Genomic DNA, 56,862 nt, shown 5'->3' with positions numbered 1-56,862 from the left:
AACCATAGGGTTTGATCACCATACAGCCTCTTACTGCCGAATTTTCGGCCAGGTCTGCCTTCACAACCAGTTCGTTATACCATTTCGAATAATCCTCTTTACGTGTAGTTAGGTTCTTTGCCATCTCCAGTCTTTTGGCACAAATGTTGTACCTTGTTATACAATTAACGTTAGCGCAAAACTAACTATTTTTATCTTTGTTCAATAATAAAATCGACGCCATGAAACCTTACTACAAGCTTTTAAACTTAAGAGGCCTTCTCTCTGCATTAGGTGCTCTGTTTTTATTAGCTTCCTGTAGTTCTTACCAGTATACCGGTTATGAAGATGACGGGATATATTCTTCATCACGATCCGGTGAGGCGTATACTGCTAATGATTACGAGGAATCTTATGAGAACGCATTATACTACAAAAATCTTTTTGGAGAAAAAGCAGCTCAATTTGAAGCCGTACCCCAGGAAGGTGCAATTTTCACAGATGTGGAAAGTTATTCATCAGGTCAATATGACGAAAACATGTTTGGCGCAGAAGGTGTTGCATATGAGCCCGGACGTGCTGCATGGGGAACAGATCCAGATGAGATCTCCATAAATATCTATAATAATTATAATCCTTTTTACCACCCATACGCTTACCCATACTATTCCGCCTTTTATGATCCCTTCTGGGGTCCATCCTCTCCTTACTATGGTTATGGATATGGTTATGGTTACGGCTATCCATACGCATACAGAGGTTGGAGATTCAGCATGGGATGGGGATATGGATGGGGACATTACTATGGACACAGGTATTCACCTTATTACCCATACTATCCTTACGGAGGTTATTACTACAATTCCCCGAGATACAGATCGAACAATGTTGCTTACAGTAGCACCAGAAGAGACGGATATTCCGATAACTACAGGTACAGACAAAACGATGTAGAAAGCAGAGTGTCCAGAGTACAAAGCTACAGCAACACTAGAAACGTCAGGGCTGCGGGAACTGTTAACAATGACAACAGAACCTACCAGACGAGAAGCACAAGGGTTAGATCTACCTCCACACAACAAAGGACAAGTGACAGCTACAGAACTTCCACACAACGTCGTGAAGCCCCTGCTGTTAGACGATCTGCTCCTCAACGTAACACTTCGACCCAAACCAGGACAACCAGGTCAACAAGAAGTAACAACAACGGCACTTACAGATCCTCATCGAATACTACGAGATCTTCAGGAACCAGTTCAGGTTCATCTACAAGATCCAGTCGTGGGGGTAGAGGAAACTAATATTGTTCAATAAACATCATTTCATGAGAAAATTAATTTTTGCCTTCACAGCCATACTCGGTATGACTGTGGAGGCTCAAAATATTACAGATGCCGTGCGGTATTCTTCTTCAGATCTTAACGGTACTGCACGATACAGAGCCATGAGCGGAGCTTTTGGAGCTTTGGGAGGAGATCTCTCTTCTCTTAATATAAATCCTGCAGGATCTGCTGTTTTTTTAAGCAGCACTGCAACCTTCACCCTGAATTTTGAAAATACCGAAAACCAGGTGAGCTTTAAGGATGGATTTAACTCCACTTCCAATGGCAACTTCGATCTTGGACAGGGTGGTGCCGTATTCGTCTTCAATAACAATAGTGAAAATGCTGACTGGAGAAAATTTGCTTTAGCTTTCAACTATAATAAAACAGCAACTTTTGAAGATGATTTTCGTGCTATGGGTAGAAATACGAGATCCATCGACCAGTACTTTTTGAGTTATGCCCAGGGAATAGCATTAGATTATCTGGTGCCCATGCAGGGCGAATCTTTAGCTGAGCTTTACTCTTATTTGGGAGAAACCCGTGGACTTGGATTTGGAGCACAACAGGCATTCCTTGGTTTACAGGGAGGAGTGATTGAAGTCAACAATCCTAATGACATTCCTGAAAGTGATCCCGCTTATTATGATCTCAATTCCTATAGCAGTGCCCTATCTCCCGGAACCTATGACCAAACCTATTTTTACAGCGCTACAGGGCTTAATGGAAAATTTTCCTTCAATTTCGCTTCACAGTACAGGGATTTTCTCTATTTAGGTCTTAATTTGAATACTCATTTTCTTAACTACGACAGGGTAACTTCCCTGGATGAAGGAAATTTAAATGCCACTAATGAATTTGTCTATTTCGAAGATCGTCTAAGCACATTGGGGAGTGGTTTTAGTTTTCAATTGGGAGCTATTGCCAGAGCAGGAGAAAATCTAAGAATTGGAGCCGCATTTGAATCGCCAACCTGGTATACAATTTCTGAGGAGACCACCCAATTTATTGAATCTGATATAGCAGTGGTAAACCCTAACGTTGTAAATATTTATCCCGACTACAAGTTGCAGACTCCTACTAAATACTCCGGAAGTCTTGCCTATCTTTTTGGGGCTAATGCCCTTCTAAGCTTTGATTACTCATACAAGGATTTCTCATCAACCCAATTTAAACCTAAAGATGATCCCTCTTTTATTACCCAGAATGAAATCATCTCCAATGAGCTTAAAGGAGCTTCTGTTTACAGGATTGGGGGAGAGTACAGGATCCTGGGATGGAGCCTAAGGGGAGGTTATAGATTTGAAGAAAGTCCTTACCGCAATGAAACAACAGTTGGAGACCTTACGGGGTATTCTGCAGGACTGGGATATAACTTCGGAAATATAAAGATCGATCTGGCTTACAATGCCTACGAGAGAGATTTGAATCCGCAGTTGTACCAAACCGGCCTTACAGACAGGATGTCCATTGCAAAAAGTAATTCTGATTTCCTGCTCTCACTGAGTTTCGGACTGTAACGAGAATAACATGTAAAAAACAGCCTTCGGGCTGTTTTTTGATTTAAGAACATCCCAGGGTAACTTGCTAAGGCAGATTACCAAAAAAGGGTTTAAATATGTATCTTTGCAAGCTTAAATACAAAGAGTTTAGATCCAAGTTAAAATCTGATATGAAAAAAGACAATATAGACGAAGCCATTGATGAAATGGGAGATGCTTTTGTTAGTCCCAACACTGATACTCCAATGCGTAAAGACGCTTTTGATATAAGCGATGCTGAAAAAATCGGAAGAATTGAAAAGGATGTTAAAAGTATACTCGAAACACTTGGGCTGGATCTAACAGATGACAGTTTAAAAGGAACTCCAAAAAGGGTCGCTAAGATGTTTGTGAATGAAATTTTTGGCGGACTTCATCCTCAGGGGAAACCCAAAGCATCCACCTTTCAGAATAAGTATAAATACGGAGAAATGCTGGTAGAGAAGAACATTACTCTCTACTCCACATGTGAGCACCACCTACTTCCTATTGTAGGTAGAGCACATGTTGGTTATATCTCTAACGGAACAGTTGTAGGATTGTCCAAAATGAATCGTATTGTTGATTATTATGCAAAACGCCCACAAGTACAGGAAAGACTTACCATGCAAATAGTGAAGGAACTTCAGGAAGTCTTGGGCACAGAAGATGTGGCCTGTGTCATTGATGCCAAACACCTTTGCGTCAACAGTCGTGGAATAAGAGATATAGAGAGCAGCACTGTTACCAGTGAATATGGAGGAAGATTTAAAGATCCCGAAGCAAGACGTGATTTCTTAGACTATATTAACCTGGAAACAGAATTTTAAAATTCGCTCTAACCTATGGCACTATACCAGCAGCAGGAATTAAAGATCTACAATTCAATATCGGGAGAAAAGGAAGTTTTTAAACCCATCAATGAAGGTGCAGTAGGGATGTATGTTTGTGGCCCTACCGTATACAGCAATGTTCATCTTGGCAACTGTCGTACCTTCATTTCTTTTGATCTTGTGTTCAGGTACCTGAAACACCTTGGTTATAAAGTGCGATATGTTAGAAATATTACCGATGCCGGACATCTCGAAAACGATGCCGACTCAGGAGAGGATCGGATCGCAAAAAAAGCCCGCCTGGAGCAGATAGAGCCTATGGAGGTCGTTCAACGATATACTGTTGATTTTCATAACATCCTCCAAAAATTCAATAACCTGCCTCCAAGTATCGAACCTACAGCCACAGGCCATATCGTAGAACAGATCGAGATCATAAAGGAGATCCTGAAGAAAGGTTATGCTTATGAAGCTAATGGATCAGTTTACTTTGATGTTTTAAAATTCAATGAATCCCATGACTACGGAAAACTGAGCGGTCGCAAACTGGAAGACATGATCCCTAACACCCGGGAACTTACTGCCCAGAGTGACAAAAAGAATCCGCAGGATTTTGCCCTATGGAAAAAAGCTGAGCCGCAACATATTATGCGTTGGCCTTCTCCATGGAGTGATGGTTTCCCCGGCTGGCACCTTGAGTGTACCGTGATGAGTTCTAAATATTTAGGAGAAGAGTTCGATATTCATGGCGGCGGAATGGATCTTAAATTCCCACACCACGAATGCGAGATCGCACAGGGAGAAGCAGCCACAGGCAAAACTCCTGTAAATTACTGGATGCACGCCAATATGCTTACCCTTAACGGAAAGAAGATGGCCAAGAGCACCGGAAACAATATCCTTCCCGAGGAGATCTTCACAGGTGACAATCCAAATCTCGAAAAAGGTTTTGCTCCTACCGTAGCACGTTTCTTTATGCTGCAGGCAAACTATAGAAGTATTCTGGATTTTTCAAATGAAGCTATGCTCGCGAGTGAAAAAGGTTTTCAACGTCTTATGGATGCATATCATCTGCTTGAAAAGATTGAAACGGGAGGAAAGTCTAATTTTAATGTAGCAGAATGGAGGCAGAAATGCTATGATGCCATGAATGACGACTTTAACAGCCCCATTTTGATCGCGCAACTGTTTGAGGCTGTTAAACAGATCAATATTATTAAAGATGGGAAGGCAGAAATCTCTTCGGAAGATCTTGAACTACTCAAAAAGACGATGAAAGAATTTATGTTTGATGTGCTTGGCCTTGTTGACACTGCAGATGCTGTAGATAATGACTTTAGCAATAAGCTTTCGGGTACCATTGAACTGCTTATTAAACTTCGTGCAGAAGCAAGAGCGAATAAAGACTTTGCTACCAGCGATAAGATCAGGGATGAACTTGTAGCCATGGGCATCCAACTGAAGGATGGAAAAGAAGGCACCAGCTTCTCAATAGAATAACAAAAATTACAGGGTGAAAAAGTGGTTTTCATTTCCGCTTATAGGTTTGGTGAGGATATATCAAAGATTTATCTCCCCCTTCACTCCTGCAACTTGCCGTTATACTCCCACCTGCTCGCAATACACAGTGGAAGCTTTGCAAAAACACGGAGCTTTCCGTGGAAGCTGGCTTTCCATAAAACGAATAGTCAGCTGTAACCCGTGGGGCGGCAAAGGATATGATCCCGTTCCTGAGAAACTTCCGAAGCAAAAATAATCCCGGAATATCGCAAATATGTATATTTACCAACCAACCTTAATATTACTTCATGTTTTTCAATAAGATCTACTGGAACCCTTCCGAAGGAATTGATCTGGGATTCTTTGTAATCCATTACTACAGTTTAATGTTTGTTATTGCTTTCACTCTTGGGTGGTACCTTATGAAGAGTATCTATAAGAGGGAAGGTATTTCTTTGGAGAAACTGGATTCCCTGTTCATTTATACGGTTTTGGCCACCCTCATTGGAGCGCGCCTGGGCCATGTGATCTTTTATGACTGGGATTATTTTCAGGATCACCTGCTGGAGATATTTTTGCCGGTGAGGTTTGAACCTGAATTTGAATTTACCGGATTCCGCGGACTCGCAAGTCACGGTGCCGCTATTGGAATCATCATAGCCATGTACCTCTATTCTAAGAAGGAGCTACAAAAGCCGGTACTTTGGATTCTGGACAGGATTGTAATTCCCGTAGCCTTTGGCGGGATATTCATAAGGATAGGAAACTTTATGAATTCTGAAATTATCGGGAAACCTACCAACAGCGACTTCGGAGTTGTATTTACAAAACTTGGGGAGGATTTTGCGAGACATCCCGCTCAACTTTATGAGTCTGCTTGTTATATTGTAGTGTTTATCATTTTATGGTACACCTACTGGAAAACACTAAAAAGGGAGAAGCTGGGGTATATTTTTGGTTTATTCCTCGTCCTTTTATGGTCTGTAAGATTCTTTATTGAGTTTGTAAAAGAACCGCAGGTAGGAGAAAGAGTTAACTGGGTGCTTAATACAGGGCAGTGGCTAAGTGTGCCTTTTATCCTTGCCGGCTTCTATTTTATGTTTAGACCTTCCACTAAAGACAGGGTAAAATGATTAGAAAAACCACATTTTTGAGCCTCATACTTGTAGCCGGTTTATCGACGGGATGCAAGGACCGGCCCGAAGCTTCCAGATCAATAGCAACAGAGCCTGTAACATTTAAACAGGAGGCTGAAGCGTACCTTACTAAACCCGGGGGTGATACCATCCGGCACCTGAAACTGGAAATAGCCGATGATGATTACGAGAGGGAAACAGGACTTATGTACAGGGAGTCTATGGAAGAGGATGAGGGGATGCTGTTCATTTTTGAAAATGAAGAACCCCGGGGATTTTATATGAAAAACACGAACATTCCGCTCGACCTGATCTTTCTTGATGCACAGCAGAAGATCGTGAGTATCTCAAAGAATGCGAAACCCAAAAGCATGGAAACTATTCCTTCCAATGTTCCCGCTCAATATGTCCTGGAGATCAATGCAGGGCTTTCAGATGAATGGAATCTAGCAGTGGGCGACAGCCTGATCCTCAACAGAGAGTAATCCAAAATATCATCTTAAAATGACATTTTTAAAGCCTCACATTTGTGGGGCTTTTTTCTTCTCCCCCTCTCATTAAATTCAAGCCTTAGCGGAAGGAACAGAGTTCAGCCATACTTCCGCATATATGCCGCGCGCTTCATTTCCTGTCAATTATCCAACCTCAGCCTCCGTCCTCTCCTCCCCCCTTCTCTCCACAGGAGAAGAGCTGCTGCGGGTTTAAGTTATCCTGAGAATAATATATCAAAATGGAACCGCTCCGCAAAGCTCCGGAAGAGCGACAAGTTTATAGAAAAGCAAAATACCTGAACTAAGCTCCGGCGGAGCGGCATAATTTATAGAAACAAAAAAGCCTTCCGCAGGGGAAGGCTTTTTCTAATTTATAGATCGTAATCTATGATGTTACAGTTTCTTTTTCTCTTAATTTTCTCTTTTTGGATTCTTTCGTAAAAGTATCATAGGTAATTGGAGTTGCAACGAAGATAGAAGAATATGTACCTACAATTACACCCACAATAAGAGCGAACATAAATCCACGAATACTTTCACCTCCAAATATAAAGATCGCGAGAAGTACCACAAGAGTAGTCATCGAGGTGTTAACGGTACGACTAACAGTACTGTTGATAGCAGCATTGATCGCATCTTTTTTGGTCCAGGAAGGGTGTTCATTAAAGAACTCACGGATCCTGTCAAAAATAACCACCGTATCATTCAGGGAGTAACCCACAACAGTAAGTATTGCCGCAATAAAAGCCTGGTCGATCTCCATATTAAAAGGCATAAACTTATAGGTAAGGGAGAAAACTCCAAGTACGATCAGGACATCATGAATTACAGCAATTACAGCTCCAAGAGAGAATTGATATTTTCTAAATCTCAACAGGATGTAAAGGAAGATCACAAGGAGGGATCCCAATACCGCCCAAATAGAGGCCTGCTTAATATCATCTGCAATTGATGGTCCCACTTTTAAGGACTGCATAATACCAATCCCTCTTTCTCCTTCCCCACCTACACTAAAGTCGGCATAAGTTGTTCCTTCAGGAAGATAAGACCTAACAGCATTGAAAAGCTTTTGTGAGATCTCTTCATCCACGTCACTTCCTTCTTCATCAACACGGTATTTGGTAGTAACCTTGATCTGGTTTGCAGCTCCAAAAGTTTTGGCGCTTGCACTACCAAATTCGGCTACCAGTTCATCCTGAATATCTCCCGGATTTACAGGTTGAGTAAATCTTACCGTGTAACTTCTTCCTCCTACGAAATCCACACCCTGGTTAAGACCCTGAGTAAAGAGAGAACCCAAACTTATAAGGATGAAGATTCCTGATACTATATAAAATGTTTTTCTCTTTTGAAGGAAAGGAATGCTAAGATTAGCAAATAAATTCTTGGTAACCCCTGTTGAGAAGGCAAGAGATTTATTCGGATTCTTGGCATAATTATCAATAAACAATCTGGTAATAAATATCGCAGTAAATAAAGATGTGGCAATACCTATCAACAAGGTTGTCGCAAATCCTTTAATTGGCCCTGTCCCCAGTACTAACAGGATCAAACCTGTAAGACCGGTGGTAATGTTGGCATCAAGAATAGATGATAATGCGTTGTTGAAACCATCTCTAATGGCATCTTTCTGTACTTTCCCTTTAGCAAGCTCTTCCCGGATACGTTCGAAGATAAGTACATTCGCATCTACCGAAATACCTATGGTAAGCACAATACCCGCTATACCTGGCAGGGTAAGTACTGCTCCAAGGCCGGCAAGTACCCCAAAAATGAAAAGAATGTTGGTTACCAGTGCAATGTCTGCATAAATACCTGCTTTTCCGTAGTAGAATATCATCCAGATCAACACCAGGATCAATGCAATAATAAAAGAAGTAATACCGCTGTCGATCGCTTCCTGCCCTAAGGAAGGACCAACGATCTCACTTTGTACGATATCTGCAGAAGCAGGTAGTTTACCGGCACGTAGCACGTTAGCTAAATCCTGACCTTCTGTGATACTGAAATCACCTGTAATCTCACTTCTTCCTCCTGAAATCGGTCCGCTGGAAACTCCGGGAGCAGAATAAACTATATCATCAAGTACAATAGCGATCTGGCTCTGATTTTCGGAAGCATAACCGGTCATTTCTTCCCAGATCTTTGCTCCTTTTCCGTTCATCTGCATGCTCACGGCCACTCTACCTACCTGATCATAAGTTTGTGTAGCATCTGTGATCACACCCCCTGAAAGTGGAGGTTCGTTTTGCCTGTTCCCTTTAAGGGCGTAAAGAGGTGCCGCAGCATCACCTTCCTCAGTTATTCCCCATACAAATTTTGCATACCGCTGCTCTCCTTCAAGAATGCTTCGAACCTGCGGCATTTTTAAATATCTGTTTACTCTGGCAGTATCTTCAATATTGAAGGTAGCCAACACAGGGCCTCCCTGGAAACCGGGAGACGCCATTAGGTCAAATAGAGGATTTTGTTCTGCAGTCTGTGCGGTAGTGTCATTTGCAGATTCGAGTAGTGCATCGATCTCATCTCTTTCAGCTGCAGTGGTGTCTGTTACTTCCTGTGTTTCCTGAGAGGCCAGTTCCTGCTTAAGTACATTATTCGCCTGAACAAAGAAATTTTGGAACTCATTACTCTTGTAAACATGCCAGAATTCAAGCTGAGCTGTGCTCTGCAACAGATCTTTCACTCTGTCTATTTCTTTTGCCCCCGGAAGTTCTACAAGAATTCTTCCTGAAGTACCAAGACGCTGAATGTTAGGCTGGGTTACACCAAATTTGTCAATACGTTTTCTAAGAACTTCAAAAGCTGAAGTAATAGATTCATCAATTTTTCTGCGAATGATAGGCTTCACCTCATCATTGCTCATTTCGAAATTGATCTCTTCACTAAGATTTTTATTTGCAAAAATATCGGGAGAAGCCAGACGTGCGTCAGGAATTTTGCCGAATTCTTCGAAGAATAGATCTACATAGTTCTCCTGACTGGACTTTTGAGCTTCATCAGCTCTGGCCAATGCCTGGTTAAAGGCAGGATCTTTACTATTGTTGGAAAGTTCTCTAAGGATATCCCTTACAGAGATCTGTAGAATTACGTTAATACCACCTTTTAAGTCAAGACCTTTATTAAGCTCCTTGTCCTTGGCCGAATTATAGGTAATTCCCAGAAGCACCTCCTCATTACCTATAGAGTCAAGATATCTCTGTTCTTCTCTTTCACGAAGCACGACATAGTTGTCAGCACTTTCCGGAATTTTACTTTCCGCGAATTCCTCGGCTTTTTGCTCAACACTACCGGCAATAAAAGTAAATGAAAGCTGGTAGATACATACCAGGGCAAACAAAACTGCAAATACCTTGACGATTCCCTTGTTCTGCATTATATTTAATTTATGTTCAATTTTTAAAAACGGACAAATATAGGTTTTCAATCATGAAAATCCCAATTATATTTTTTGAATTAATAACTTTTGACAATAATAAAAAAAGCTGCTCTAAAGTCCTGCCATAATGGGATTTCGCTCACCTGCCGGCATTCAATCCGGTAGGAAAAATCTTCTCACAAAATGACATTTTAGAGCAGCTTCTCCTGAAATATTTAATCGGGCTTATCCGCTAACTTTTTTTAGATCAAGAAGGTCATTAGTACCGGAAACTCCCTGAGAGCTTTCTTTCATTTTTGCTTTTTCCGCCTCATTAAGATCCAGCTCTACGATCTTTTCGATACCGTTCTTTCCTAGGATCACAGGCACTCCAATACAAAGATCATTCAAGCCATATTCTCCCTCAAGTAAAGCGGAACATGGGAACATCTTTTTCTGATCACAGGCGATTGCCTGCACAAGAGAGGAAACTGCAGCTCCCGGCGCATACCATGCACTGGTCCCTAACATCTTGGTTAAAGTAGCTCCCCCAACTTTAGTATCTTCGGTTACCTGATCCAGTCGATCCTGCGAAAGGAATTCCGTTACGGGTACAGAGTTACGGGTAGCAAGTCTGGCTAAGGGCACCATACCTGTGTCACTGTGACCGCCAATTACCATTCCGTCAACATCAGAGGCAGGACAATCAAGAGCTTCACTAAGACGGTATTTAAACCTTGCACTATCCAAAGCTCCTCCCATTCCAATGATCTTATTCTTGGGAAGGTTGGTGGTTTTATGAACAAGATAGGTCATGGTATCCATTGGATTACTCACAACTATAACGATAGCATTTGGAGAATGCTCCAGAATACTGGAAGAAACAGATTTAACAATGTCTGCATTGATGCCAATCAACTCTTCCCGTGTCATTCCCGGCTTACGCGGAATTCCACTGGTGATCACAGCAATGTCAGAATCAGCAGTTTTAGAATAGTCATTTGTACTTCCGGTGATCCTGGTATCAAATCCTAAAAGCGAGGCAGTTTGCATAAGGTCCATCGCTTTCCCTTCTGCATAATCTTCTTTGATATCTATAAGTACAACTTCGGAAGCAAAGTTTTTAATGGCAATGTATTCGGCGCAGCTTGCTCCAACAGCTCCGGCACCTACTATGGTAATTTTCATAATGGATTAATTTGATTAATAGTCCCACGAAAATACGAATTATACAGGAGTTTTTAATCAAAAATCGGTCGAAAAAACGAGGTTTAGATCTTAAAATGAAGGCCTAAATTGGCATTGAAAAACTCCCCTACAGTAGCCATTGCGCTCAACCTGAAAGGACCATAATGCAGATTGAATCCGAGGTCTCCTTTGAATTGAAAATTAGAGTCTTCCAGCTTATCCACCTGATTATTTACAATACCTAAATATTCTCCAGTCCCTCCAAAGATGTAATTGAAATTTGAGTTCATGACACCTACAGCTGCAAAAGGTTCAAAAAAATTCATCTTCTTTGAAGCAATCAACTCTCCCATAAATAGATCTGCATCTACATTTATTTGATCCAAAAGCACTATTCCCTCTGCACCCTGGGGTTCAAATTGATAGGCTACGTCTAATTTACTGTAGGCAACACCGAAAGCAAGCTGAAGACTTCTTTCAAAATTATAAGGATTGAAGTACTGGCTAAGATTATGTTTGACACCCAATCCATAAGTGCTGGCTGTGACTCCGTCAATGGTAACTTCAGGCATAGCGCGAACGGTAATTTCGGTCCCGGCAGAGACACCAACTGCCACCTGAATAAATGCATGAGGTATATAATCTCTTCCTATTCCATCAATAGCATCAAAATTAACCGGAATATTTTGTCCCATAAAATTGACATTTCCCGAGAGCATAATACTACTCGCTCCTCCAAAAGCGGTAGGTAAATTCACATTTTCCGCACCTTGGATTTGCAATAGCTGTAGCTGGGAATTGCTCAAATAGAAAGTTTTCCTTTTCGATGGTATGAGGAGTGCATTTCCATGTACTGAGAACCTAAAATCCCATTTTTCAAGTGCAGATGCTGAACTGAACCAACCTGCACTGGCCTGGTAACCAACCCCATCTGCTGCAGGGGCAGAGAATTCTCCCGCAACCAGAAGAATATCATTTATAAATTTGTCTACATCTTCAGATTGTGCAGAAGCCGGAAATGCTAAGAAAGGAATGAACAGGACGTAAAGAAATTTTTTCACGAGCTTAAGTTTATTAGTTGGTTAAAAATAGCAAAAAAAGTATAGTTCCTTCAGCAACTTCCTACAAACTAAAAACCCTGCATCACTGCAGGGTTTTTTTATCATCAATTATGAAGCTTATGCATCAATATTAGCATAAACTGCATTCTTCTCAATAAATTCTCTACGTGGTGGCACTTCATCTCCCATCAACATCGAAAAGATCCTGTCTGCTTCACCTGTATTATCAATAGTTACCTGGCGCAGGGTACGGAATTCAGGATTCATAGTTGTATCCCACAACTGCTCTGCATTCATTTCACCAAGACCCTTATATCGCTGAATGCTTACACCACCACTATAGGAGGCTGCAATTTCATCACGCTCCTTGTTACTCCAGGCATAACGTTTCTTACTACCTTTTTTCACCAGGTAAAGCGGCGGAGTTGCAATAAAGACATGACCTGCTTCGATCAATTCCTTCATATATCTAAAGAAGAAAGTAAGAATAAGGGTCGAAATGTGACTACCATCAACATCGGCATCACACATGATCACAATCTTGTGGTACCGCAATTTAGAAAGGTTAAGAGCCTTACTGTCATCCTCTGTACCGATGGTAACTCCAAGGGCGGTATAAATATTCTTAATCTCTTCGTTTTCAAAAACTTTATGGCTCATAGCCTTCTCCACATTAAGGATCTTACCCCTTAACGGCAGAATGGCCTGGAAATGACGGTCACGACCTGCTTTTGCCGTTCCACCTGCAGAATCTCCCTCAACAAGAAAAACTTCTGACTCCTGTGGGTCCTGCGATGCACAATCTGAAAGTTTACCGGGTAAACCTCCACCGCTCATTACCGTTTTACGCTGCACCATCTCCCGTGCCTTCTTTGCGGCATGACGCGCCTGGGCTGCAAGAATTACTTTTTGGACAATGGTTTTTGCATCGTTCGGATTTTCCTCCAGATAGTTTTCAAGCATCTCGGAAACGGCCTGAGAAACCGCAGAGGTTACTTCCCTGTTCCCAAGTTTTGTTTTCGTTTGTCCTTCGAACTGAGGCTCCTGTACTTTTACCGAAACAATTGCTGTCAATCCTTCCCGGAAATCATCCCCCGAGATTTCAAACTTCAATTTGTCTAACATTCCGGAAGCATCGGCGTATTTTTTAAGTGTGGTTGTTAAACCTCTTCTAAAACCGGCCAGGTGTGTACCACCTTCATGTGTATTGATATTATTAACGTATGAGTGCAGATTTTCATTAAAGGAGGTATTGTAAACCATAGCAACCTCAACAGGAATATCATTCTTTTCCCCTTCAATAGCGATAACTTCACTAATGATAGGTTCTCTCGTACCATCAAGGAATTTTATAAATTCCTTTAAACCTTCTTCGGAATGGAATACTTCAGAAATGAATTCCCCCTTATCATCTTTCTCACGACGATCGGTTAGCGTAATGGTAATGCCTTTGTTCAAGAAGGAAAGTTCACGCATCCTGCTTGCAAGAGTATCGTAATTGTACTCGATAGTTTGCTGAAAAATACTGGGGTCTGGCCTGAAAGTTACAATTGTTCCTGAAAGATCTGTTTCTCCAACAGGCTTTACAGGATAAACAGGCTTCCCTCTTTCGTATTCCTGCTCCCAAATAGTACCATCGCGGTAAACTGTAGCTTTAAGATGATCGGAAAGAGCATTCACACAACTTACTCCAACCCCGTGCAGACCTCCGGAAACTTTATAAGAATCTTTGTCAAATTTTCCCCCTGCTCCTATTTTGGTCATTACCACCTCAAGGGCAGAAACTCCTTCCTTTTTATGAAGATCGACCGGAATACCCCGACCATTATCTTCTGTAGTAACCGAATTATCTTCGTTAATAGTAACTCTTATAGTATCGCAGTGACCCGCCAGGGCTTCATCAATAGAGTTATCAACCACCTCATAAACAAGGTGATGCAAGCCTCTAACCCCTGTATCTCCTATATACATCGATGGACGCATGCGTACATGCTCCATCCCCTCAAGCGCCTGTATACTGTCGGCCGAATAACTGCTTCTTTTAACCTCTTCGCTCATACTTAAATTCGTTAAAATTTTATCAATTTCTATAACGAACAAATATACGAAAATCATACCTGTAAAACCAGTTTCACACTACCAAGGGGTCCGAAGTTATCAACAAATTCTGTGGAAAAACCCCCTGTTTAATTCAGAGCTCCAAGTTCTGCCGAACACCTGTGAGGTACTGTCAATCTTTTGGAAGTCAATCAATATTTAAGATCCGCCACCTGTAAAGAATTATAAATCAAAACCTGTTTTTCCACAATCAGTCACTTCGAATTTATCCCCCACCCAGAGATCGGATTCCTGGGTTTTTCACATTCGGAAATCTGCTTCTCATTTAACCGGATTTAAAGAAAACCTTAACGGTTTTTTGTCCAACAACGAGTATATTTAGACCAACAAACAAAATTCAACAGAAATGAAAAAAATTTTTTTATTGCTTGCGATTTTTGGTGGCTCTATTGTAGCACCTAATCTTCATGCGCAGGATACACCCGAAACAACTAAAGATAATGACGGACCCAACTTTTCAAAGTTGGACGTGAGCCCCATGGATGTAGCTTTATTTAGAGGTGAGAATAATGAACCTGTGGCACGAGTGCTTTACAGCAGACCTCAAACCCGCGACAGAGAAATTTTCGGAAAGCTTGTACCCTACGGAGAGGTATGGAGAACAGGAGCCAATGAAGCTACAGAGATCACCCTATACCAGGATCTCATGGTAGGGGACAAAACAATCAAAAAAGGAACTTACACCATGTTCACTATTCCTAGAGAAAAAGAATGGACAATAATTTTGAATAACAGCACAAATATTTGGGGAGCATATGATTACCATGTTGAAAAAGATGTGGCTCGTATCACTGTTCCCGTGAGAAAATCTCCCGTGCCCATCGAAGCACTTTCAATGAGCTTTGCCAGGAGTAATGACGGAGCAAATCTCTTTATAGGCTGGGATGACCGATATGTAAAAGTTCCTTTCCGCGAGGTTAATTAATCCGGAAAATAACCCAATGCAAAAACGCCCTTTTTACAGGGCGTTTTTTTTTATGGGATGTTAAGATATTTGTGGGTTTGTAATGATACCTTCCATTTAGGATTATCCATTACATAATCTACAATCAGGGGCATCATTTTTTCCCTGTTGCTCCATTCGGGCTGCAGGTATAAGATACAATTACCATTAACTTTTGCTGCCTGTTCTTCTGCAAAAATAAAGTCGTGCTTATTAAAAATTATGATCTTTAATTCATCTGCTTTTTGATAGATCTCTTCTGTTGGAAGCTTGATCTTTTTAGGAGAGAGACAAATCCAGTCCCAGGTTCCGGAAAGCGGATAAGCCCCAGAAGTCTCAATATGGATCTTTGCCCCTTCTTCTTTCAGTCCATTGGTTAGCGGCTCCATATTCCAGGTTAGCGGCTCTCCTCCCGTTATTACTACAGTTTTATTTTTACTGCTTCTCATGGCATTCTCCACGATAGTATTAACGGCAGTTGGCGGATGCAGCTTTGGATTCCAGCTCTCTTTTACATCACACCAGTGGCATCCCACGTCACAACCGCCCACCCTGATAAAATAGGCAGCGGTTCCTTTATGGAAACCTTCTCCCTGGATGGTGTAGAATTCTTCCATTAGCGGCAGCATTTCTCCCTTCTCCACCAATGTATTTACTTCATTTTCTTTCATGACCGGCAAAGGTAGTGAAAAGCCATTCTAAAGATCAAAGTAGAGACTCAAAATTTGGAGGGTTATTTTTTCTCCGGTAACTGTTGAACACCAGGTTAATTTCTTAGAATCAGCCCATTCTCAATTTTAGGCTCAGGATCATCCAATGGAATAACAAAGCCGTTTATGATTGCATAGCCCGCTTCTTCGTTCTTTTTGAGAAAGAAAGTCGGATTCATTCCCGGCTCCAGTTTTTCAGGAACTTTAAATTTCTCCCCCACAACCTGAACAGGATATTCGGTGTAGGTTTGCGTTTCCTTTAGATCCCGCACCCTTACAAAAGCGACACCGCTGGAAAGTATTTCAGCAAAATTCAGCTTTGCTACAGCTTGAAGATTGTCAAATGTTTCAGGATGAATTTTTCCGGGAATCAATGTATAGCCTAATACATCTATAACTTCATATCCATAATTCGTGGAGAGGTCTCCCTGATCTGCAATCCTGCTGTGATAATAATAAGTTTTGTCACCTTTAGCAGGAATCTCGGCCCGATTGATCCCAAGATCAAGGATATACGTCTCTCCTTCAAGCTCATAATTTAATCCTGTCAACTTAAGATCAAACAGTTTACTGTCATTTTCCGGAATTTTCTGGTAATCAGCTATATCTGCCGAAAGGTAATCTTCTTCAGAAATTGAAAAGAGCGCAGCCAGAATAGCCACGAAGTTAAATTTCCGGATCTCCTGTTTTTCAGGATCACCGGGAAAGCCGCCAGATTCTATAAGAATAGTACTGGTTCCCCATTTTTGAATATTATCTCCAAAGGCTCGCGGCTCAAAATCATCATTGTAACGACCAACATTTCCGGGAGCATAGTGTTGAAGAAGTTGATTCATCTGGACAATAAGTCTCATTGCATTTCCCCGCACTTCATTTACAGATTTTTCATAATCGTATGCCGGAGCTAAAAAGGAAATGGTAGCGGGATTAGGAGAACCTTCAGCATTGTAATACCTGCTCTGATCATGAAGATTAAAACCGAAATCGGCATCAAGACTATCCCGTACCCTTTTTAAAGTTTGTGCTTCGGGAGACTGCAGGCGCAAGGCATCACGATTCACATCAATTCCCAGTGCATTCCTTCTTTGGAATACCTCAGCCCCATCGGGATTGAGCATGGGAAGAAAATGGAGTTTCACCTTTTTCAGGAGCGCCTGCTTTTCCGGATTATAGGAATCGTGTGCGAAGAAATTGAGGATATCAAAAACAGCCATTGTGGCGGTCGATTCATCTCCATGCATCTGGGACCAAAGGAAAACATCGGTTTCACCCGAGCCTATACTCAGCAGAAAAAGTTTTCTTCCTTCAATTGAAGTACCTACCTGCTGAACCTCAATAGAAGAATGACCACTCCACATCCCAATTAGGGGCAGGATATCCTGATATTTTATGCGCCTTTCTTTCAGCGTATTTTCTTTATACTCATCATAATTCTCTGCTATCTCACGTATGAGCTCTGCAATTTCATTTGAATGAGATTTAGGTACTTCTTTGAAACCAAGGATTTTTGTAGCTGCTCTCAGCTTTTCCATAAATTCTTCACCAGGATCAGATTTTTGGGTACGGTATCCGGCATCTTTTTCCAGCCAAAGGTCGTGATCTTCGAAACTGGTGTACTCATGATGGCCAATAATATAATCGATATTGTACTTATTGTTAAGATACTTCACCAACCAGATATTGGCTTCGAGCTGAGCCTGGGTGAGCGGAGTATCCTCTGTACCGCCTACATTCTCTACTCCAATTGCAACGTGGTTGAGTCCAATCACATGCCGGCCCATGAGAGTTTCAGGCATTAACCTATAGATGGTCCCGTCTCTGTCCACCAGGAAATGAGCAGAAACATTGAGTTTTCCTGCTCCCGCAATCTCTGTGCGACCTCCCGGCAGTAGCGGATCATTGAATGCAGCAAAAGAACTTTCGAGGGTAGGAATTTCAGTCCAGTGCAGCACGATCATTTTTGGATCTATTGTTGGCTCCTCCTGTTCCAGGCCATAACGCTCTTTCATATATTCCAGGCTAAGCTGCCTTCTTTCCTCATTAAATTCTATTGGCCTGTCTACTATCCTTTTATTGTCCCTGCTATTAGAACCGCAGGAAATCAAAAGCAGGGAGAAGAAAATCAAAAAATTATATTTCATAGGAGTACAAAATAAAATCTCCCGACAATATCGGGAGATTTATTTAAAAAAAAACTTTCAAATGCTGGCGCCAGGCCGATAAAGAAAATCAACCAATTAAAGTCTTTTATTTATCCCACCAGACGGTTCCATAGATGGAATCATCTCCTCCAAATTGTCTGTCTACCGCGGCTTCATAATTATCAGAATTGTTGAAGCTTTCATTATCGGGATATGCCAGTCGTGTAGGTACCGGACGGCCATCAGGTTGAACGAAGTCATCCGGGAATCCTGTCCTTCTCCATTCACTCCAGGCTTCATATCCATGCATGAAAAGATGGATCCATCTTTGTTCTGCAATTATTTCGATTGCGTTATCTGGATCAAAAGCCACCCCGGGTTGATTAAGGAGCTCATCCACACCTTCAGTTGATCCCGTCCACTGTAGGATTGAATTTTCCACTGCCATGTTGTAATAGGTTTCGGCATCCTCAGAAATCCATTCTCTTTCTGCAGCTTCAGCAATAGCAAAAAGTGCCTGGGCATAGGTCACCAGGTGAACAGCAGCGTCCTGAGCAATAATATCAGAACCTAACAGGGAATATTCTTCAGTTCCTAATGCTTCAGTTTCTCCGAACGGCATACCCACAAATTCGCCACTTTCTCTGGCGGGATCTCCATAAACCTCCAGGCGGGGATCATTAACCGGTTTCATATCTTCCACCAGGTTTTCTGTAAGGGCCCACCATTCTCTGTTTCTGTCTATCACCTGCTCATACCAGTAATTCTGATTGTTAGCATCAGCTAAATGTCGGAAGACAAGATTATCAGCATTAGATTCCATTATTCCATCACTTAGTGCAGCATTGAATTCTTCCCGGGCTAATTGTTCATCAACTTCAGAAAGCCGGAGAGCCATTAAAAGCCTGATGGTGTTTCCCAGTTTTTTCCATTTCTCCATGTCCCCTCCATAAACAAGGTCATTCTCTATACTTCCGGCTACGATCTGGTCATTTGCCTCTTTTAGTAATTCAAAAAGATTAAGGTAAATTGACTGCTGCGTATCATAGGCAGGAGTAAAATTGTCGGCTCCCTGTAGGGCTTCTAAATAAGGCACATCCCCCCACCTGTCCGTAAGATTCCAATAAAAATAAGCTTTCAGAATTTTAGCTACGGCAATTTGATTTGCCACAGGACCTTCGGCTCCACTTAAATTTTCTTCAGAATTTAAAACGGTTTGAAGGTTCATAAGTGGCCCCTCGTAGAACCAGTAGAAACTTGTAGAACCTTCAGGATATAAAGACACACCTACATATTGAGTTTCGGCTAAATATTGAGCCAGAAATTCTCCCTGTGGAGAGGAACTTAATGACGGTAGGTATAATTGAGCATTTGCTATCAATTGTGTTCCCGATGCTTCACTGGGAATATTGGGGTTTACATTAATGTCTTCATCAAACTCACTACAGCCAACCATTGAAAGGCTGCATAACAATAAAATTATATAATACTTTTTCATGATTCTCTTTTTAGAAAGTAATATTGAGGTCTAAACCAATTGATCTTACAGAAGGTAATTGTCCGGATTCATACCAACTGATGGATTGTGCTCCCGTAGAGATTGCTGAAGGATCTATACCCTCCGGAGCTTCCTGCCATATCATGAAAGGATTTTGAGCTATAAGGGCAAGCTGGATATTTTCTACGGGAATATTCCCTAAAATGTACTTATTAATTGAATAACCCAGCCTTAATTCCTTCATCTTTACATAAGAGGCATCAAAAAGCCACTCTTCGTAAATCCTTCTCCCCACCACATTTCTGTAGTAGCTACGAGCATCAACATATGCAGTCACAGGTTCCCCGGTAGCAGCCGAAATTCCTTCAACCTTTACTCCTCCTCCTTCGTCAAGCGGATCCCTCACATTGGCTCCCCTATCATTAGTTACCACTGTTACAGGATCCTGACCTGTTCGCACTGCCAACATTTTAGAACGACTAAAAAACTGGCCACCTCCCTGGAATTCGATCATACCCGAAAGTCTCCAGTTTTTATAGACAAAAGTATTAGAGAAACCCCCGGTGAAATCTGGTAACACGCTGCCAAAGTTGTGTGTTTGATCTGTATATAAAGGCTTATTATCCTCCCCCAGAAGAATCTGTCCTGTGGCTTCATCTCTTTGATACGCAGTACCAACAAGACTTCCAAAAGGCATACCTTCATAAGAATTCAGATAACTGGTTACACTGGAATAGGTTGTGGAGGAATAGGTATAGACATCAATTCCCGGCGCCAATTCCACAACCATACTTTCGTTCTTTGCAAAGTTCAGGTTAGTATCCCAATGAAATTCTCCAAATTGAACAGGCCTTGCTGTAATTGCCACCTCGAAGCCTTCATTCTCAATTAGACCTGCATTAATAGTTGTTGAACTGTATCCACTAGTGCCAGATACATCCAGATTAATGATCTGGTTTTTATTCTTTTGTTGGTAATAGGTCAGATCAAGTCCCAGTCTCCCCTCAAAAAATCTTAGATCCATTCCTAATTCGTAAGAATGAGCAAAGGACGGTTCAATATTGGGATTATTAAGGTTGTTAGGAACAAACAATGTATTTGTCCCCCCATATACAGTTCCAACTCCAAATCCCATTGTCGTTTCATAAGGACCCAGATCTGAACCTGCCTGCGCATAACTGGCCCGTAATTTTCCAAAACTCATTGGGTCCCACTCCAGGAATTCACTGAATATAACACTCCCGGAAATAGAAGGATACCAATAAGAGTTATTATCTTCGGGAAGAGCAGATGAATTGTCATTTCTTAATGAAGCATCCAAAAAGAAGGTATCTGCATAACCAAGAGAAATAAGCCCAAAAAGGCTTCTCACCTGTTTTCTTAGCAGGTAATTGGATGTTGCCGGACGGTCAATAGAAGCATCAATATTGTAAAAACCTGGTGCCGATAGACCTCCAACAGTAGCCATGTACAAGTAAGTATAATTTCTGTTCCAGATGTTTCCTCCTAAGTTGGCATTAAGGGAAAAATCTCCCCATTCTTCGTCAAATTGAGCTAAAAATTCATAGTTATATTCCTTGTTCTGGTATTTTCCAATGGAGAAAGAAGGGAGACTTGTACCTCCAAAAGCTGTACGCTCCTGAATATTCTGGGTAAAAAGATCTGCCCTTATATGTCCGCTTAAAGTGAGATTATCAAGAATATCAAAAGTAATTCCTATATCTCCAAAAAACCTGTCCCGGTTATCCTGACTAAGATTTTCATAAGCATTAAAATATGGATTATTCCAGTAAAGAGGATTAAAATTTGTAACCTCTCCGGTCTCTGAACTTGGTCTTCTTAAATTCCAGTGTAAAAAAGTTCCGTCATCATAACGGTAATCTTTCAACCTGTTCATGTCCACATTCCTCTGAAACCACTGGACCAGGTAATTTGCACCATACTCAGACCCCTGCCCTGGTCGCTGAGCGTCATTACGTGCATACGTAAAATTGGTTGAGACATTCACTCTGTCAACTACATCTGCGTCGGCATGTACGGTAAGGTTATTTCTGTCAAGATGTGTGTTCGGCTCCACCCCTTCGATCCTGGTATCATTCAGGCTGATTCTAAAATTCGTTTTTTCTCCTCCTCCCGCAACAGAAACCGTATTATTGAATGTAGAACCGGTTTCATAGTAATCCTTAATATTGTCGGGATGAGGCACAAAAGGAGTTAATTGTCCATACGTAGGATCCTGAGGATAAAAACTGAATACCTGCCTCACCGGAGTACCGTCCATTCGCGGGCCCCAACTTTCATCTACAGAAAGATCAACATAAGGATCTCCATTTGGAAGAGTACGAAAACTGAGGCTGGAACCTCCTCCATACATATTTTGGAGGGGCATAAAATCATAGGTGGTCTCGACGGAATAGGTTGAATTCACCTGAACTGTAAATTTCTCTGCAGCTCCTTTTTTAGTCGTTATCATTATTACCCCATACTGCCCTCTAATTCCGTATAATGCCGAAGCTGCCGGTCCTTTTAAGACGTTGACCGACTCAATATCGGCAGGATTTATATCCTGTCCCAGGTTCCCATAATCGGCCCCAGCACTACCCGCAAAATTAGCATTGGAAATAGGAGTTCCATCTACAACTATAAGAGGTTGATCTCCCCCTCCAATAGAATTCACTCCCCTTATTTTGATCTTTTGTGTACCTCCCATGCTGGCTCCCGAAGAACCTGTCACCTGCACTCCGGCAATTCTTCCACCAAGGGCACCTATGACATTTTGGTCTTTTGCGATTGTTAGATCTTCTCCATCCACCTCCTGGGTAGAGTAACCTAAAGATTTTTTATCTCTCGAAATTCCCAGTGCCGTCACCACCACCTCATCAAGAGACTGAAGATCGGCCTCCATAGCTACATTTATAACATCTTCGGCACCAACAGTACGACGTACCCTTTGAAAGCCTATAGAGGAGAACGTCAAAACCTCCCCTGTTTCTGCGCTGATCGAGTAATTCCCATCAAAGTCGGTAACTGTTCCGGTACTGGTACCTTCAAGAATAACATTGACTCCCGGAAGCGGCATACCGTCCTGCGCCTGGGTGACCGTACCTGTTATCACCCTTTCCTGAGCCTCTACGTCCATAAATTGCAGCATGGCAATCATGGATAAAAGCAGTGTAATTTTGTTTCTCATTTGTTTGGTGTTTGGATTAAGAATTAAAAAGTTATTAAAATTTTTCACATACCGGAGGTTAATGTCTTAAAATTTTTAACCCATATGCTTCAGAAAAATTAATTCTTAACTTGAAACCGAAATTTTACGCCCATTCCTGTGAAAAAAATAATAATATTTCAAGTGCTGTCTTACCCGAAAAATTTCTTCAATGCATTACTTCTTATTCTTCTATTCACTTCCTGTTCCACTTCCCGAAAGTTGAGTTCTCAATTAGATACTACTATTGAGGAACATCCGGCTTTTAAAACAGGATTTGCCGGAATTATGGTTTATGATCCCACTTTAAAAAAGGTCATTTTCGAAAAAAATTCAGATAAATATTTTACCCCGGCTTCCAATACAAAACTTTTTACTTTTTACGCCGGCCTTAAAATCCTGGGAGATTCGGCCCCGGCATTAGCCTATGTTTCGAGAAATGACTCCTTGATATTTAAGGGCACAGGAGATCCTTCCCTTTTATATGAAGAGTTTAACAGCTCACAGGTGCTGGATTTTTTAAAGGACGCCAATGATACTTTATATTATTCTCCTCCATCTGTCCAGGAGAAACATTTTGGCCCCGGGTGGTCCTGGGATGATTATCATTATTATTACTCTGTTGAACGTGCTGCCATGCCTGTCTACGGAAACTATGTTAGCTTTAACTTCACTCCCGATAGAGAAAAACCTTTAGTAAAGCCGGAATTATTCTCCCAATTTCTTCGGAAGGACAGCCTTTCAACAGGAAATTCTTCCAGGGTATTACGGGACCGGCACCAAAATATTTTCACTTATTATCATCCTGAAGGGGCAGAAGAAAGAAGCAGGGTCGTTCCTTTTATTTACACTCCTCAACTTCTCACCACTCTGTTAAGTGATACTTTGGGTAAGCCTGTTGAGATAATTGAACCCGGCAACACAGATTTCTCAGAAAGTAAGACAATCTACAGCGTGCCTATGGACAGTCTCTATAAAAGAATGCTTCAGGTGAGTGATAATTTTATTGCAGAACAGATCCTTCTCATGAGCTCGGGTGTTTTGTCCGACACACTAAAGGCAGATATTACCCTGAAATACATGAAGGAAAACCACTTACAGGATCTCCCCGATGAACCCATCTGGGAGGACGGCTCCGGGCTTTCAGTCTATAATAAATTTACCCCCCGGTCTGTAGTAAAGCTGATGGAGAAGATCACTGAAGAGGTGCCTCAAAAAAGGCTTTTTCAGCTCCTCCCTGCCGGAGGGGAATCGGGCACCCTTAAAAACCTTTACAAAGCTGAAGAGCCATACATTTACGCCAAAACCGGCACCATTAGTAATGTACATGCCTTAAGTGGCTATCTCAAAACCAAAAGCGGAAAAATTTTGATCTTTAGCTTCATGAACAACAATTACACGGTACCATCTGCAGAGATTAAGGCCGGAATGGAGATCATCCTAAGAAATATCCATTTAAATTATTAGTTTTATAGAGGCTCAAAAAGGCCATTTTTGAAAATAATTTTTTAATGCAACGACGCAATTTTTTAAGAAATGCAGGCCTGGGCAGCCTTGCTCTCCCCCTTCATTCCCTCGCAAATTCAGTATTTGATGTAGACCTGCCACAGGATGTAATAATTCCAAAACGGTTAAAAGCCGGTGATACCATAGGAATTGTGAGTCCCGCAGGTGCTATTTACGAATCTGAACCATATGAAATAGCCGTAGAGTCTATGGAAGCCTTTGGCTTAAAGGTAAAACTTGGAGAGCATGTAAGGAAGCGTTACGGGCATTTAGCCGGAAGCGATTATGAAAGAGCACAGGAATTCAACAAAATGTTCCGCGATCCGGAAATTGAGGGTATCATCTGCCTGCGGGGAGGTTCGGGCGCTGCCCGGATACTCAACCTGGTCGATTATAATGCCATCAGAAAGAATCCGAAGGTCTTCATCGGTTATAGTGATATTACAGCCTTGCATCTGGCAATCTATAAAAGAACGGGGCTTGTTACATTCCACGGTCCGCTGGCGACATCTAACTGGAACAGTTTTGCAGTAAACCACCTTAAAAGTCTCATTTTTGAAGCTGAAGCAGTCCGGTACCAAAATCCTTCAGACAAAGGTGGGCTCCTCACACAAACAAAACACCGGATAAGAACCATAACTCCCGGCAGAGTTTCTGGAGAACTGCTGGGCGGAAACCTTTCTGTGCTTACAGGAATCATGGGTACTCCATTCTTTCCTTCGAACTGGAAAAATAAGATCCTATACCTGGAAGACGTAGGTGAAAAGATCTATGCGGTAGACAGAATGATGTCCCAGCTTGAACTTGGTGGCGTGCTCAAAGAAATTAATGGTTTTATCTTCGGAAAATGTACAGATTGTGATCCTGCAGGAAGTAGTGGCTATGGTTCTCTTACCCTCGAGGAGGTGATAGACCACTATATAAAACCTCTCAAAATTCCTGCTTTTTCGGGGGCTATGATTGGTCATATCAGTGAAAATGTGACTATTCCAAATGGAATTCCTGCTGAAATGGATGCAGAAAAAGGTACTTTCAGGTTACTTAACCCGGCCGTATTGTAAATTGTGTTGCCATGAAGACGGCTAATCCCTCACAATTCTTACTTTTATAAAAATTTTGAAGGTGTCAAACACAGAAAATTTTTCCCGGCATATTTCCGAAGGTTATCAACCTAAGGGCGATTACATTTACCTGGGTGCGGCCATGTATAAGGGAGAGGTTCATGCAGATGCTGCAGTGAAAATTCCGTTGAAGACCATGAACCGTCACGGCCTTATTGCCGGTGCAACCGGAACGGGAAAATCCAAGACGCTGCAGATCCTTGCAGAAAACCTTTCAAAAAAAGGTGTTCCTGTCCTGCTCATGGATGTAAAGGGAGATTTAAGTGGTATAGCAAAACCTTCAGATGAAGAGGATTTTATTTATGCCAGGCATGAAAAGCTAAAGTTTCCTTTTGAAGCTTCAGGTTCTCCTGTGGAAATCCTTTCCCTTTCAGAAGAAGAAGGAGTAAGATTAAGAGCAACCGTGAGTGAATTTGGCCCGGTACTGCTTTCCAGAATTCTGGACCTTTCAGATACCCAAAGCGGCATCTTATCTATTATATTTAAATACTGTGATGATAATCACCTTCCCCTGCTGGATCTAAAGGATCTTAAAAAGATCCTGCAATTTGCCACAGGCGAGGGCAAGGAGGAGTTTGAGAATTCCTACGGGAGGATCTCTGTAGCCTCTACCGGTGCGATACTTAGGAAGATCGTTGGCCTTGAACAACAGGGAGCCGACAAGTTCTTTGGGGAGAAATCATTTGAAGTGGAAGATCTCACCCGGAAGAATACTGAAGGTTATGGATTTATTAATATCCTGCGACTTACTGATATTCAGGACCGCCCAAAATTGTTCTCGACTTTTATGTTAAGTCTCCTCGCAGAGATCTACAATACCTTTCCCGAACAAGGTGACAGCGACAAACCCAAACTGGTTTTGTTCATAGACGAAGCACATCTCATTTTTGAACAGGCATCTAGAGCCCTTCAGGATCAGATAGAAAGTATTGTGAAATTGATAAGGTCTAAAGGTGTGGGTATTTATTTTGTCACCCAAAATCCCACAGATGTTCCTGCAGATGTCCTGGGGCAGCTTGGACTTAAAATTCAGCATGCACTAAGAGCTTTTACTGCCAAAGACAGAAAGGCAATAAAACTGGCTGCAGAAAATTATCCGATTTCAGATTTTTACGATACCAAAACAGAGCTTACATCGTTAGGAATTGGTGAGGCGCTGGTAACAGCCCTTGATGAGAAGGGAAGGCCCACTCCCCTTGCTGCTACTATGCTAAGGGCGCCAATGAGCAGAATGGACATATTGACCAAAGAAGAGTTGAAGGAGCTAACAGCAAATTCAGCTTTAATTGCAAAATACAATCAGGAGATAGACAGGGAAAGCGCTTATGAGATCCTTACCGGGAAGATCGACAGAGCCGACGCCGATAAAGCAAGGGAGAAAGCAAAGGAAGAAAGAAAAAAATTCGAAAAAGCGAGCACGGGCCGGGGGAGGAAATCTTCAAACGGAACCGAAAAAGCAATAGTAAAAGTACTCACCAGTGCCACCTTTATTAGAGGTGTGATGGGAGTTCTCAATAAATTAATGAAATAAGCTTAACCAGATCATGCGCAAAAGTTTCCTCCTACTTTTAATTACCGGCAGCCTGTTCATCTCCTGTGAAAAGGAACAAGACCCATTCCTCATTAGCTCAAGCAGTGTGGGACTGCTCACCCGGGATGTAAAGATCAATGAACTTGATTCTATCTTTGCCCGGGATTCGATCGTGAAACAGGTGAGTGAGGGAGAATTATATAGGAAAAGCAACGAGATAGAGATCTACGACAGGACCGGTAAAAAATTACTGCTTCTGGAACCGGTACAGGCTTTTGACTCCACCAGCACTATCGGGTTTATCCAGGTCATGGACCCCAGATATAAAACAGCTAAAGGTTTAGGAAAAGAAAGTACATTCAAGGATATCGTGGAAAACTACAATATCTCCAGAATTGAAAATACTTTGAGTGCGGCTGTGATCTTCATTGACGATCTTAATGTTTATGTTACCATCGACAAAAAGCAGCTTCCCGTTGAATTACGCTATGACACTCAAAGCAGGATCCATGCTTCCCAAATTCCCGATGATGCAAGGATCAAATATTTTATGATTGACTGGGATTAACCTCTTTAATTAAATACATGTCTGCTGAAAATCTTACCCGCCTCAACAAATATTTGAGTGAAGTTGGCTATTGCTCGCGTCGTAAGGCCGATACGCTTATTGAACAGGGCAGGGTTACAATTAATGGTGAAATTCCCGAGATGGGCACCAAGGTAAAACCGGGAGATGAAGTAAGAGTTAATGGAGAACTTATTGTTCCTCCAAAAAAGGAAAATGTCTATCTCGCCTTTAATAAACCGGTGGGAATTGTTTGCACAACCAATCCAAAGGAAAAGAAAAATATAGTTGATTTCATTGATTACCCAACAAGGATATTCCCTATAGGTCGCCTGGATAAACCCAGTGAAGGTTTGATCCTGCTCACAGATGACGGCGACATCGTAAACAAGATCCTGAGAGCCCGTAATAACCACGAGAAAGAATATATAGTAACGGTTGACAGGTTGATCACAAAAGACTTCATAGACAGAATGTCCTCTGGAATTCCAATTTTAGACACTGTAACCAGGAAATGCGAGGTCGAACAGCTTAGCAAAAATATTTTCAGGATCGTGCTTACTCAGGGATTGAACCGGCAAATACGTCGCATGTGTGAATATCTGGGTTACGAAGTTGTAAAACTTAAGCGAATACGGATCATGAATGTTGAGCTGGATGTTCCGGTGGGACAATACCGGCATCTGACGCGGGAGGAGCTGATAGAGCTCGACCGGCTGACAGGCGAATCAATTAAAACTGAAGAAGGCTCTCTCTCACAACACACTTCAGAAGAAAAACGTACTGAAAAAAAACCGGAGCAAAAGACATTGCAAAAGCAAAAACAGTCGGGGAAATCAAAACCTTTCAAAAGAAAAGACAGGGAATCTTAACAGAGAATTAAGTGAATATTCTGCTGTATCTGCTTATTTTTAAGAAAAAAGTTATGCCAGACAACAGAATCAAGAACGAAGACCAGTATGAGGCTTTAAGAGACAAAGGGGCCAGTAAGGAAAAAGCTGCCCGAATTGCCAACTCTCCGAAATCGGGAAAAAAGGGTGGTAATGCCGATAAATATGAGGATCGCAGCAAGGATGAACTATACAAAAAGGCTAAAGAGGTAGGTATCGAAGGTCGCTCAAAAATGAGTAAAAAGGAACTAATTAACGCTTTACGCAACCATTAATAAATGCAGAAAATTCAACCTTTCCATTTGGCAATTCCGGTAGACGATCTGGAAAAAGCCCGAATCTTTTATAGAGAAACCTTAGGCTGCGAAGAAGGCAGGAGCAGTGATCATTGGGTAGATTTCAATTTCTTTGGTCACCAGCTGGTGATACATTACAAGGCAGCTTCTGAAGAACGTAATACCGGAAGCAATCCTGTTGACGGGAAGGATGTTCCAATTCCGCATTTTGGAGTGGTGCTCGACTGGGAAACCTTTCAGAACTTTTCAAAGGAACTTCAGCAAAAAAACATTGAATTTGTCATAGAACCCTACATTCGCTTTGAAGGACAGGTGGGAGAACAGGCAACCATGTTCTTTAGAGATCCCTGTGATAATGCCCTTGAATTCAAAGCATTTAAAAATATAGATCAACTATTTGCAAAATAATTACCACTCCTGAATGAATAGATTAAAACCTTCTTTAGTACGACAACTGTTCGTACTCTTGCTCATTTTATTTTTACTGGTTTTGATCTTCAGGGAGATGTTGCCTTACCTCTCGGGAGTTCTTGGCGCCATTACTTTGTTTGTGGTTTTACGTAAGCCAATGAACAAAATGGTGGACAGGAAGTGGAAACCGGTACTGGCAGCATCTTTACTCATGTTCCTTTCGTTTATAGGCATTCTTGTTCCCATCACGCTTACTGCCCTTATGCTGACTTCAAAAATTGGCAAGGCAGTTGCAAATTCCGAAAAGGTACTGCAGGTTGTAAAGACCCAGATTAATGAAGCGGAAACCTATGTGGGGTATAACCTAAGTGAAAGTATTGATTCTTCAAGAGTAGCCAACTGGCTCTCTAATAATTTACAAGGCCTCGGGGCAGGCGCCTTTAATGCTTTTATTGCTATTAGCATCATGTACTTTATGCTTTACTACATGTTGATCTATCGACATGAATTGAAAAACATGGTAATCTCCTATATTCCTTTGGGAGAGGATAACCTGCAGGTAATAGCAAAAGAAGGAGATGAAATGGTGAAGTCCAATGCTCTTGGAATTCCCCTCGTCGCATTTTTTCAGGGAATAGTGGCTTTAATTGGATATTTGATCGTTGGAGTTCCCGACCCTTTATTCTGGTTCATCATTACTGCAATTGGGGCTATGATACCGTTCATTGGTACTGCCATAGGAATTGTACCGGTAGCCATTCTACTCTACTCCATGAATCTGGAATGGCAGGCCATTTTTATATTGATCTATGGATTTGTTATTGTGGGGATTACAGATAACATTCTACGACTTTATATTTTAAACCGCCTGGCCAGTGTTCATCCCTTGATCACCCTTTTTGGGGTTGTGGTGGGGGTCCCGCTTTTTGGATTTATTGGACTCATATTCGGGCCTTTGCTGGTTTCCATGTTTTTACTTATCTTAAAGATATATAAGCACGAATACGGAAAAACTGAAAATAAGCTCTAACATAAAAAAAATAATTATGCTGGAAGATGTGAAAAAGAAGATCAACGAGGATTACCTGAAAACTGAAATTTCCAAAGTTGACGACGGAGACCTGGATATGGTCATGAAGAATAAAGATGCGATAGACAAGAAGTTGCGGGGTTCTGGTATGAAGAAATATGCAGAATTAGGTAAGCTTATGTTCGGCATGCTCCAGGACTATAAAAAAGGTGAATACGGCCGGGTACCCTGGTTCACCATAGCAGCCATAGGTCTTACCCTGCTTTATGTTTTCAATCCATTGGATATGCTCCCCGATTTTCTCCCCGGAGTTGGCTATGTAGATGATTTCGCGCTCTTTACAGTAGCTGTTCGTTTTATTGAATCAGATTTACATGCCTATCTGGACTGGAAAATAGACGAAGCGAAAAAACTGAATGCGTAATTAGCTCTTGACCGCCTTCCTGGCACTGCGGTGTGTTTCACGTGCCAACAGGGTGTTTTTAAGAAGCATAGCAATAGTCATCGGTCCTACTCCGCCGGGAACGGGTGTAATATAACTTGCTTTTTTAGAGACATTTTCGAAATCTACGTCTCCTGTAATTCTGTAGCCCTTAGGTTTAGAATCATCGGGCACCCTTGTAATTCCCACATCGATCACTACAGCGTCATCCTTGATCATTTCGGCCTTCAGGAAGTTGGGGATACCAACAGCAATAATGATGATATCAGCCTGAGAGGTGATCTGGGTAATATTCTTAGTGAATTCATGAGTAAGAGTTACCGTAGAATTTCCTGGAAAACCCTGTCTTCCCATCAGAATACTCATAGGTCTTCCAACTATATAACTCCTGCCAATTACGCAGGTGTGTTTTCCTTTAGTGGGAATATTATATCTTTCCAACATCTCCAGAATTCCAAAAGGAGTCGCCGGAATAAAGGAGGTCATATCAAGTGACATCTTTCCGAAGTTGGTAGGATGAAAGCCATCAACATCCTTATCTGGACTTACTGCCAAAAGTACTTTTTGTGTATTGATCTGCGGTGGAAGCGGAAGCTGTACGATGAAACCATCTATATCCTCATTGTTATTCAGTTCCTCAATTTTTGCCAGAAGCTCCAGCTCACTGGTATTGGAGGACATCCTGTATTCTGAGGATTCAAATCCAACCCTCTTACAAGCATTCACCTTTGCATTTACATAGGTTAAACTTGCGCCGTCACTACCAACTATAATGGCTGCCAAATGCGGGACCTTCTCCCCGCGGTCTTTCATTTTTTGTACTTCCAGGGCAATTTCTTCCTGGATATCGTTGCTTAATTTTTTACCGTCGAGGAGCTCCATGTTTTATAAGTATTCAGTGATCAGTGGTCAGTGATCAGTTATTAAAACGTAATTTTATTCTTCTGTTTTCACCCCAAATTCTCCGGGGTTAAGGATCATGTAGTTAATTAATTTACCAACCTCTTCACTTTCCATCTTTAATTTTTCAAAATCCTCTTCTGAAATGTATTCACATCTAAAGGCATATTCAAGCCAAACCTGAGTCTCAGAATTTTCAGCATCACCATCTGTCAGTTTACTCGAAAAATGTCTTGGATAGGCTCTTTTTCTGTAGGCTTCCGCGATAGCTGCTGAAACACTTCGGGTAGAGCGTCTAATCTGGTCTGTCAATGAATAGGTTTCCTCCTTCGGGAACTTTTTAGAAATTTCAAAGATCTGCATCGACAGGTTTACTGATTTTTGATATGCAAACAAATCCTGAAATTTCATAAGATTTAATTTTTTCTGCTCACTGAACACTGACCACTGAACACTACTTCATTCCCTTCATCATCTGCATCATCTTTTTGCCGCCGCCGCCCTGCATCATTTTCATCATTTTGCTCATTTGGCTGAATTGCTTCAGAAGTTGATTCACCTGTTGTACAGAAGTTCCCGATCCTGTTCCTATTCTTTTCTTGCGTGATGCGTTGATCAGTGAAGGTTTTGAACGTTCCTCGGGGGTCATGGAGTGAATAATGGCTTCGATAGGCTTGAAAGCATCATCATCGATTTCTACATCTTTCAGCATCTTTCCTGCACCCGGGATCATACCCATAAGGTCTTTCATGGATCCCATTTTCTTGATCTGCTGAAGCTGATTCAGGAAATCGTCAAATCCGAATTCATTTTTGGCGATCTTTTTCTGAAGCTTTCTTGCCTCTTCCTCATCATACTGTTCCTGGGCTCTTTCCACAAGGGAAACAACATCACCCATTCCAAGGATACGATCGGCCATACGGGAAGGGTAGAACACATCAATAGCGTCCATTTTCTCACCCGTACCAATAAACTTAATTGGCTTATTAACGACAGATTTAATAGAAATTGCCGCCCCACCACGAGTGTCACCATCAAGTTTGGTAAGTATAACCCCGTCAAAATTAAGTCGGTCGTTGAAGGCTTTCGCCGTATTCACAGCATCCTGCCCCGTCATGGAATCCACCACAAAAAGTGTTTCCTGTGGCTGAATTGCGCTGTGAATATTTGCGATCTCTGTCATCATCGCCTCATCAACTGCAAGACGACCTGCGGTATCTATGATCACCACGTTATGGCCGTTTGCTTTGGCGTGAGCAATTGCAGCTTTGGAAATAGCAACAGGATCCTGATTGCTTTCCTCGCTGTAAACCTCAACTCCAACCTGGTCTCCTACTATGTGTAACTGATTGATCGCCGCCGGACGATAAACGTCACAGGCAACAAGCAAAGGCTTTTTTGTTTTTTTGGTCTTGAGGTAGTTGGCCAGTTTACCCGAAAATGTGGTTTTACCACTACCCTGTAATCCCGACATAAGGATGACAGATGGATTCCCCGAAAGATTAATACCTTCTGCCTCTCCTCCCATCAACTGGGTTAGCTCGTCTTTCACAAGCTTCACCATCATCTGTCCCGGTTTCAAAGCAGTAAGTACATTTTGCCCTAATGCCTTTTCTTTTACCGTATTGGTAAATTCCTTCGCAATCTTGTAGTTCACATCGGCGTCAACCAGAGCCCGTCTTACCTCTTTTAGAGTTTCGGCAACGTTAACTTCAGTAATCTGCCCGTGCCCCTTAAGAACGTGTAAGGCATTATCTAACTTATCACTTAAACTTTCGAACATAATCTCTCAATTTTTTAAGAATCTGCCGGGTTTTTACCAACAGTTGCAAATTTAATGATTTGAGGCTGAAGTGAAAACTTTTTCAACTTCACTTCCACCTAAATTTTATCTGTTTCTCCGAAAAAAATCTCCTCCCGGAATAGGTGTCAAAAATGACATTTTTGGCACCTCTTTATTTTATCTTCTAAAATCGTATTTCGTACTTCGGGGGCCGGGGGGGGCTTACATTCTCTCCGGCACCTGGATACCCAGTAGTTCAAATGATGATTTGATCACTTCACCTACCGATTTTGATAACTGCACCCTAAATTTCTTTTCTGTCTCGTCTTCTGTTCCCAAAATGGTTACATTCTGGTAGAAGCTATTGAATTCTTTCACCAGCTCATATGTGTAATTGGCAACAAGAGCCGGACTGTGATTTTCGGCTGCCAGCTGAACTGTTTCAGGATAAAGCTGAAGCTGCTTGATTAGCTGTTTTTCTTTGTCGTTCAGGTTGTAATCAAGAATCGGCTGACTGTAATCGAAATCGGCTTTTCTCAGGATCGACTGAATCCTGGCGTAAGTGTATTGAATAAAGGGTCCCGTATTTCCCTGGAAATCTACAGATTCTTCAGGATTAAATAGTATTCTTTTCCTTGGATCAACTTTTAGGATATAATACTTTAAAGCCCCAAGACCAATGATCCTGTAAAGCTCTTCTTTTTCGGCTTCAGAGTAACCATCCAGTTTTCCTAGTTCTTCAGAAATTTTTCGTGCGGTAGCGGTCATTTCTTCAATAAGATCATCAGCATCAACTACGGTTCCTTCCCGACTCTTCATTTTCCCGGAGGGGAGATCTACCATGCCGTAGCTAAGATGGTAGAGGTTCTCTGCCCATTCATATCCTAATTTCTTCAGGATCAAAAAGAGCACTTTAAAGTGGTAATCCTGCTCATTCCCTACGGTGTAGACCATTCCGTTAATATGGAAATCCTGCACCCGCTGTATAGCAGTTCCTATATCCTGCGTCATGTAAACTGCAGTACCATCACTACGCAACACGATCTTCTCGTCAAGACCTTCATCTGTGAGATCAATCCACACGCTGCCATCATCCTTACGGTAAAAAACTCCTTTTTCAAGACCTTCGGCAACTACATTTTTTCCAAGCAGGTAGGTATCACTTTCGTAGTAATTCTTGTCGAAATCTACTCCCAGTTTTTGGTAAGTTTCTTCAAACCCATTGTAAACCCATTGGTTCATAGTTTTCCAAAGTTCTACAACTTCTTTATCTCCCGCTTCCCACTTTCGCAGCATTTCCTGCGCATCCTTAATTATGGGAGCTTCAGCTTTTGCTTCATCTTCAGTTTTTCCCTGAGCCAGTAGATATGATATCTCTTCTTTATACGCCTTATCAAATTTTACGTAGAAATTCCCGACCAGCTTATCGCCTTTTAAGCCTGAAGTTTCAGGAGTTTCCCCGTTTCCGAAGCGTTGCCAGGCCAGCATGGATTTACAGATATGAATTCCTCGGTCATTGATGATCTGGGTCTTGTAAACCTTCTTTCCGGAGGCCCTTAAGATTTCGGCCACAGAATAGCCTAAGAGGTTATTTCGAATGTGACCTAAATGCAAAGGTTTATTTGTATTAGGGGATGAATATTCCACCATAATGGCTTCCGCGTATTCAGAAGCTTTTCCGAAGTTTGCATCATCCTTTATTCTTCCGAAGAAATTGAGAAAATATTGATCAGCAAGTACAATATTCAGGAAGCCCTGCACCACATTGTATTTTTGAATTTCAGGATTTTTTTCCACCAGGTATTGACCAATCGCTTCCCCCAGCTGCACCGGATTGGTTTTGATCTGCCTCAACATAGGAAAAGTCACAAGTGTGATATCTCCCTCAAAATCTTTTCGCGTGGGCTGAAATTCTACCGACTCCAACTCCACCTGATATAAGTTTTTAACCGCTTTTTTTACCTGAACGGAAAGTGTCTCCTGAACATTCATGTCTTATCTCAAATTATATTTCCTGCAAACTGCCACAGGCAGGCGCAAAGATAACAGATTTTTAGGCTTGTTTAAAGGATTGTCTCTAAATGCTTATCTTTAAAAAAAAGACTATGCTACTCAATATTTCGAAAGATTTTAATGAGAAAAGGGAAGACATCAATGAGCTGGTGGGAAAGCCTTTTACTCTTGAGGAAAGAAAAAAATTAAACAGTACCAGTCTGCAAAATCTTTGGATTACTGCGGCCAGTATTGAAATATACAATCTGCTTGTACTAAATCAGGGTAATAGCCAATGCAGCCTCGAGATGCGACCAAAGGGTGTGATCATGAGCTTTAGGGCTGCTACAGAAACTTACGCCCTCATTATTCCCTTTTTTAAATTAAAAATCTACAAGGGAAGAGCTGAAGAATACTCATTTTATAAGGATAATCACTTTATAAAGGTAAGGGCTGGCGCAGAAGAAAAGGAGGTGCATGCTTTCATTAAGAAACTAAGGCATTACAAAGCTGACCGGGCACTGCCAAGAATTGAAGACCAGGATAAAAGAGAATAAAAAAAGCCCTTTTTGAAAGAGCTGTTTGTGTCAACCTGTCCCGAAGCTTCGGGAGTTTCAGGTTCCAATTCGGGTGGAAAAAGATTCTGAAATAAGTTCAGAATGATTACCAGTAGTTTTTAATGTGGCGTTATTCTTATTTCTTCGGAAGAAAAACTTCTGCCAGCATACAGCGGGCGCTTCCTCCCCCACAGGTTTCTATTGTAGACAGATCACTACTTAAGATCTCACAATGTTTTTCAATCGCGGCTATTTGGGACGGAAGCAGGCTCTTTCTGGCTGCCTCGCTCATCACCAGGTATTTTTTCCCATCTCTGCCCTGCACCTGTAACATATTTCCTGCATAATGGTGAAGCTGGGCTTCAGAAATTTCTATGATCTCCTTACCGTCTGATCTCAAATGTTTGATGACATTTTTTCGCTCTTTTGGATCGTCGATACTGTCGAGACAAATCACCGCAAAATTTTCTGCCAGGCACATCATAACGTTGGTATGATAAATAGGCATCCTGCGGCCATCCACGTCCTGGTAGGCGGTAAAAATAACCGGGGTAAGTTCAAAATCCTCACAGAACTCGATCAAAAGCTCTTCACTTGCTCTGGGTGATAAGGCACAATAAGCCTTCTCATTTACGCGATCCATGATTAATACTCCGGTAGATTCAAGGAACAGCTCTTCCTCCTCTGCACTTGTGTAATCGACCACATCCTTGATGAGATATCCTTCGGCCTCGATCTTTTCAAAAATTTCGGCACGACGCTCTCTCCTGCGGTTTTCAGCAAACAGCGGATAAATTGCAGCGGTTGCATCTTCATGAAAGGTTACCCAGTTGTTGGGAAAAATAGAATCTGGTGTATCAAGTTTTTCATCATCATCAACGACAATAACATTCACCCCAACACCTCTGAGTTTTTCCACAAAGGCATCGAATTCTTCCTGGGCTTTTTTATTGATCTTTTCGTTCTCAAGATGTAAGCCTTCCTGGAAATAATTATTCACGGCGGTTTGCTCATTCATTCTGAAGGCAACCGGCCGCACCATTAATACTGTATCTGTTATTTGTCTCATCTAAGTTTTTAATCTCTAATAAGAGGTAAAGTAGAACACCTCAATAATCCTTCCTGCTTGGCAATTTCGGCATATGGCACTTCTTCCACTATCATGCCATTCTCCCGAAGCCAGGTATTCAATCTGCTGAAATTTTTCTCGGAAATCACTACATCTTCAGAAATGGAAAACACGTTGGAATTCATATCATACATTTCCTGTCGGGTGATTTCGAAAACATTTTCTTTTCCGAAGAAATTTACCAACCATTTATATTCGTCCTGATCGAGAAAACCGTCTTTATAAATAATGGCTTTTCCTTTTCCTACCGGCTGGAAACAGCAATCAAGGTGAAGGGCATTATCTCTTGCCTCGGTATTTGATTTTCTTAGATTAAAGGATTTAATTTTTTTATGCGGAAACATTGCTCTTAGATGTTCCACCCCTTTTAAATTGGTACGGGCTGTAATGAAATCGGGATAATCTTCTCCATAATAGGCGCCAATAAACAGATGGTCATTGTATAACATAACATCCCCCCCTTCGACATGCACATCATCGGGCAACTCGAATACCTTATCTGAATCAATTTGATCAATCACATATTGAATAGCTTCAATTTCCTCTTCCCTGTCTGGCAGTATATTGGCCTTTATAAACTTGTCATCAATGACAAAGGCAATGTCTCTTGTAAAGATCTGGTTAAGGTCTTTTACCACATTAGGCCTGTAAACCTTTACATCATATCTCTCAAGCACCTCTTTTACAGCCTCCATCTCCTTCACCATGTCTTCTTCAACAGGGTAAGTGCCTGCGGCTATATGCTCAGCAGATTTTGGATCATACGCATTTTCAAGCTCAGGTGTAGGCCCGGGACTCTCGGCCGTGCCAAGTACAACGGCACGAAGACGTGAGGTCTCATTTTTAATATTCAGTTTCATATACCCCTAATTTGTGGCAAATATACTAAAAGCGGACACCTCTTTAAAGAGAGCGAAAATCTTTATTTTCTGGAAAAGAACAGAGCTTATTAAACTCAAAATTTTGAAATGTTCTTATAAAAAAAGCTCCGCAAAATTGTGCAGAGCTTTTAAAGATCAGGGTTTTTAACTCCTGTTATTGTCTTTTGTCCATTTCTTTAAATGAACGTTTAGTCTCTCCAATATAAACCTGTCTTGGACGACCAATAGGTTCTTTACGCAGACGCATTTCTCTCCACTGCGCTATCCATCCCGGTAGACGCCCTACAGCAAACATTACGGTAAACATCTCTGTGGGAATGCCCATAGCCCTGTAGATGATCCCCGAATAGAAGTCAACGTTAGGATAAAGCTTTCTTTCCACGAAATATGGATCCTCAAGTGCAGCTTTTTCAAGTCCCTTTGCTATTTCGAGAATTGGATCTTCCACACCAAGTTGTCCAAGCACTTCATCTGCCGCTTTTTTAATAATTCTGGCTCTTGGATCAAAATTCTTGTAAACTCTGTGGCCAAAGCCCATAAGTCTAAAAGGATCCTCCTTATCTTTTGCTTTGTTTATAAATTTACTGGTGTCCCCACCGTCTGCTTTTATTTCTTCCAGCATTTCAATCACCGCCTGGTTAGCCCCTCCATGAAGAGGACCCCAAAGAGCAGAAACACCTGCGGAAATAGAGGCAAAAAGACCCGCATGTGAAGAACCTACTATTCTCACTGTAGAGGTGGAGCAATTCTGCTCATGGTCTGCATGGAGAATAAGTAATTTATCTAACGCATCTACAACAACCTTATTTTGCTTATAATTTTTCTTTGGATTATCATCCTGGAACATCATCTTAAGAAGGCTTTCAACATAGCCAAGGTTTGTATCCCTGTTGAATAGCGATTGTCCTTTATTTTTTCTAAGGGTCCATGCCGCCAATACAGGAAATTTTGCAAGTATCTTCACTATGGCCTTGTACATGTCCTCTTCGGAATCCACGTTAACCGACTTTGGGTTAAAGGCAGTCAGTGCACTCGTAAGGGAAGAAAGAACTCCCATTGGGTGAGCAGATTGAGGAAAACCTTTTAGAACTGTCTTCATGTCCTCATTCACTATACTTTGATCAAGTATATCTGTATTGAACTTTTGAAGCTGAGTTTCATTGGGAAGTTCCCCAAATATCAGTAAATATGCTACTTCAAGAAAATCGGCTTTTTCGGCCAGTTCTTCAATTGAATATCCGCGATACCTTAAAATACCTTCTTCACCATCAAGAAACGTAATTGCACTTTCACAAGATCCGGTATTTTTATATCCGGGATCCAGGGTTATTGCTCCACTTTTTCCTCTTAAGGTAGTAATATCCAGTGCGAGTTCTTTTTCGGTACCTACAACCAATGGCAGGTCATAAGTTTTTCCTTCTATCTTTAAAGTAGCTACTTTTGACATATTGTTTTATGGATTTGTGTAAAATTTATTTAAGGATTGCTAATTTACAAAATTCTGAGTTATTTACTGAGGAAAACCCCCAATTCCTTAAGACCCTTTCTCAGGATATTTGAAGGAATCTATCATACATCATCTAAATGTTCATAACATTCTAAAAGTCATTAATTTTTTTTCCAAAAAGAATGACTGCGGTCATATTTCACAAAAAAAGCCTTTCCGGAGAGGAAAGGCCTTTACAACAGAAAATTCATTAGTTATCTCTGAACCTTAAAAGCTTTTTCCTGCGGAAAATAAGCTACACTTCCAAGTTCCTCTTCTATACGAAGTAACTGATTGTATTTTGCCATTCGGTCACTACGGGAGGCAGAACCGGTTTTTATCTGTCCGGTGTTTAAAGCAACAGCAAGATCGGCAATGGTGTTATCTTCAGTTTCTCCAGAACGGTGGGACATCACTGAAGTATAACCGGCATTATGAGCCATGTTTACTGCTGATATAGTCTCGGTCAAAGTTCCTATCTGGTTTACTTTAATAAGAATTGAATTTGCAATCTTATTCTCTATACCTCTGGAAAGTCGCTCAACATTAGTCACAAAAAGGTCATCTCCAACCAACTGTACTTTATCTCCAATCTTTTCGGTCAGAGCCTTCCAGCCGTCCCAGTCATTTTCATCCATTCCATCTTCAATAGAGATAATTGGATATTTTGAAGCAAGTTCAGCAAGGTATTCTGCCTGTTCTTCACTGCTTCTCACTTTACCCGACTCACCTTCGAACTTGGTATAATCGTATTTTCCGTTTTCATAGAATTCGGCTGCAGCACAGTCCAGGGCGATCATTACTTCTTCTCCGGGCTTGTAACCTGCATTTTTAATAGACTGCAAAATCGTATCCAGAGCGTCTTCAGTTCCATCTAAAGTAGGTGCAAACCCTCCTTCATCTCCTACGGCAGTACTAAGACCACGGTCGTGAAGCACTTTCTTAAGATTGTGAAAGATCTCAGTTCCCATTTTTAGGGCTTCAGAAAAATCTTTTGCTTTAACCGGCATTACCATGAATTCCTGAAAAGCGATTGGAGCATCACTGTGAGAACCTCCGTTGATAATGTTCATCATTGGCACCGGAAGGGTGTTAGCACTTACACCACCAACATAGCGATATAAAGGCATATTGAGTTCATTTGCAGCCGCTTTTGCAACAGCCAGCGAAACCCCAAGAATGGCATTAGCCCCCAGTTTTGATTTATTCGGAGTGCCATCGAGTTCTATCATGGCCTGGTCAATAATGTTCTGGTCGAATACAGAGTATCCTAAAAGCTCTTCGGCAATCTGTTCATTGACGTTCTTCACTGCCTTGGAAACACCTTTTCCCATATAATCCTTTCCGCCATCACGAAGTTCAACTGCCTCATGTTCTCCGGTGGACGCACCAGATGGTACAGCCGCTCTTCCTACTACTCCATTTTCTGTTTCTACATCTACTTCTACAGTCGGATTTCCGCGGGAATCAAAGATTTGACGGGCATGTATATTTATTATAACACTCATATTATGAAATTTTAATTAATTATCGATTTTAGTCCCTGCAAGATACGAATTGTTCAAAAGAATAGTAAAACCAACGCCGCTTACTTCAAAGGATTTACGAGAAATTTATTAACGAGAACGATATAGATAGCCTCGGAAATATTGCTACGGAAGGAAAACTTAATAAAACTTCGTTTGTTATTTCTTACCGGAATCAGAATTCTTACTGATTCTGAAACTGCAGCAGATTAAAAAGAAGAATCCCATCCAAAAATGACATTTTTGAATGGGATTCTTCTTTGTCTCTAATTTAGAGCTTATGCAGAAACTTCCTGCGATATTAGATTATGAATAAATTCATCAAAAAGATAATGCGCATCATTTGGGCCCGGACTTGCTTCAGGATGATATTGGACTGAAAAACAACTTTTGTTCTTCATTCTTATTCCGGCCACTGTATGATCATTAAGATGAGTGTGAGTAATAACCACCTCAGTATTAGCTTCGGTTTCTTCTTTATTTACCGAAAATCCGTGGTTTTGAGAAGTGATCTCTCCTTTGCCCGTTTCAAGATTCAAAATAGGGTGATTTATTCCCCTGTGACCATGGTGCATTTTATAAGTGGAGATACCGTTTGCCAAAGCTATGATCTGATGGCCGAGACATATTCCGAATAGAGGTTTGTCTTCTGAAATAATATCTTTGGCTACCTGAATGGCTTTCGTTAAAGGCTGAGGATCTCCGGGGCCATTTGAAATTAAATATCCATGTGGTTCCCACTCCTTCATTTGCTCATAAGAGGCATCATAAGGAAATACTTTACAAAAAACATCTCTGGTTGAAAGGTGTTTCAAAATGCTTTTTTTGACACCTACGTCCAGGACAGCTACTTTAAATCTTGCAGTTTCATCTCCAAAGAAATAAGGTTCTTTGGTCGACACTTTGGAAGCCAGTTCAAGGCCGTTCATATCCGGCACATCAGATAATTCTTTTTTAAGCTCCTCAATGTTTTCAGTTTCTGTGGTGATAACCGCATTCATTGCCCCGTTTTCACGAATATATGTTACAAGTGCACGGGTATCAACATCTGAAATCGCGAAAAGGTTACTTCTATCCAAAAATTCCTGCAGGGTTTCATCTGCGGCAGGTCTGGATTGGAAGTAACTGAAGTTCTTACAAACCAGTCCTGAAATTTTTGCTGTTTCAGCCTCTTTTTCATTTTCATTTGCACCGTAATTTCCAATATGGGCATTGGTAGTCACCATGATCTGCCCAAAATAGGATGGATCTGTAAATATTTCCTGATATCCGGTCATTCCCGTATTAAAACAGACCTCTCCAAAGGCCTTTCCGTCTTTTCCTCCCACTGCTTTTCCGTGAAAGATGGTTCCGTCTTCTAATAAAAGTATAGCTTTTCTTCTGGCCTGATATTTCATAAACGCCTGCTTCTTATTTATTTATTACAAAATTATTACTTTCCATCGATATAATCCGACCTAATATGTGACAATTAAAATCAATACAAAATTTCCCTTTTTTGACACTTCTGGTTTAGGTATAAAAAAAGGATAAGCTTGATGGCTTATCCTTTTTTAAAATCGATGAAGAAAATTTCATTCTTATTCTTCGTTTCCTTCGTTCTTTTTATCTTCTGAAGTTGCTTCAGGTTTTGCCTGAGCAGTATCGGCAGATTTCTTACCTCTACCGGCTCTACGGGTAGATTTCTTCTTCTCTGGTTTATTCACGTTATAGATCTCGTTGTAATCAACCAGTTCTATTAGTGCCATATCTGCATTATCTCCTAACCTGTTTCCAAGCTTAATAATACGGGTATATCCTCCAGGACGATCACCTACCTTAGGAGCTACTTCACGAAACAGTTCAGAAATTGCTTCCTTGTCGCGAAGTTTACTAAAAACCAATCTTCTGTTGTGAGTAGTATCTTCTTTAGATTTTGTCACTAAAGGTTCTACAAACTGCTTCAAGGCTTTTGCCTTTGCAACTGTAGTGTTGATTCTTTTATGCTCAATTAGGGAACAAGCCATATTTGCCAGCATCGCCTTACGATGAGCTGTTTGTCTACCTAAGTGGTTTGTCTTTTTTCCGTGTCTCATGACATTTTTTGTTTCATCATCTTGCTACGACCCATTTTGAGGAGCAAATTATGACGGTTAATTTATTAAAGATTGACAGTTGCGAATTCCTACGCGACTAGTCTTTATCTAATTTATATTTTGAAAGATCCATTCCGAAGTTCAATCCTTTGTTGTTCACCAACTCTTCAAGCTCGGTAAGAGATTTCTTCCCGAAGTTGCGGAACTTCATAAGATCATTCTTGTTATATGATACTAAGTCACCAAGGGTATCAACTTCAGCAGCCTTCAGGCAGTTCAATGCTCTAACTGAAAGGTCCATATCAACCAATTTGGTTTTTAGTAACTGACGCATGTGAAGAGACTCTTCATCATAAGTTTCAGTTTGAGCAATCTCATCGGCCTCCAACGTGATGCGCTCATCAGAGAACAGCATAAAGTGGTGGATCAAAGTCTTGGCAGCTTCGGTCAAGGCTTCTTTTGGGTGAATTGAACCATCTGTAGAGATCTCGAAGACGAGTTTCTCATAATCGGTCTTCTGCTCTACCCTGTAGTTCTCAATGCTATACTTCACGTTTTTCACCGGAGTGTAAACAGAATCTGTATAGATTGTACCTAAAGGAGCATTGGCCTTCTTATTTTCTTCAGCAGGAACATATCCTCTACCCTTTTCTACAGTAACCTCCATATTAAAGTTTACCTTCTTATCCATGTTACAGATCACAAGATCGGGATTAAGGATCTGGAAACCTGAAATGAATTTTTGGAAATGTCCTGCGGTAAGCTGGTCCTGACCGGAAACAGAAATTGTAACGGCTTCATTGTCTATTTCATCAATTTGCCTTTTAAACCTGATCTGTTTCAGATTCAGGATTATTTCGGTTACATCTTCTACTACCCCCGGGATAGTTGAGAATTCGTGATCTACTCCTTCGATGCGAACCGAAGTAATAGCGAACCCTTCAAGTGAAGATAAAAGTACTCTCCGTAGAGCGTTACCAACGGTCAATCCATAACCTGGTTCCAAAGGGCGAAATTCAAATTTCCCTTCGAAATCGGTTGAATCAATCATTATAACTTTATCGGGCTTCTGAAAATTTAATATTGCCATATTACGACTTCTGTGAATTATTACTTCGAATATAATTCGACGATGAATTGTTCATTTATATTTTCGGGAATTTGTACTCTTCCCGGTACAGAGACGAATGTACCCTGCTTAGTCTCATTGTTGAATGTGATCCATTCATACACACTTCCTGAATTAGCCAAAGAATCCTGGATAGCAGTTAAGGATTTTGATTTCTCTCTTACCCCAACAACATCACCTGCCTGTAACTGGTAAGAAGGAATGTTCACTAATTCTCCATTTACGGTAATGTGTCTGTGTGAAACAAACTGTCTTGCAGCACGTCTTGATGGAGCAATTCCCATTCTGTAAACCACATTATCTAAACGAGACTCACATAATTGTAAAAGTACCTCCCCTGTAATTCCCTGGGCACGGGTAGCTTTTTCAAACATGTTTCTGAATTGTCGCTCGAGGATACCATAAGTATACTTAGCTTTTTGCTTTTCCATTAACTGGATTGCATATTCAGATTTTTTTCCACGACGACGGTTGTTACCGTGCTGTCCCGGAGGATAATTTCTTTTTTCGAAAGATTTGTCATCTCCGAAAATAGCTTCCCCGAATTTACGGGCGATTTTAGTCTTTGGACCAGTATATCTTGCCATTGAAAATTTGATTATAAAGCAAGCGATCGTGGAATTAAGGTCACTGTCCTTCGCAGATCTCTTTGCTTACTTTTGTTATACTTGTTAATTAAACTCTACGTCTTTTTGGAGGACGACATCCATTGTGTGGAAGTGGTGTAACATCGATGATCTCGGTCACTTCTATTCCTGCATTGTGAAGGGAACGAATTGCAGATTCTCTACCGTTTCCTGGTCCTTTCACATATACTTTTACTTTACGCAAACCGGCTTCATGAGCCACTTTTGATGCGTCTTCCGCAGCTAGCTGTGCTGCATAAGGAGTGTTTTTCTTTGATCCTCTAAAGCCCATTTTACCGGCAGAAGACCAGGAGATAACATCACCTTTTTTATTGGTCAACGAAATGATAATGTTGTTGAAAGAAGCAGTAACATGCGCTTCTCCAATAGACTCAACATTTACCTTACGCTTCTTTTGAGTTGCTTTTGCTTTTGCCATCCTACTTATTATTTAGTTGCTTTCTTTTTGTTGGCAACTGTTTTTCTTCTTCCTTTTCTGGTTCTGGAGTTATTCTTGGTTCTTTGTCCTCTTAACGGAAGACCCGCTCTGTGACGAATTCCTCTATAACTACCAATGTCCATTAAGCGTTTGATGCTCAATTGAACTTCTGAACGTAATTCTCCTTCAATCTTAAATGCTCCAACGGCTTCACGGATCCTTCCGATCTCATCATCGTTCCAATCTGAAACTTTCTTTCCTTCTTCAACGTTGGCCTCTTTAAGAATATCCTGAGCTCTGCTCTTTCCAATTCCGAAGATATAGGTCAATGCTATAACGCCTCGCTTTTGTTTTGGTATATCAACACCTGCAATTCTAGCCATAACTACCCTTGTCTTTGTTTAAATTTTGGATTCTTTTTGTTAATCACGTACAGTCTGCCTTTTCTTCGCACAATCTTGCACTCGGCACTTCTTTTTTTAATTGATGCTCTAACTTTCATAGTTATTAGTATCTGTAAGTTATTCGAGCCTTTGATAAATCGTAAGGACTCATTTCTAATTTCACTTTGTCCCCGGGTAACAATTTAATGTAATGCATACGCATCTTTCCCGAGATATGTGCGGTCACCACATGACCATTCTCTAATTCCACCCGGAACATTGCATTTGACAATGCTTCAATGATCGTTCCGTCTTGTTCTATTGCCGATTGTTTTGCCATTACGCTACTGCTTTTCTGTTTTTACCGGTTTTCATCAGACCATCATAATGCCTGTTCAACAGATATGAATTCACCTGTTGCATGGTATCGATTGCAACTCCCACCATAATTAACAATGATGTTCCTCCAAAGAACAATGCCCATCCAGCCTGAACTCCTAAAAGTGAAACGATAATAGCAGGGAACACTGCAATTAGCGCAAGGAAAATAGAACCGGGCAGGGTGATTTGTGACATGATCCTGTCAAGAAACTCGGCTGTCTCAGTTCCCGGACGAATTCCAGGAATAAAACCACCACTTCTCTTAAGATCATCTGCCATTTTATTTGTAGGTACTGTAATCGCGGTGTAAAAGTACGTAAATATAATGATTAACAATGCGAACACCAGATTGTACCAAAAGCCGAATATATCACTAAAGGCCGCTGTCACTCCTTGTGCCGTTTCAGACTGTGAAAGTCCGGCAACCGCGGCGGGAATAAACATAATTGCCTGCGCGAAGATTATAGGCATAACTCCCGAAGCATTAAGCTTCAATGGAATATATTGTCTTGAACCAAAAACATTCTTTTCATAACCACCGGTAGCAGTCCTTCTTGCATATTGTACCGGGATTTGTCGTACAGCCATCACCAACATTACACTGGCCAGAATGATCACGAACCAGATAACAAGTTCTATTAAGATCATGATTAGACCACCGTTAGATTCGAATACCCTGGAAGCAAATTCCTGGATGAATGCCTGAGGTAAAGTTGCGATGATACCTACCATAATAAGGAGAGATATACCATTTCCAATACCTTTATCAGTAATCTTCTCACCCAACCACATAGCAAAGATTGTTCCTGTAGTAAGGATGATCACAGAAGACGCCACAAAAGTCACAGTGCTCCCTAAAAGAAAAGCGCTTGATGGCAGTGTGGCAAAGAGGTTATAAATATAACCAGGCCCCTGAACCAGGGTAATGGCTATCGTTAACCACCTTGTAATTTGATTGATCCTTCTACGTCCACTTTCTCCTTCTTTCTGAAGTTTTTGAAGATAAGGAACTGCAATTCCCATCAACTGGACAACGATTGAGGCAGAAATGTAAGGCATGATCCCAAGAGCAAAAACAGAAGCATTAGAAAATGCCCCTCCCGTGAAAGCATTCAGCAATCCTAAAAGGCCACCATCTGTCTGAGAGGCTAAGTTCGCTAATTGAGACGCATCAATCCCCGGCAACACAACCTGTGCGCCAAAACGATACACCAACAACAAACCGAGGGTCACTAAAATTCTGTTTTTTAGCTCCTCGATTTTCCAGATATTCTTTAATGTATTGATGAATTTCATTGCTTATCTATTATAAAGTAACAGCTTCACCACCGGCAGCTTCAATAGCCTGCTTCGCTGAGGCAGTAAATTTATGAACAGATATTTTCAACTTAGCTTTTAATTCTCCTCTACCTAATATCTTAACCAATTCGTTTTTTCCGGCAAGTCCGTTCTCAACAAGAACATTCATGTCCACAGTATCGGTTATTCTTCCTTCATCAACAAGAGATTGCAGCGTATCAAGGTTGATCCCCTGGTATTCTTTACGGTTGATGTTAGTGAATCCGAATTTAGGAACACGTCTTTGAAGAGGCATTTGCCCACCTTCAAAACCTATTTTTCTGGAGTAACCTGAACGTGATTTGGCACCTTTATGACCACGGGTAGCAGTACCGCCTTTCCCTGATCCTTCACCGCGTCCAACACGCTTACTGTTACTTTGAACCGAACCTTTTGCAGGTTTTAAGTTACTTAAATCCATGTGAATTTCTTATTTTGTTTCCTCAACGGAAACCAGGTGATTTACTTTATTTACCATACCAAGGATGTTTGGCGTATTCTCATGCTCCACAACCTGACCAAGTTTTCTTAGTCCAAGTGCTTCCAAAGTACGTTTCTGGTTTTGAGTGCGCTTAATTGCACTTTTTACCTGTGTAACTTTTATTTTTCCCATTATTCCTTGTTATTAACCTTTAAACACTTTTTCAAGAGAAATACCGCGTTGCTTTGCCACAGTCTCTGCACTCCTCAATTGAAGTAAAGCATCAAAAGTAGCTTTTACCACGTTATGAGGGTTTGAAGATCCCTGATTCTTTGAAAGTACATCATGCACTCCAACAGATTCAAGTACCGCACGAATAGCACCACCGGCAATTACTCCCGTACCGGGAGCTGCAGGGAGTAACATAACTCTCGCACCACCGTATTTACCTTTTTGCTCATGAGGCAGAGTACCCTTGTTAAGAGGGATACGCACCAGGTTCTTCTTTGCGTCTTCTACTGCTTTAGAAATAGCATCGGCTACTTCTTTTGATTTTCCTAACCCGTGGCCAACAACACCATTTTCGTCACCTACAACTACAATAGCAGAAAAACCGAAAGCTCTACCACCTTTTGTAACTTTAGTAACACGTTGCACACCAACCAAACGATCCTTTAATTCAAGTCCGCCCGGCTTTACAAGTTCTACGTTTTTATAATCCTGATACATATCTTTTTAGAATTTTAGTCCTCCCTCGCGAGCACCTTCTGCTAATGATTTAACTCTTCCGTGGTACAGGTAACCTCCTCTGTCAAAGGAAATGGTTTCTATCCCGGCTTTTAAAGCTCTTTCAGCAATAGCTTTTCCAACTAAGGCTGCCTGCTCTACTTTATTTTCCACAGTCGCAGATGCAACTTCTTTATCTCTGGAAGAAGCGGATACCAAAGTCTTTCCGTCTACATCATTAACAATTTGAGCATAGATCTCTTTGTTACTTCTAAAAACTGAAAGTCTTGGACGGCCTTGTGTACCGCTAATATCTCTTCTGATCCTTTTCTTGATCTTTGTTCTTCTATCTTGTTTTGACACTGCCATAATCTTACTTATTAAGCTGATTTACCTGCTTTTCTTCTTAATTGCTCTCCTTTGAACTTAATACCTTTACCTTTATAAGGTTCTGGCGCACGGAAAGAACGAATCTTTGCAGCTACCTGCCCTACCAGTTGCTTGTCATGTGAGGTCAATTTCACTATAGGGTTCTTACCTTTGTCTGAAATTGTTTCCACCTTAACTTCGGGGGCCAAATCTAAGACAATGTTATGAGAGTACCCAACAGCCAGATCCAATTTTTGTCCCTGGTTTGTTGCTCTGTATCCCACACCTACCAATTCAAGCTCATGTGTAAATCCATTAGACACACCTTCGATCATGTTACTGATCAAAGCACGATAAAGACCGTGTTTAGCTTTATGTTCTTTCTTATCTGAAGGACGCTCCAAAGTAATTACTCCGTCTTCGATCTTAATATCGATATCAGAATATTCCTGAGTAAGCTCACCTAATTTTCCTTTTGCCGTAACAACTCCGTCTTTAATGTCTACTGTAACACCTTGTGGAATTGTGATTGGACTTTTACCTATTCTTGACATTTCTTTTCGTCTTTAAATATTAGTAAACGTAGCACAATACCTCACCACCAACTTTTTCCTGTTGCGCCTGCTTTCCGGTCATTACACCATGAGAAGTAGAAACAATAGCAATTCCAAGGCCGTTAAGGATACGAGGAAGTTCATTGGCACCGGCATATTTACGTAAACCGGGTTTACTTATGCGCTGAATTTTTTTGATAACCGGCTCTTTGGTTACCTTATCATATTTTAGTGCAATTTTGATGCTCCCCTGAGCGGTAGAATCATCAAATTTGTAACTAAGGATATAACCCTGATCAAAAAGGATCTTGGTCATTTCCTTTTTAAGATTAGAAGCCGGAATCTCAACCACTCTGTGATTGGCAGCAACAGCATTTCTAATTCTCGTCAAATAATCTGCAATAGGATCTGTATTCATCTATTTCAATTTGCGGAAGTGGTTTTCTCCAGACAACTGCCGGGGAACCTTCATCCAATTTATATTTCTACCAACTAGCCTTTCTAACTCCCGGGATCAAACCGTTGTTAGCCATTTCTCTGAACGTAACACGGGAAATTCCGAATTGTCTCATATACCCTCTTGGTCTACCGGTAAGTTTACAGCGATTGTGCAAACGAACTGGAGAGGCATTTTTTGGCAATTTCTGTAGTGCGTCGTAGTCACCGGCTTCTTTTAGAGCCTTGCGCTTCTCTGCATACTTCTCCACCATTTTTTGTCTCTTCACCTCACGGGCTTTCATTGATTCTTTAGCCATAATTAATTCTTTTTAAAAGGTAATCCTAGTTCGCTTAACAATGATTTCGCTTCTTTATCTGTAGCGGCGCTGGTTACAAAGGTAATATCCATACCATTGATCCTGTTCACCTTGTCGATATCGATCTCAGGAAAAATAATCTGCTCGGTCACCCCAAGGTTATAGTTTCCTCTTCCGTCAAAACCGGTAGCGTTAATTCCGTTAAAATCACGAACACGTGGAAGTGCCGATGTGATCAAACGATCAAGGAATTCGTACATTCTCTCTCCGCGTAAGGTAACTTTTGCCCCAATCGGCATTCCTTTACGCAGTTTGAAAGAAGCAACATCCTTTTTAGAAATGGTCGCGACGGCTTTTTGACCTGTGATAGCTGTCAATTCATCTACCGCATGGTCAATAAGTTTCTTATCTGCAACAGCAGCTCCAACTCCGCGGCTCACAACTATCTTCTGTAGTTTTGGAACCTCCATTACATTGGAGTAGCTGAATTCTTCTGTAAGAGCAGAGATCACTCTCTCCTTATACTCTTGTTTAAGTCTTGGTACGTACGCCATAACTATATAACTTCATTGGATTTTTTGGAAAACCTTACTTTCTTATCATTCTCTGTTCTGTAACCAACCCTGGTAGCATCACCATTTTTGTCGATCAAAGAAAGATTGGAAATATGAATAGGTGCTTCCTTCTTCTTAATTCCACCCTGGGGATTTGATGCACTTGGTTTCTCATGTTTTGAGACCATGTTCACACCTTCGACGATGGCTTTATTCTTGTCCAAAAATACCTGTTGTACTTTACCTTCCTGACCTTTATGGTCTCCGGCAGTAACACGAACAGTATCTCCGGTTTTTATTTTAAGCTTTTTCATCTTATTTCTGTATTAAAGCACTTCTGGCGCTAATGATACAATCTTCATGAATTGCTTATCACGAAGTTCACGTGCTACAGGACCAAAAACACGGGTTCCTCTCATTTCCCCTGCAGGGTTTAGAAGAACACATGCATTGTCATCAAATCTTATGTAAGATCCATCTGGCCTACGCACTTCTTTTTTGGTACGAACAACAACTGCTGTTGAAACTGCACCTTTTTTCACGTTTCCGTTAGGTGTAGCTTCTTTTACGCTGACAACTATCTTGTCTCCAACAGAAGCGTATCTTCTATTTGTACCGCCCAATACACGAATTACTAAAACTTCTTTAGCTCCGGTATTGTCTGCAACTCTTAATCTAGACTCTTGTTGTACCATAATTACTTCGCTCTTTCAATTATTTCTACTAATCTCCAGCACTTAGATTTACTCATAGGACGTGTTTCCATGATCCTTACAGTATCTCCAATGTTGCAGTCGTTTGTTTCGTCGTGTGCCACATATTTCTTCGTTTTCAAAACGAACTTTCCATACATGGGGTGCTTTACCTTCTTAGTTTCTGAAACCACAATGGATTTGACCATTTTATTACTGGTAACAACACCTATACGTTCTTTTCTTAAGTTTCTTTTTTCCATTTTCAGCAGAATAACACTTATTGTTGTTCTCTTTTAGTTAACTCTGTAGCAATACGCGCTATAGATCTTCTTACAGTTCTTAACTGTATTGGGTTCTCTAATGGCGATACTGCGTGAGCCATTTTTAGATCGGAATATGCTTTTCTTGACTTACCAAGTTCTTCCTGTAATTCTGCTACGGAGAATTCTCTAACTTCTGATTGTTTCATAACGTGTCTTATTAAGCTTGATAATCTCTAGCTACAATGAACTTAGTTTTAACAGGAAGTTTTTGAGCTGCCAGGCGTAAAGCCTCTTTTGCAACATCAAAAGGCACACCTCCTATTTCAAAAAGTATTCTTCCCGGCTTTACAACTGCTGCCCAATATTCCACGGCACCTTTACCTTTACCCATACGTACTTCAAGAGGTTTTTTGGTGATAGGCTTATCTGGAAATATTTTAATCCAAAGAGAACCTTCTCTCTTCATATAACGAGTTGCAGCAATACGTGCGGCTTCAATCTGTCTTGCAGTCACAAAATTTGAGTCTAAAGACTTGATCCCAAAAGTCCCGTTTGAAAGCCTGTGTCCTCTTTGAGAAACACCTTTCATACGGCCCTTTTGCATTTTGCGATATTTTGTTCTTTTAGGCTGTAACATTTTTCTTTACTTTAAAAAATTACTTTCTACGACGTGGTTTTGGTGCACCACTTCGTCCGGTTCCGGTTTTTCCTCCTTGTTTTTTGGCCATGCCAACAAGTGGAGAAAGTTCTCTTTTACCGTATACCTCACCTTTCATGATCCACACTTTAATACCCAGTCTACCATAGGTAGTATGAGCTTCTACTAAAGCATAGTCAATATCGGCTCTAAATGTTGACAAAGGAATTCGTCCATCTTTATAACCTTCAGAACGTGCCATCTCAGCGCCGTTTAAACGACCTGAAATCTGGATTTTAATTCCTTCAGCGTTCATTCTCATTGCAGCCGCAATAGCCATTTTAATTGCACGACGGTAAGAGATACGATTCTCGATTTGCCTTGCAACACTTGAAGCAACTAAATGCGCGTCAAGTTCTGGCCTTTTAATTTCAAAGATGTTAATTTGAACTTCCTTGTCGGTAATTTTCTTAAGCTCTTCTTTCAACTTGTCTACCTCCTGTCCGCCTTTACCAATAATGATACCAGGACGGGCTGTGGTGATAGTAACGGTTACAAGTTTAAGCGTACGCTCAATAATTACTCTGGATACACTCGCTTTAGAAAGACGAGCATGGATGTATTTTCTAATCTTGTCGTCTTCGGCTAATTTATCGCCGTAGTCATTTCCTCCGTACCAGTTGGATTCCCATCCTCTAATGATACCAAGACGATTCCCGATTGGATTTGTTTTCTGTCCCATACTCTTAACTAGCTTTGTGTATTATTGTTTGCTCCAAGCACCAAGGTTACGTGATTGGAACGTTTTCTAATTCTATGTGCGCGACCCTGTGGTGCAGGACGTAGTCTCTTCAACATACTTCCACCATCTACACGAATCTCTTTTACAAACAACTCTGCATCTTCTATGCTTGCATCTTCATTCTTAGACTGCCAGTTAGCAATTGCCGACAATAACAGCTTCTCAATACTCTTGGATGCATCCTTAGAATTGAATTTCAATATATGAAGCGCTCTTTCTACTTTTTCACCACGAACAAGATCTGCTACCAGACGCATTTTTCTTGGCGAAGTAGGGCAGTTATTTAGTTTAGCAAAAGCTATCTGCTTCTTAGCTTCTTTCGTTTGCTCTGCTCTTTCTCTTTTACGAACTCCCATAGCTTCAATTATTTTTTACCTTTATTTTTAGCACCAGCATGACCTCTAAAAGATCTTGTTGGTGAAAATTCACCTAATTTGTGACCTACCATGTTCTCGGTAATATAAACCGGTACAAACTGGCGTCCATTATGAACAGCAATTGTTTGCCCAACGAAATCAGGAGTGATCATAGAAGCCCTTGACCAGGTCTTTATAACCGCTTTTTTTCCAGATTCCGTATTTTGAGCAACTTTCTGCTCCAGTTTATAGTGAACGTAAGGTCCTTTTTTTAATGAACGTGCCATATCTTATTATTTCTTTCTACGTTCTACAATATATTTATTACTCGATTTGGTCTTAGAACGGGTTCTGAATCCTTTTGCAGGGATACCCTTTCTAGAACGTGGGTGACCTCCCGAAGCACGGCCTTCCCCACCACCCATTGGGTGATCAACAGGGTTCATAACAACCGGTCTTGTTCTTGGTCTTCTACCCAACCATCTGCTTCTACCCGCTTTACCTGATACAAGCAACTGGTGATCACTGTTTGAAACAGCTCCAATAGTTGCAACACAGCTAGCCAATATTCTTCGGATCTCTCCTGAAGGCAATTTAATGGTTGCGTATTTTCCCTCTCTTGCCATTAACTGAGCGAAAGCACCTGCACTACGAGCCATTACAGCCCCTTGTCCCGGTCTAAGCTCAATACAAGAGATAATAGTACCCAATGGAATGTTTGATAAAGGCATAGCATTTCCAATATTTGGAGCTACATCTTCCATTCCAGATACTATATTCTGCCCAACCTGAAGTCCATTTTGAGCAATAATATATCGTTTTTCACCATCCTGATAATTCAATAGGGCGATAAAAGCTGTTCTGTTTGGATCGTATTCTATAGAAGCGACTGTTGCAGGAATACCCTGCTTGTCTCTTTTAAAATCAACGATCCTGTAACGCTTTTTATGACCACCACCTACGTAGCGCATGGTCATTTTTCCTTGACTGTTTCTACCACCAGATCTTTTATTCGGAGCTAATAAACTTTTCTCCGGCTTATCAGTAGTGATCGCGTCAAATCCGTTCACTACTCTAAATCGCTGACCAGGGGTAATTGGTTTTAATTTTCTAACTGACATTTTTTAATCTTAGAGATTACTATATAAATCAATAGTTTCACCTTCCGCCACCTGTACTAGTGCTTTTTTATAAGCACTGGTTTTACCAGTGACAACTCCTGTTTTTGTATAACGGGTTTTTCTGTCCGGGCGAACGTTAATTGTACGAACTTTAGTAACTGAAACACCATAAGCAGACTCAACTGCGTCTTTAATTTCAATCTTATTCGCCTTATTATCAACTACAAAAGCGTACTTATTGTTAAGTTCGCTATCTGCTGTAGCTTTCTCTGTAATAATAGGTTTTATTAAGATACTCATAATGTTTATTTACTTAAATTCGACTCAATTCCTTCCAGAGACCCCTCTAAAAACACTAAATTATTAGCGTTTAAAATTTTGTAAGTACTTAGTTCTGAAGCACTTACAACCTCGGAGGCCTTCAAATTGCGTGACGACAAATATACATTTTTATTCGAGTCACCCAACACTATCAAAGATTTTTTACCTTCCAGTCCTAAAGCCTGCAAAACTTCAATGAAATTTTTAGTCTTTGGAGTATCAAATGAAAAATCTTCCACTACTATTATGGAGTTGTCATTTGCTTTCATAGACAAGGCAGATTTTCTTGCCAGTCTCTTCAAACCCTTATTCAACTTGAAAGAGTAGTTTCTTGGTCTTGGACCAAATACTCTTCCTCCACCTTTAAAAATAGGAGACTTAATACTTCCCGCACGGGCAGTACCAGTTCCTTTTTGTTTCTTGATCTTTCGGGTAGAACCTGCAATCTCTGCACGCTCTTTCGCTTTGTGAGTTCCCTGACGCTGATTAGCCAGGTATTGTTTCACATCAAGATAAACAGCATGGTTGTTTGGCTCCACTGCAAAAACAGCATCAGAAAGGTTTGCCTTTCTCCCTGTTTCTTTTCCTTTTATATCTAAAACTGCTACTTCCATTACTTCTGAATGATTACGTAAGAGTTCTTGTGTCCCGGTACAGCTCCACTCACTACAAGTAAATTCTTATCGGCTATCACTTTTAAAACTCTCAGGTTTTCTACTTTTACTTTTTCGCCACCCATTCTTCCGGCCATTCTCATTCCTTTGAAAACTCTCGCAGGATAAGATGCAGCACCAATAGAACCAGGAGCTCTTAATCTGTTATGCTGACCGTGAGTAGCTTGTCCAACCCCACCAAAACCATGGCGTTTAACAACTCCTTGAAAACCTTTTCCTTTAGAAATACCGGAAACGTCAATAAATTCACCTTCAACAAAATGCTCTACGGTGATCGTATCACCTAATTTGTGCTCTCCTTCAAATCCCTTGAATTCAACGACTTTGCGCATTGCTGCAGCTCCGGCTTTTTTAGCGTGCCCTTCGGCAGCCTTATTAGCAGTCTTTTTGTCATCGAAACCAAGCTGAAGAGCTTCGTACCCGTCAACCTCTTTGGTTCTGACTTGGGTAATTACGCATGGCCCGGCCTGAATAACGGTACAAGGAATGTTCTTCCCGTTCTCGTCAAAAATGCTGGTCATGCCAATCTTTTTTCCTATTAACCCAGACATAATTAATTATTAGTTATTATTTATACTTATTTAAAAATATTCAGGATTGAAAAACACTTCCAATCCTGAATGTATTTTTCACCGTTTTTCCCTCACCTAAAGCTCGGGACATGTTGCGTAAAATTGTTGAGACAAAGCATGCTTTGTCTCCTACAATCAAACTTTTATCTCGACCTCTACTCCACTTGGCAATTCAAGTTTCATAAGAGCATCAATGGTCTTGGAAGAAGAACTGTAAATATCCAGTAATCTCTTATAAGAACTTAATTGAAACTGCTCTCTTGACTTCTTGTTTACGTGCGGAGACCGAAGCACTGTAAAGATCTTTTTATGAGTAGGTAATGGAATTGGACCCGTTACCACAGCTCCCGTACTTTTTACGGTTTTTACAATCTTCTCGGCAGATTTGTCTACCAGGTTGTGATCGTAAGATTTTAGTTTTATTCTGATTTTCTGACTCATTTTCCTGATAATTATTCGTTAGCGGTTCCCTTTTCTGCCTTCATAATTGCTTCTGAAATATTAGAAGGAGTTTCAGCATAGTGAGAGAATTCCATAGTAGAGGTTGCACGTCCCGAAGATAGGGTACGCAATGTAGTAACATATCCAAACATCTCAGATAATGGCACTTCAGCTTTAA

General features: G+C 41.0%; 66 protein-coding genes (2 of these 66 running past the window's edge). 18 read left to right on the top strand and 48 right to left on the bottom strand.

The window, feature by feature from the left end; translation table 11 throughout:
• Positions 1–124: the beginning of a proline--tRNA ligase gene (gene proS / locus G564_RS0107880; RefSeq protein WP_029037187.1), read on the bottom strand. Its footprint begins 1,355 nt before the window's first position; only the first 124 of its 1,479 coding nucleotides appear in the window; the start codon lies at positions 122–124; the stop codon falls past the left edge of the window.
• 97 nt (positions 125–221) lie between these two features.
• Between proS and G564_RS20290 the strand changes: the two genes are divergently transcribed.
• The 7 genes from G564_RS20290 (at position 222) to G564_RS0107840 (ending at position 6,775) form a co-directional block, all read left to right on the top strand.
• Positions 222–1,280, top strand: a complete 1,059-nt coding sequence (locus G564_RS20290; protein ID WP_037373684.1) for a hypothetical protein — start codon at positions 222–224, stop codon at positions 1,278–1,280.
• Positions 1,281–1,303: 23 nt separating this feature from the next.
• The gene (locus tag G564_RS0107860) at positions 1,304–2,821 is read left to right on the top strand and encodes an OmpP1/FadL family transporter (RefSeq protein WP_029037183.1); all 1,518 of its coding nucleotides are present in this window, start codon (positions 1,304–1,306) and stop codon (positions 2,819–2,821) included.
• A gap of 152 nt (positions 2,822–2,973) precedes the next feature.
• A complete protein-coding gene (folE, locus tag G564_RS0107855; protein WP_029037182.1) occupies positions 2,974–3,651 on the top strand; it encodes a GTP cyclohydrolase I FolE in 678 nt (225 codons plus the stop codon).
• A 15-nt stretch (positions 3,652–3,666) separates the two neighbouring features.
• Positions 3,667–5,154: a cysteine--tRNA ligase gene (gene cysS / locus G564_RS0107850; RefSeq protein WP_029037181.1), complete on the top strand. Its 1,488-nt coding sequence runs from the start codon at positions 3,667–3,669 to the stop codon at positions 5,152–5,154.
• A 13-nt stretch (positions 5,155–5,167) separates the two neighbouring features.
• Positions 5,168–5,410, top strand: a complete 243-nt coding sequence (yidD, locus tag G564_RS20145; RefSeq protein WP_084625606.1) for a membrane protein insertion efficiency factor YidD — start codon at positions 5,168–5,170, stop codon at positions 5,408–5,410.
• 52 nt (positions 5,411–5,462) lie between these two features.
• Positions 5,463–6,287, top strand: coding sequence for a prolipoprotein diacylglyceryl transferase (gene lgt, locus G564_RS0107845; protein WP_029037180.1), 825 nt, complete (start codon positions 5,463–5,465; stop codon positions 6,285–6,287).
• Positions 6,284–6,775 carry a DUF192 domain-containing protein gene (locus tag G564_RS0107840; RefSeq protein ID WP_029037179.1) on the top strand — a complete coding sequence of 164 codons (492 nt, stop codon included), beginning with the start codon at positions 6,284–6,286 and terminating at the stop codon, positions 6,773–6,775. The genes lgt and G564_RS0107840 overlap by 4 nt, the downstream gene beginning before the upstream one ends.
• A gap of 391 nt (positions 6,776–7,166) precedes the next feature.
• Here the strand turns inward: G564_RS0107840 and secDF are convergent, their stop codons facing one another.
• From secDF to gyrB, 4 genes are all read right to left on the bottom strand, one after another.
• Positions 7,167–10,157 carry a protein translocase subunit SecDF gene (gene secDF / locus G564_RS0107830; RefSeq protein ID WP_037373682.1) on the bottom strand — a complete coding sequence of 997 codons (2,991 nt, stop codon included), beginning with the start codon at positions 10,155–10,157 and terminating at the stop codon, positions 7,167–7,169.
• 228 nt (positions 10,158–10,385) lie between these two features.
• Positions 10,386–11,327 carry a malate dehydrogenase gene (mdh, locus tag G564_RS0107825; RefSeq protein WP_029037177.1) on the bottom strand — a complete coding sequence of 314 codons (942 nt, stop codon included), beginning with the start codon at positions 11,325–11,327 and terminating at the stop codon, positions 10,386–10,388.
• A gap of 83 nt (positions 11,328–11,410) precedes the next feature.
• The gene (locus G564_RS0107820) at positions 11,411–12,388 is read right to left on the bottom strand and encodes a DUF6588 family protein (protein ID WP_029037176.1); all 978 of its coding nucleotides are present in this window, start codon (positions 12,386–12,388) and stop codon (positions 11,411–11,413) included.
• Positions 12,389–12,505: 117 nt separating this feature from the next.
• On the bottom strand, positions 12,506–14,446 hold the full coding sequence (gene gyrB, locus G564_RS0107815) for a DNA topoisomerase (ATP-hydrolyzing) subunit B (RefSeq protein WP_029037175.1): 1,941 nt from the start codon (positions 14,444–14,446) through the stop codon (positions 12,506–12,508).
• Positions 14,447–14,852: 406 nt separating this feature from the next.
• Here gyrB and G564_RS0107810 point away from each other — a divergent pair, with 406 nt between their 5' ends.
• Positions 14,853–15,431: a DUF2911 domain-containing protein gene (locus tag G564_RS0107810; protein ID WP_029037174.1), complete on the top strand. Its 579-nt coding sequence runs from the start codon at positions 14,853–14,855 to the stop codon at positions 15,429–15,431.
• A gap of 50 nt (positions 15,432–15,481) precedes the next feature.
• Here G564_RS0107810 and G564_RS0107805 read toward each other — a convergent pair whose 3' ends face one another.
• From G564_RS0107805 to G564_RS0107790, 4 genes are all read right to left on the bottom strand, one after another.
• A complete protein-coding gene (locus tag G564_RS0107805; protein ID WP_029037173.1) occupies positions 15,482–16,120 on the bottom strand; it encodes a 7-carboxy-7-deazaguanine synthase QueE in 639 nt (212 codons plus the stop codon).
• A gap of 95 nt (positions 16,121–16,215) precedes the next feature.
• The gene (locus G564_RS20850) at positions 16,216–18,300 is read right to left on the bottom strand and encodes an N-acetylmuramoyl-L-alanine amidase (RefSeq protein ID WP_084625605.1); all 2,085 of its coding nucleotides are present in this window, start codon (positions 18,298–18,300) and stop codon (positions 16,216–16,218) included.
• 106 nt (positions 18,301–18,406) lie between these two features.
• Positions 18,407–19,798, bottom strand: a complete 1,392-nt coding sequence (locus tag G564_RS0107795; RefSeq protein ID WP_029037172.1) for a SusD/RagB family nutrient-binding outer membrane lipoprotein — start codon at positions 19,796–19,798, stop codon at positions 18,407–18,409.
• 10 nt (positions 19,799–19,808) lie between these two features.
• On the bottom strand, positions 19,809–22,988 hold the full coding sequence (locus G564_RS0107790; RefSeq protein WP_029037171.1) for a SusC/RagA family TonB-linked outer membrane protein: 3,180 nt from the start codon (positions 22,986–22,988) through the stop codon (positions 19,809–19,811).
• 138 nt (positions 22,989–23,126) lie between these two features.
• Between G564_RS0107790 and G564_RS0107785 the strand changes: the two genes are divergently transcribed.
• The 9 genes from G564_RS0107785 to G564_RS0107745 all read left to right on the top strand — a co-directional run bounded on the left by G564_RS0107785 (position 23,127) and on the right by G564_RS0107745 (position 30,780).
• The gene (locus G564_RS0107785) at positions 23,127–24,473 is read left to right on the top strand and encodes a D-alanyl-D-alanine carboxypeptidase/D-alanyl-D-alanine-endopeptidase (protein WP_245583671.1); all 1,347 of its coding nucleotides are present in this window, start codon (positions 23,127–23,129) and stop codon (positions 24,471–24,473) included.
• Between the two features lie 44 nt (positions 24,474–24,517).
• Complete coding sequence (locus G564_RS0107780; RefSeq protein ID WP_029037169.1) at positions 24,518–25,573, top strand: S66 peptidase family protein; 1,056 nt, start codon at positions 24,518–24,520, stop codon at positions 25,571–25,573.
• 61 nt (positions 25,574–25,634) lie between these two features.
• Complete coding sequence (locus G564_RS0107775; protein ID WP_029037168.1) at positions 25,635–27,164, top strand: helicase HerA-like domain-containing protein; 1,530 nt, start codon at positions 25,635–25,637, stop codon at positions 27,162–27,164.
• A 13-nt stretch (positions 27,165–27,177) separates the two neighbouring features.
• Positions 27,178–27,732: a hypothetical protein gene (locus G564_RS0107770; RefSeq protein WP_029037167.1), complete on the top strand. Its 555-nt coding sequence runs from the start codon at positions 27,178–27,180 to the stop codon at positions 27,730–27,732.
• 17 nt (positions 27,733–27,749) lie between these two features.
• Positions 27,750–28,601, top strand: a complete 852-nt coding sequence (gene rluF, locus G564_RS18840; protein WP_084625604.1) for a 23S rRNA pseudouridine(2604) synthase RluF — start codon at positions 27,750–27,752, stop codon at positions 28,599–28,601.
• A gap of 53 nt (positions 28,602–28,654) precedes the next feature.
• A complete protein-coding gene (locus G564_RS0107760) occupies positions 28,655–28,894 on the top strand; it encodes a DUF7218 family protein (RefSeq protein WP_029037166.1) in 240 nt (79 codons plus the stop codon).
• Positions 28,895–28,897: 3 nt separating this feature from the next.
• Positions 28,898–29,323: a VOC family protein gene (locus G564_RS0107755; protein WP_029037165.1), complete on the top strand. Its 426-nt coding sequence runs from the start codon at positions 28,898–28,900 to the stop codon at positions 29,321–29,323.
• A gap of 13 nt (positions 29,324–29,336) precedes the next feature.
• Positions 29,337–30,356 (top strand): AI-2E family transporter, encoded by a 1,020-nt coding sequence (locus G564_RS0107750; RefSeq protein WP_029037164.1) that lies wholly within the window; start codon positions 29,337–29,339, stop codon positions 30,354–30,356.
• Positions 30,357–30,372: 16 nt separating this feature from the next.
• Positions 30,373–30,780, top strand: coding sequence for a YkvA family protein (locus tag G564_RS0107745; protein WP_029037163.1), 408 nt, complete (start codon positions 30,373–30,375; stop codon positions 30,778–30,780).
• Here G564_RS0107745 and G564_RS0107740 read toward each other — a convergent pair whose 3' ends face one another.
• The 4 genes from G564_RS0107740 to argS form a co-directional block, all read right to left on the bottom strand.
• Positions 30,781–31,680, bottom strand: coding sequence for a bifunctional 5,10-methylenetetrahydrofolate dehydrogenase/5,10-methenyltetrahydrofolate cyclohydrolase (locus G564_RS0107740; RefSeq protein WP_029037162.1), 900 nt, complete (start codon positions 31,678–31,680; stop codon positions 30,781–30,783).
• Between the two features lie 54 nt (positions 31,681–31,734).
• Positions 31,735–32,109 carry a four helix bundle protein gene (locus G564_RS0107735; RefSeq protein WP_029037161.1) on the bottom strand — a complete coding sequence of 125 codons (375 nt, stop codon included), beginning with the start codon at positions 32,107–32,109 and terminating at the stop codon, positions 31,735–31,737.
• Between the two features lie 43 nt (positions 32,110–32,152).
• Positions 32,153–33,481, bottom strand: coding sequence for a signal recognition particle protein (gene ffh, locus G564_RS0107730; RefSeq protein ID WP_029037160.1), 1,329 nt, complete (start codon positions 33,479–33,481; stop codon positions 32,153–32,155).
• 222 nt (positions 33,482–33,703) lie between these two features.
• Positions 33,704–35,473, bottom strand: coding sequence for an arginine--tRNA ligase (argS, locus tag G564_RS0107725; RefSeq protein ID WP_029037159.1), 1,770 nt, complete (start codon positions 35,471–35,473; stop codon positions 33,704–33,706).
• Positions 35,474–35,586: 113 nt separating this feature from the next.
• Between argS and G564_RS0107715 the strand changes: the two genes are divergently transcribed.
• On the top strand, positions 35,587–36,030 hold the full coding sequence (locus tag G564_RS0107715) for a hypothetical protein (protein WP_029037158.1): 444 nt from the start codon (positions 35,587–35,589) through the stop codon (positions 36,028–36,030).
• Positions 36,031–36,166: 136 nt separating this feature from the next.
• Here the strand turns inward: G564_RS0107715 and ctlX are convergent, their stop codons facing one another.
• The 35 genes from ctlX to fusA all read right to left on the bottom strand — a co-directional run.
• Complete coding sequence (gene ctlX, locus G564_RS0107710; RefSeq protein WP_029037157.1) at positions 36,167–37,099, bottom strand: citrulline utilization hydrolase CtlX; 933 nt, start codon at positions 37,097–37,099, stop codon at positions 36,167–36,169.
• A gap of 8 nt (positions 37,100–37,107) precedes the next feature.
• Positions 37,108–38,019, bottom strand: a complete 912-nt coding sequence (locus G564_RS0107705) for a dimethylarginine dimethylaminohydrolase family protein (RefSeq protein WP_029037156.1) — start codon at positions 38,017–38,019, stop codon at positions 37,108–37,110.
• Between the two features lie 175 nt (positions 38,020–38,194).
• On the bottom strand, positions 38,195–39,487 hold the full coding sequence (locus G564_RS0107695) for a citrate synthase (RefSeq protein WP_029037155.1): 1,293 nt from the start codon (positions 39,485–39,487) through the stop codon (positions 38,195–38,197).
• Between the two features lie 254 nt (positions 39,488–39,741).
• Complete coding sequence (gene eno / locus G564_RS0107690) at positions 39,742–41,034, bottom strand: phosphopyruvate hydratase (protein ID WP_029037154.1); 1,293 nt, start codon at positions 41,032–41,034, stop codon at positions 39,742–39,744.
• A gap of 296 nt (positions 41,035–41,330) precedes the next feature.
• Positions 41,331–42,449 (bottom strand): glutamine-hydrolyzing carbamoyl-phosphate synthase small subunit, encoded by a 1,119-nt coding sequence (carA, locus tag G564_RS0107685; RefSeq protein ID WP_029037153.1) that lies wholly within the window; start codon positions 42,447–42,449, stop codon positions 41,331–41,333.
• 183 nt (positions 42,450–42,632) lie between these two features.
• Complete coding sequence (gene rplQ, locus G564_RS0107680) at positions 42,633–43,127, bottom strand: 50S ribosomal protein L17 (protein ID WP_029037152.1); 495 nt, start codon at positions 43,125–43,127, stop codon at positions 42,633–42,635.
• A gap of 97 nt (positions 43,128–43,224) precedes the next feature.
• Complete coding sequence (locus G564_RS0107675; protein ID WP_029037151.1) at positions 43,225–44,217, bottom strand: DNA-directed RNA polymerase subunit alpha; 993 nt, start codon at positions 44,215–44,217, stop codon at positions 43,225–43,227.
• A gap of 20 nt (positions 44,218–44,237) precedes the next feature.
• Positions 44,238–44,843 carry a 30S ribosomal protein S4 gene (gene rpsD, locus G564_RS0107670; RefSeq protein WP_029037150.1) on the bottom strand — a complete coding sequence of 202 codons (606 nt, stop codon included), beginning with the start codon at positions 44,841–44,843 and terminating at the stop codon, positions 44,238–44,240.
• Positions 44,844–44,931: 88 nt separating this feature from the next.
• The gene (rpsK, locus tag G564_RS0107665; RefSeq protein ID WP_029037149.1) at positions 44,932–45,321 is read right to left on the bottom strand and encodes a 30S ribosomal protein S11; all 390 of its coding nucleotides are present in this window, start codon (positions 45,319–45,321) and stop codon (positions 44,932–44,934) included.
• A gap of 8 nt (positions 45,322–45,329) precedes the next feature.
• Complete coding sequence (rpsM, locus tag G564_RS0107660; protein WP_029037148.1) at positions 45,330–45,704, bottom strand: 30S ribosomal protein S13; 375 nt, start codon at positions 45,702–45,704, stop codon at positions 45,330–45,332.
• 2 nt (positions 45,705–45,706) lie between these two features.
• On the bottom strand, positions 45,707–45,823 hold the full coding sequence (gene ykgO, locus G564_RS18835; protein ID WP_037325435.1) for a type B 50S ribosomal protein L36: 117 nt from the start codon (positions 45,821–45,823) through the stop codon (positions 45,707–45,709).
• Between the two features lie 5 nt (positions 45,824–45,828).
• A complete protein-coding gene (infA, locus tag G564_RS18830; protein WP_006988529.1) occupies positions 45,829–46,044 on the bottom strand; it encodes a translation initiation factor IF-1 in 216 nt (71 codons plus the stop codon).
• The gene (gene secY / locus G564_RS0107655) at positions 46,044–47,381 is read right to left on the bottom strand and encodes a preprotein translocase subunit SecY (protein WP_029037147.1); all 1,338 of its coding nucleotides are present in this window, start codon (positions 47,379–47,381) and stop codon (positions 46,044–46,046) included. Before secY ends, infA begins: the two co-directional genes overlap by 1 nt.
• A 10-nt stretch (positions 47,382–47,391) precedes the next feature.
• On the bottom strand, positions 47,392–47,844 hold the full coding sequence (rplO, locus tag G564_RS0107650; RefSeq protein ID WP_029037146.1) for a 50S ribosomal protein L15: 453 nt from the start codon (positions 47,842–47,844) through the stop codon (positions 47,392–47,394).
• A 9-nt stretch (positions 47,845–47,853) separates the two neighbouring features.
• On the bottom strand, positions 47,854–48,036 hold the full coding sequence (rpmD, locus tag G564_RS0107645) for a 50S ribosomal protein L30 (protein WP_029037145.1): 183 nt from the start codon (positions 48,034–48,036) through the stop codon (positions 47,854–47,856).
• A gap of 12 nt (positions 48,037–48,048) precedes the next feature.
• Positions 48,049–48,573 (bottom strand): 30S ribosomal protein S5, encoded by a 525-nt coding sequence (gene rpsE, locus G564_RS0107640; protein ID WP_029037144.1) that lies wholly within the window; start codon positions 48,571–48,573, stop codon positions 48,049–48,051.
• A 6-nt stretch (positions 48,574–48,579) separates the two neighbouring features.
• Entirely contained in the window at positions 48,580–48,939 is a 360-nt protein-coding gene (gene rplR, locus G564_RS0107635; RefSeq protein WP_029037143.1) for a 50S ribosomal protein L18, read from the bottom strand.
• A gap of 11 nt (positions 48,940–48,950) precedes the next feature.
• Positions 48,951–49,493 carry a 50S ribosomal protein L6 gene (rplF, locus tag G564_RS0107630; protein WP_029037142.1) on the bottom strand — a complete coding sequence of 181 codons (543 nt, stop codon included), beginning with the start codon at positions 49,491–49,493 and terminating at the stop codon, positions 48,951–48,953.
• Between the two features lie 19 nt (positions 49,494–49,512).
• A complete protein-coding gene (gene rpsH / locus G564_RS0107625) occupies positions 49,513–49,911 on the bottom strand; it encodes a 30S ribosomal protein S8 (RefSeq protein WP_029037141.1) in 399 nt (132 codons plus the stop codon).
• Between the two features lie 67 nt (positions 49,912–49,978).
• Positions 49,979–50,248 carry a 30S ribosomal protein S14 gene (rpsN, locus tag G564_RS0107620; protein ID WP_029037140.1) on the bottom strand — a complete coding sequence of 90 codons (270 nt, stop codon included), beginning with the start codon at positions 50,246–50,248 and terminating at the stop codon, positions 49,979–49,981.
• 2 nt (positions 50,249–50,250) lie between these two features.
• Positions 50,251–50,802: a 50S ribosomal protein L5 gene (rplE, locus tag G564_RS0107615; protein ID WP_029037139.1), complete on the bottom strand. Its 552-nt coding sequence runs from the start codon at positions 50,800–50,802 to the stop codon at positions 50,251–50,253.
• A gap of 2 nt (positions 50,803–50,804) precedes the next feature.
• The gene (gene rplX, locus G564_RS0107610) at positions 50,805–51,116 is read right to left on the bottom strand and encodes a 50S ribosomal protein L24 (RefSeq protein ID WP_029037138.1); all 312 of its coding nucleotides are present in this window, start codon (positions 51,114–51,116) and stop codon (positions 50,805–50,807) included.
• Between the two features lie 12 nt (positions 51,117–51,128).
• Positions 51,129–51,497, bottom strand: a complete 369-nt coding sequence (gene rplN, locus G564_RS0107605) for a 50S ribosomal protein L14 (protein WP_029037137.1) — start codon at positions 51,495–51,497, stop codon at positions 51,129–51,131.
• A 2-nt stretch (positions 51,498–51,499) separates the two neighbouring features.
• Positions 51,500–51,757: a 30S ribosomal protein S17 gene (gene rpsQ / locus G564_RS0107600; RefSeq protein ID WP_029035473.1), complete on the bottom strand. Its 258-nt coding sequence runs from the start codon at positions 51,755–51,757 to the stop codon at positions 51,500–51,502.
• A gap of 17 nt (positions 51,758–51,774) precedes the next feature.
• On the bottom strand, positions 51,775–51,966 hold the full coding sequence (gene rpmC / locus G564_RS0107595; RefSeq protein WP_029037136.1) for a 50S ribosomal protein L29: 192 nt from the start codon (positions 51,964–51,966) through the stop codon (positions 51,775–51,777).
• A gap of 11 nt (positions 51,967–51,977) precedes the next feature.
• Positions 51,978–52,397, bottom strand: coding sequence for a 50S ribosomal protein L16 (gene rplP / locus G564_RS0107590; protein WP_029037135.1), 420 nt, complete (start codon positions 52,395–52,397; stop codon positions 51,978–51,980).
• 19 nt (positions 52,398–52,416) lie between these two features.
• Positions 52,417–53,139: a 30S ribosomal protein S3 gene (rpsC, locus tag G564_RS0107585; protein ID WP_029037134.1), complete on the bottom strand. Its 723-nt coding sequence runs from the start codon at positions 53,137–53,139 to the stop codon at positions 52,417–52,419.
• An 8-nt stretch (positions 53,140–53,147) separates the two neighbouring features.
• Positions 53,148–53,555, bottom strand: coding sequence for a 50S ribosomal protein L22 (rplV, locus tag G564_RS0107580; protein WP_029037133.1), 408 nt, complete (start codon positions 53,553–53,555; stop codon positions 53,148–53,150).
• An 8-nt stretch (positions 53,556–53,563) separates the two neighbouring features.
• Positions 53,564–53,842: a 30S ribosomal protein S19 gene (gene rpsS / locus G564_RS0107575; protein WP_029037132.1), complete on the bottom strand. Its 279-nt coding sequence runs from the start codon at positions 53,840–53,842 to the stop codon at positions 53,564–53,566.
• Between the two features lie 6 nt (positions 53,843–53,848).
• Complete coding sequence (rplB, locus tag G564_RS0107570; RefSeq protein WP_029037131.1) at positions 53,849–54,676, bottom strand: 50S ribosomal protein L2; 828 nt, start codon at positions 54,674–54,676, stop codon at positions 53,849–53,851.
• Between the two features lie 9 nt (positions 54,677–54,685).
• Positions 54,686–54,976, bottom strand: a complete 291-nt coding sequence (gene rplW, locus G564_RS0107565; protein WP_029037130.1) for a 50S ribosomal protein L23 — start codon at positions 54,974–54,976, stop codon at positions 54,686–54,688.
• A 5-nt stretch (positions 54,977–54,981) separates the two neighbouring features.
• On the bottom strand, positions 54,982–55,611 hold the full coding sequence (gene rplD, locus G564_RS0107560; protein ID WP_029037129.1) for a 50S ribosomal protein L4: 630 nt from the start codon (positions 55,609–55,611) through the stop codon (positions 54,982–54,984).
• The gene (gene rplC / locus G564_RS0107555; RefSeq protein ID WP_029037128.1) at positions 55,611–56,222 is read right to left on the bottom strand and encodes a 50S ribosomal protein L3; all 612 of its coding nucleotides are present in this window, start codon (positions 56,220–56,222) and stop codon (positions 55,611–55,613) included. Before rplC ends, rplD begins: the two co-directional genes overlap by 1 nt.
• A 156-nt stretch (positions 56,223–56,378) precedes the next feature.
• Positions 56,379–56,684 (bottom strand): 30S ribosomal protein S10, encoded by a 306-nt coding sequence (rpsJ, locus tag G564_RS0107550; protein ID WP_010181931.1) that lies wholly within the window; start codon positions 56,682–56,684, stop codon positions 56,379–56,381.
• An 11-nt stretch (positions 56,685–56,695) separates the two neighbouring features.
• Positions 56,696–56,862: the end of an elongation factor G gene (fusA, locus tag G564_RS0107545; protein WP_029037127.1), read on the bottom strand. 1,945 nt of this gene lie beyond the right edge of the window; the window shows 167 of its 2,112 coding nt (coding positions 1,946–2,112); its start codon lies off the right edge, out of view; its stop codon occupies positions 56,696–56,698.

It is taken from the genome of Salinimicrobium xinjiangense DSM 19287 (assembly GCF_000423585.1).
GTDB classification, from domain to species: domain Bacteria; phylum Bacteroidota; class Bacteroidia; order Flavobacteriales; family Flavobacteriaceae; genus Salinimicrobium; species Salinimicrobium xinjiangense.
The sequence above is the reverse complement of the archived record's forward strand: the minus strand, read 5'-3'. Positions and strand labels throughout refer to the sequence as shown.

Coding starts and splice junctions, on each gene's coding strand:
- rplE (WP_029037139.1), bottom strand. CDS start 50,802: ATGGCGTACGTACCAAGACTTAAACAAGAGTATAAGGAGAGAGTGATC.
- secY (WP_029037147.1), bottom strand. CDS start 47,381: ATGAAATTCATCAATACATTAAAGAATATCTGGAAAATCGAGGAGCTA.
- G564_RS0107860 (WP_029037183.1), top strand. CDS start 1,304: ATGAGAAAATTAATTTTTGCCTTCACAGCCATACTCGGTATGACTGTG.
- G564_RS0107790 (WP_029037171.1), bottom strand. CDS start 22,988: ATGAGAAACAAAATTACACTGCTTTTATCCATGATTGCCATGCTGCAA.
- argS (WP_029037159.1), bottom strand. CDS start 35,473: ATGAATGTTCAGGAGACACTTTCCGTTCAGGTAAAAAAAGCGGTTAAA.
- G564_RS0107705 (WP_029037156.1), bottom strand. CDS start 38,019: ATGAAACTGAATATTAAAAATGAGACCTCACGTCTTCGTGCCGTTGTA.
- rpmD (WP_029037145.1), bottom strand. CDS start 48,036: ATGGGAAAAATAAAAGTTACACAGGTAAAAAGTGCAATTAAGCGCACT.
- rpmC (WP_029037136.1), bottom strand. CDS start 51,966: ATGAAACAATCAGAAGTTAGAGAATTCTCCGTAGCAGAATTACAGGAA.
- ctlX (WP_029037157.1), bottom strand. CDS start 37,099: ATGAGACAAATAACAGATACAGTATTAATGGTGCGGCCGGTTGCCTTC.
- folE (WP_029037182.1), top strand. CDS start 2,974: ATGAAAAAAGACAATATAGACGAAGCCATTGATGAAATGGGAGATGCT.
- rplD (WP_029037129.1), bottom strand. CDS start 55,611: ATGGAAGTAGCAGTTTTAGATATAAAAGGAAAAGAAACAGGGAGAAAG.
- G564_RS0107735 (WP_029037161.1), bottom strand. CDS start 32,109: ATGAAATTTCAGGATTTGTTTGCATATCAAAAATCAGTAAACCTGTCG.
- rpsM (WP_029037148.1), bottom strand. CDS start 45,704: ATGGCTAGAATTGCAGGTGTTGATATACCAAAACAAAAGCGAGGCGTT.
- rpsE (WP_029037144.1), bottom strand. CDS start 48,573: ATGTATCAGGATTATAAAAACGTAGAACTTGTAAAGCCGGGCGGACTT.
- rplR (WP_029037143.1), bottom strand. CDS start 48,939: ATGGCAGTGTCAAAACAAGATAGAAGAACAAAGATCAAGAAAAGGATC.
- ykgO (WP_037325435.1), bottom strand. CDS start 45,823: ATGAAAGTTAGAGCATCAATTAAAAAAAGAAGTGCCGAGTGCAAGATT.
- rplO (WP_029037146.1), bottom strand. CDS start 47,844: ATGGATTTAAGTAACTTAAAACCTGCAAAAGGTTCGGTTCAAAGTAAC.
- G564_RS0107770 (WP_029037167.1), top strand. CDS start 27,178: ATGCGCAAAAGTTTCCTCCTACTTTTAATTACCGGCAGCCTGTTCATC.
- rplF (WP_029037142.1), bottom strand. CDS start 49,493: ATGTCAAGAATAGGTAAAAGTCCAATCACAATTCCACAAGGTGTTACA.
- rplQ (WP_029037152.1), bottom strand. CDS start 43,127: ATGAGACACGGAAAAAAGACAAACCACTTAGGTAGACAAACAGCTCAT.
- G564_RS0107840 (WP_029037179.1), top strand. CDS start 6,284: ATGATTAGAAAAACCACATTTTTGAGCCTCATACTTGTAGCCGGTTTA.
- rplN (WP_029037137.1), bottom strand. CDS start 51,497: ATGGTACAACAAGAGTCTAGATTAAGAGTTGCAGACAATACCGGAGCT.
- G564_RS0107780 (WP_029037169.1), top strand. CDS start 24,518: ATGCAACGACGCAATTTTTTAAGAAATGCAGGCCTGGGCAGCCTTGCT.
- G564_RS0107695 (WP_029037155.1), bottom strand. CDS start 39,487: ATGTCAAAAGTAGCTACTTTAAAGATAGAAGGAAAAACTTATGACCTG.
- rluF (WP_084625604.1), top strand. CDS start 27,750: ATGTCTGCTGAAAATCTTACCCGCCTCAACAAATATTTGAGTGAAGTT.
- G564_RS0107745 (WP_029037163.1), top strand. CDS start 30,373: ATGCTGGAAGATGTGAAAAAGAAGATCAACGAGGATTACCTGAAAACT.
- lgt (WP_029037180.1), top strand. CDS start 5,463: ATGTTTTTCAATAAGATCTACTGGAACCCTTCCGAAGGAATTGATCTG.
- eno (WP_029037154.1), bottom strand. CDS start 41,034: ATGAGTGTTATAATAAATATACATGCCCGTCAAATCTTTGATTCCCGC.
- rplX (WP_029037138.1), bottom strand. CDS start 51,116: ATGAAAAAGCTTAAAATAAAAACCGGAGATACTGTTCGTGTTACTGCC.
- rplW (WP_029037130.1), bottom strand. CDS start 54,976: ATGAGTATCTTAATAAAACCTATTATTACAGAGAAAGCTACAGCAGAT.
- rpsN (WP_029037140.1), bottom strand. CDS start 50,248: ATGGCTAAAGAATCAATGAAAGCCCGTGAGGTGAAGAGACAAAAAATG.
- G564_RS20850 (WP_084625605.1), bottom strand. CDS start 18,300: ATGAAATATAATTTTTTGATTTTCTTCTCCCTGCTTTTGATTTCCTGC.
- rplV (WP_029037133.1), bottom strand. CDS start 53,555: ATGGGAGTTCGTAAAAGAGAAAGAGCAGAGCAAACGAAAGAAGCTAAG.
- rpsD (WP_029037150.1), bottom strand. CDS start 44,843: ATGGCAAGATATACTGGTCCAAAGACTAAAATCGCCCGTAAATTCGGG.
- infA (WP_006988529.1), bottom strand. CDS start 46,044: ATGGCAAAACAATCGGCAATAGAACAAGACGGAACGATCATTGAAGCA.
- G564_RS20290 (WP_037373684.1), top strand. CDS start 222: ATGAAACCTTACTACAAGCTTTTAAACTTAAGAGGCCTTCTCTCTGCA.
- rpsH (WP_029037141.1), bottom strand. CDS start 49,911: ATGAATACAGATCCTATTGCAGATTATTTGACGAGAATTAGAAATGCT.
- G564_RS0107675 (WP_029037151.1), bottom strand. CDS start 44,217: ATGGCAATATTAAATTTTCAGAAGCCCGATAAAGTTATAATGATTGAT.
- rpsJ (WP_010181931.1), bottom strand. CDS start 56,684: ATGAGTCAGAAAATCAGAATAAAACTAAAATCTTACGATCACAACCTG.
- G564_RS0107740 (WP_029037162.1), bottom strand. CDS start 31,680: ATGGAGCTCCTCGACGGTAAAAAATTAAGCAACGATATCCAGGAAGAA.
- rpsQ (WP_029035473.1), bottom strand. CDS start 51,757: ATGGAAAAAAGAAACTTAAGAAAAGAACGTATAGGTGTTGTTACCAGT.
- rpsC (WP_029037134.1), bottom strand. CDS start 53,139: ATGGGACAGAAAACAAATCCAATCGGGAATCGTCTTGGTATCATTAGA.
- cysS (WP_029037181.1), top strand. CDS start 3,667: ATGGCACTATACCAGCAGCAGGAATTAAAGATCTACAATTCAATATCG.
- mdh (WP_029037177.1), bottom strand. CDS start 11,327: ATGAAAATTACCATAGTAGGTGCCGGAGCTGTTGGAGCAAGCTGCGCC.
- G564_RS0107750 (WP_029037164.1), top strand. CDS start 29,337: ATGAATAGATTAAAACCTTCTTTAGTACGACAACTGTTCGTACTCTTG.
- secDF (WP_037373682.1), bottom strand. CDS start 10,157: ATGCAGAACAAGGGAATCGTCAAGGTATTTGCAGTTTTGTTTGCCCTG.
- G564_RS0107755 (WP_029037165.1), top strand. CDS start 28,898: ATGCAGAAAATTCAACCTTTCCATTTGGCAATTCCGGTAGACGATCTG.
- carA (WP_029037153.1), bottom strand. CDS start 42,449: ATGAAATATCAGGCCAGAAGAAAAGCTATACTTTTATTAGAAGACGGA.
- gyrB (WP_029037175.1), bottom strand. CDS start 14,446: ATGAGCGAAGAGGTTAAAAGAAGCAGTTATTCGGCCGACAGTATACAG.
- rplP (WP_029037135.1), bottom strand. CDS start 52,397: ATGTTACAGCCTAAAAGAACAAAATATCGCAAAATGCAAAAGGGCCGT.
- rplB (WP_029037131.1), bottom strand. CDS start 54,676: ATGTCAGTTAGAAAATTAAAACCAATTACCCCTGGTCAGCGATTTAGA.
- ffh (WP_029037160.1), bottom strand. CDS start 33,481: ATGTTCGAAAGTTTAAGTGATAAGTTAGATAATGCCTTACACGTTCTT.
- G564_RS0107795 (WP_029037172.1), bottom strand. CDS start 19,798: ATGAAAAAGTATTATATAATTTTATTGTTATGCAGCCTTTCAATGGTT.
- rplC (WP_029037128.1), bottom strand. CDS start 56,222: ATGTCTGGGTTAATAGGAAAAAAGATTGGCATGACCAGCATTTTTGAC.
- G564_RS0107715 (WP_029037158.1), top strand. CDS start 35,587: ATGCTACTCAATATTTCGAAAGATTTTAATGAGAAAAGGGAAGACATC.
- G564_RS0107760 (WP_029037166.1), top strand. CDS start 28,655: ATGCCAGACAACAGAATCAAGAACGAAGACCAGTATGAGGCTTTAAGA.
- rpsS (WP_029037132.1), bottom strand. CDS start 53,842: ATGGCACGTTCATTAAAAAAAGGACCTTACGTTCACTATAAACTGGAG.
- G564_RS0107810 (WP_029037174.1), top strand. CDS start 14,853: ATGAAAAAAATTTTTTTATTGCTTGCGATTTTTGGTGGCTCTATTGTA.
- G564_RS0107805 (WP_029037173.1), bottom strand. CDS start 16,120: ATGAAAGAAAATGAAGTAAATACATTGGTGGAGAAGGGAGAAATGCTG.
- rpsK (WP_029037149.1), bottom strand. CDS start 45,321: ATGGCAAAAGCAAAAGCAACTCAAAAGAAGCGTAAGGTAAATGTTGAG.